Source organism: Rhodococcus sp. O3 (assembly GCF_048897285.1).
GTDB lineage: Bacteria > Actinomycetota > Actinomycetes > Mycobacteriales > Mycobacteriaceae > Rhodococcus.
Genome location: NZ_JBMBTE010000031.1, coordinates 1 through 51,095 on the forward strand (window position 1 = coordinate 1; position 51,095 = coordinate 51,095).

Consider the following 51,095-nt stretch of genomic DNA (forward strand, 5'->3'; position numbering starts at 1 on the left):
TGCGGTGACCGGTGAACGCGGCGCGCTCGGAGAGCAACCGGGCGCCGTCGAGCCGGACCGCCCCGCTGGACGCGGTCGCGACGAAGCCGGACAACTCCCGTGCCCGGGTCGCGGCGCGCCCGGGTGGAATCAGCGGAGGACCGTCGAGAAACCCGGTCAGAGCGGCGATTCCGCTCTCGGCCCAGTCCTGTACGGGATCAGGGCTCGGACCGGTCGACACGTGGCCGATGTTACATTGCCCCGGGATGGGGCCGATGGAACCGCCTTCGGGCGGTGACGACCTCGAGGCGGAACGAATGGTGAACGGGATGAACGTCGACGCGTCACTGGACAAGACCCCGGTTCGGACGATCGGAGTGGCGGAGCTCGCCGCCGGCGCGGCCCACCTACCGCTGCTCACCGACGGGGGTGTGCTCGACGCACCCGTGCTGGTCGTCGAGCTGGACGGTGCGCCCGACGACCTGCTTTCCGTCGCCGCCGACCGTGCCCGCGACTGCGACCGCCTGCTCATCGGGCGGTTCGGGGGCAGCGACATCGAGGAGGCACCGGAACTGGGCCTGCTGCTCGATGCCCTCGACCTCACCTACGTCGCGGGTCCCGACCCGCGGGAGCGGACGGTGGTGGGGGCGGACGACCTCGACGAGGCGATCGCCGGGTTCGTCGCGGCCGTCATCCGGAACCCCTACGCCGCGCTGACCGCCGGTCAGGTGCTGCGCGCCGCGGAGACACTGCCGGTGCCGGCGGCGATCGACGTCGAGTCGCTCGGCTATTCGACGCTGCAGGGCGGTCCCGAGTTCCATCGGTGGCTCGACGAGCGCGGTCCGCGTCCGCTGCCGCCGCCGGCCCCGCAGGAACCGGTGCTGATCGCCCGCGACGGCGACACTCTGCACATCACCCTGAACCGGCCCGAACGCCGCAATGCCTACGGCACGCAGTTGCGGGATGCTCTCGTCGAGGCGCTCGGCGTCGCGCTGCTCGACGACAGCATCGGCCGGGTCGTCCTCGACGGTGCGGGACCGTCGTTCTGCGCCGGGGGCGACCTCGACGAATTCGGGCGCACCCCGGACACCGCGCTCGCGCACCTGATCCGCACCCGCGGCGGTGCCGGTCGCCTGGTCGCGCGCCTGCGCGACCTCACCGAGGTCCGGGTGCACGGTCACTGCGTCGGCGCGGGCATCGAGATTCCGGCGTTCGCCGGTCGCATCGTCGCCGCGCCCGACACGGTCTTCCGGTTGCCCGAGGTTTCGATGGGCTTGATCCCCGGGGCGGGCGGGACGGTGAGCGTGCCGCGGCGGATCGGTCGCTGGCGCGCCCTGCACCTGTTCGTCACCGCCGTCGCGCTCGGTGCCGAGCGGGCGTTGTCGTGGGGTTTGATCGACGAGATCGCCGGGAGATAGGTACGGCGGCGACAGGAACGAAACCGGCGTTGTGTGCGAATCTCACCTGAGAATCGCGCACAACGCCGGTTTCGGAAGCACGGAAACGGCACTCAGGCCATCAGCGCGGTGAACTTCCAATCCAGCACCGGCGCAGGATCGGTCTCCCCGCTGTTCCCATTCGCGGCACCGCCGCGGTGCGCGAACACCAACGAACGCAGCTTCAGCACACCGCCGCCGTCGGGCAGGGGGGTCGCGGACTCGACGTGCAGGTCGCTGGTGAGGGTATCGCCCTCGTGCACGGGTCCGGTGTGGTCGCAGGACTGCCAGCCGAGCACCGTCACGAGATTCGGCAGCGCGCGGGTGGCCTGCGAGAGTGCGAGACCGATCGTGTGCCCGCCGTACACGAGGCGGCCGGCGGCACCGACTCGCTCGTCGTGGTGGGTCGCGGCGATGTTGAGCGTCAGCCGCGCGAGTTCCGGTGCACTGGAGACCACGTCGCCGCTCGAGCGCAGGACCGCGCCGGCGAGCGACGGGTCGAAATGCGTTCCGGGAACACGATTGCGGTACTCGGCGAGGTTCCAGTCGGCCGGGGCGGCCCACTCGGGTTCGTCCTGGGGGCCGATCGACGACAGGTCGTCGGTGCGGGTCGCGGTCGCCGGATCGGTCGCCGGGTTCAGCGGCAGCATCGCGCAGCGGTAGAAGTCGAGCACGGTACGGCCCTGCTGATCGACGGTGTTCATCCGCAGTGCCGCCAACCCGGTCGCGGCGCGTCCCGGCTTGACGGAATTGCTCTTGAGACCGACGACCTCGGTCGTCGTGTACAGGGTGTCGCCGATGCGCGGGAACCGGTGGAAGCGCAGGCCCCGGTAGAACAGGTTGGCCTTGACGTGGTGGGTGGCGAGCGTGGACTGGCCGATCGCGAGATCGGTGACCAGGCCGGCGTGCGCGATCGGGCCCGCGGCGACCGCGGTCGACAGGTGCGTGTCGAGCGCCAGGCGCAGGCGGTCGCCGAGGATCGCCTGGTGGGTCGCGGCGAGGCCGTCGGTGATGGTGACGGCGGGGGCGGTGTCGAACACCTGGCCGACCGTCAGGTCGTCGAAGTAGGGTCCGCCGACGTGGGCGGCTTCGGTTGCAGGAGTGGTCATCTCAGGCTCCGATCTTCGTCAGGGTGCGGCGGGCGGCGACGGCGACGGCTTCGTCGAGCATCTGTCCGTCGAGCTGGGCGGCTCCGGCGCCGCGCGCCTCGGCCTCGTCGAGAGCGGCCAGTACCTTGCGAGCCGCCTCGACCTGGTCGTCGGTGGGAGTGAATGCTGCTGCAGCGGAATCGATCTGGGCGGGATGGATCACCCACTTGCCGTCGAATCCGAGATCGGCGACCCAGCGTGCCGAGTGACGGAAGGCGTCGTCGTCGGCGATGCCGAGGAAGGGTCCGTCGACGGCCTGCACACCCGCGGCGCGGGCGGCGTGCAGCACCCGATCCTGCACGTAGATCCAGTGCTCGGGGGCGGCGGTGCGGGAACGGCCCAGGGCGGCACCGAGATCGGCGTATCCGATGATGACACCCGCCACGCGGGCACCGCCGACGATCTCGTCGATGCGCTGCACACCCGCGGGTGTCTCGATGAGCGCCTGGACGACGGCGTTCGACGAGCCGAGGATGCGATCGGCCTCGGCGAGGTCCGCCGCGCTCTCCACCTTGGGGATCACGATCGAGGCGAGGGCATCGCCGAGTTCGGCGCACGCCCGCAGGTCGTCCTCGAACCACGGGGTGCCGCGTCCGTTGATGCGCACCGACACCGTGCGCCCGCTGCCGTGCTCGCGGACCAGGGGAGCGACGAGGTCGCGGGCGGCGTCCTTCTGCGCGGGGGTGACGGCGTCCTCGAGGTCGAGGACGACTTCGTCGGCGGCGGAGGCGAGAGCCTTGGACGCCTTGCGTTCGTCGGAGCCGGGGGCGACGAGCACCGCTCGCCTGCGGACGTGTTGCTCGGGAGTCACGGAGAACCTCATGGAGAGTCGGGCGGCAGGAACGGCGCTAAATGTACGGCCATTGTGGCGGGTTGCGCCACCCCATAGGTAGGCGCAGCGGGTCCTATCACCGAAAACTCTCGAAACAAACGGGGTGCTCGTCGGAACCTCCATTGACAATGGCATGCCGTGCTACACAAAATGGCCGTACAAAGTTTCGGGTCCGCGTGGCCCGCTCCGAAACCGAAGGGTCACTTGCGTGAGCTACAACCTGAACGACGAAGAAGCATTCCTGGTCAAGACCGTCCGCGACTTCATCGACCGCGAGGTCAAGCCGACGGTGCAAGAGGTCGAGCACGCCAACGAGTACCCCGAGAAGTGGATCGAGCAGATGAAGCAGATCGGGATCTACGGTCTGGCGGTCCCGGAGGAATACGGCGGCTCGCCGGTGTCGATGCCCTGCTACGTGCAGGTCACCGAGGAGCTCGCCCGCGGCTGGATGTCCCTGTCGGGTGCCATGGGCGGCCACACGGTCGTGGCGAAGCTGCTGACCCTGTTCGGCACCGAGGAGCAGAAGCGCAAGTACCTGCCGAAGCTCGCCACCGGTGAGATCCGGGCGACGATGGCCCTGACCGAGCCCGGCGGTGGCTCCGACCTGCAGGCCATGACCACCACCGCCAAGCGCGACGGCGACGACCTGGTCATCAACGGCGCGAAGACGTGGATCACCAACGCCCGCCGCTCCGGCCTGATCGCGCTGCTGTGCAAGACCGATCCGACGGCCACGCCGCGCCACAAGGGCATCTCCGTGGTGCTCGTCGAGCACGGACCGGGACTGACCGTCTCGCGTGACCTGCCGAAGCTCGGCTACAAGGGCGTCGAGAGCTGCGAGCTGAGCTTCGACAACTACCGCATCTCTGCCGACGCCATCCTCGGCGGCGAGCCCGGCAAGGGCTTCGCACACATGATGAAGGGCCTTGAGACCGGTCGCCTGCAGGTCGCGTCGCGCGCCCTCGGTGTCGCCACCGCGGCACTCGAGGACTCGCTGGCGTACGCGCAGCAGCGCGAGAGCTTCGGCCAGCCGATCTGGAAGCACCAGTCCATCGGCAACTACCTCGCCGAGATGGCCACCAAGCTGACCGCCGCCCGGCAGCTGGCTCGTTACGCCGCGGAGAAGTACGACAGCGGCGAGCGGTGCGACATGGAAGCGGGCATGGCGAAGCTGTACTGCTCGGAGGTCGCCATGGAGATCGCCCTGAACGCGGTCCGCATCCACGGTGGTTACGGCTACTCCACCGAGTACGACGTCGAACGCTACTTCCGCGACGCGCCGCTGATGATCGTCGGTGAGGGCACCAACGAGATCCAGCGCAACGTCATCGCGAGCCAGCTCGTGGCCCGCGGCGGAATCTGACCCGATCCCGGATCGGTAGGATCCCCGCGTCATGAGCGGTAGGGAACGAGAGTCGGAGCCGGCGTACGCGCAGCTGTCACGGCAGTTGCGCGAGGCCGTCGAGTCCGGTCGGTACCGGGACGGGGTCCGGCTGCCCACGGAGGCCGAACTCGCGCAGCGGCACGGCGTGAGCCGGCAGACGGTGCGCCGGGCCTTCCAGGACCTCGTGGCCGACGGCGTCGTGTACCGGGTTCCCGGACGCGGCACGTTCGCCAACGAACCCGGGCGCCGGTACGGGCGCCCGCACGGTTCGATCGAGGACCTGCTCGCGCTGTCCGCGGACACGACGATGGAGATCGTCACCCCGCTGCACCGCAAGGTCGACATCGAGGCGGCCAGCCGGTTGCGGCTCGACACGGACCTGCTCTATTCGGTGACGTTCCGCCGTCTGCACGACGGTGTGCCGTTCGTCCACACCACCATCTGGCTGCCGGGTCCGATCGCCGCGTACGTGCAGGACGCGCCGGAACTGGCGGCGGGTGCGTCGAGCAAGGTCACGCTCATCGGTCTGCTCGAGCCGCACCTGCCGCATCCGATCGTCCAGGCCGCACAGTCGATCACCGTGGCCCCGGCGACCGCCGAGGTCGCTTCGGAGCTGGGCTGCGAGGTGGGCCATCCGATGTTGCGGGTGGATCGCCTCTACTCCGACACGGAGGGCACGCCGACCGAACTGTCGGTCAGCTACTTTCTGCCGGAGCACTACACCTATCGAGTCACCCTCACCCGAGCCGAGCACTGACGACCGCCGGCCCGACCACCTAGGAGTCCAGAACATGCGCGTTTTCCAGGGCATCGCCGAGATCGAAGCCGCTGTCGGCGAGCACCTCGGCTACAGCGATTGGCTCGAGATCACGCAGGAACGCGTGAACACGTTCGCCGACGCCACCGGCGACCACCAGTGGATCCACGTCGATCCCGAGCGTGCCGCGTCCGGCCCGTACGGGACGACGATCGCCCACGGCTACCTCACGCTCTCGCTGCTGCCGGTCCTCGGCTCGCAGATCTTCACCGTCGAAGGCCTGAAGATGCGGGTCAACTACGGGTCCAACAAGGTGCGCTTCCCTGCGCCGGTGCCGGTGGGGTCGAAGGTCCGCGCCGGTGCCACGGTCAAGTCCGTCGACCGCACCCCCAAGGGCGCGAACCTGATCTTGTCCTACACCGTCGAGGTCGAGGGTGGCGACAAGCCGGCCCTGATCGCCGAGACGGTCGCCGTTCTCGTCGAGTGAGCCCGTTCAGACGGTGCAGCCTCGGGCGCTGACCGGCCAGCGGCCGACGACGTCGTGGCCCCGGGTGACGACGAGTTCGTCCGCCAGGTTCACGGCGTTGCACACGTGATTCGGGATCACCCGCAGCCGCGCCCCGAGCTCGGGGCGCGGCACCTCGGGGCCGGGCGGCCACTCGACCGTCGCATGGTGTTCCGACAGTGCGGTGATCCGTGCGTCCGGAACCCCGAGGATCCGGCCGTACCCGGTGGCCCACGGCGCCCGATCGGCGCCGAGCGACTTGCTCCCCGCGTCGAGCACGACGACACCGTCACGGACGGAGACGACGGTCGCCAGGACGGTGAGCGCGACCGCTTCCTCGGTGACCGTGCCGAGCTCGAGCTGCTGGGCGTCGCCGAAGACGTACACGCCGGGCCGTAGTTCGGTCGCGGCCGTGTCCAGGTAGGCGGTGGGAGTCGAGCCCCCGCTGACGATTTGCGGTTCGATCCCTGCGCCGCGCAGAGAGCCCGCGGCGGTTCGCAGGGCTACGGATTCCTCGGCCGCTGCGGCGCCGGGCCGTCCCGGTCCGTACGAGTGACCGGGAAAGGTGAAGACCCCCGCGACGGTCAGTCCCGCCGCGGTCGCCGCGGCCGCCACCTCACCTGCGTGCCCGGGTGCCACTCCGGTGCGGTGGTGGCCGCTGTCGACCTCGACGAGAACCTCGATCGCGGTGCCCGCGTGCGTCGCGAGTGCCCGCGCCCCCTCCGCCGAATCGACTCCGACCGTGACACGCGTACGGTCCGCGAGTGCCGCGAGCCGCGCGCCGCGGGCCGCGTCGACCCACAGCGGGTACGCGACGAACAGATTGTCGAAGCCGTGCTCGGCGAACACCTCCGCCTCGGACACCGTCGCGACCGTCAATCCGATCGCGCCGGCAGCGATCTGGAGTCGCGCGATGTCGGGGCTCTTGTGGGTCTTCGCGTGCGGGCGCAGCGTCACGCCCCGGGTCCGTGCGGATTCGGCCATCCGCTCGATGTTGCGGTGGAGCACGTCGCGGTCGACGAGGAGCGCCGGGGTGGCGGTGACGGCGTCGAACATGGTCATTCGCGCACCGTACACTCGGCCCGTGGAAAGCCGGCCCGTGTTCGACCCCGATGACGTCCGATGTGCGGAGGCGGCGCTGCGGACCCCGGACATCGAGCGGTGGGCGCAACGATTCGAACTGCTCTCCGACGTCAATCGTCTGCGGATGCTGCTGTGCCTGCACCACGCGCCCGGTATCCGCGTCACCGATCTCGCGACCGCGCTCGGCATGACCGGCACCGCCGTTTCGCACGCGCTGCGGCTGCTGCGCGACCGCGGATGGGTCGCCGCGACACGCGACGGCCGGGCTGTGCGGTATCGGCTCGTCGACGACACGGTGCACGAGATGCTGCATTCGATCGGTGCGACGCACCAGCACGCCGCGCACTCCCACGAGAACGACTGATTCCGCCATCGGGGTCGGCGAGCGCAGCCTATCGTGGATACGAGCCTGTGAAGCAGGCGGAACGAGGTCGTATGCACGAACTGTCGATCGCGCAGAATGTGGTCGAGACGGTGTGCGAACGCGCCGGCGGTCGGCGCGTCCGTAGCGTGCGCATGGTCGTCGGGGCTTTGTGTGCGGTGGTTCCGGACTCGATGTACTTCTGTTTCGAATTGGCGGCGACCGGCACCGCCGCGGAGGGCGCGCGGCTGGATCTGGAGACGCCGGACGGCGTCGGACACTGCCGGGAGTGCGGTGCGGATTTCACATTGACGGACCCGATCTTGTTGTGCCCGTGCGGAAGTGCAGACGTCGAGGTGTGTTCGGGTCGGGAGCTGACGATCGTGTCGATGGAAGTGAGCTGATCGCATGTGCGCCACGTGTGGATGCGGTGACGATGCCGGCCCCCGTATCACGGTGCCCCACGAGCACGAGCACGAGCACGAGCACGGTCATGGGCACGGCCACGCTCATGAACACGGACACGGGCACGGGCACGGGCACGGTGAGGACGCCGCAGGGGCCGGCTCCTCCGAAACCATCACGCTCGAGCAACGGGTACTGGCGAAGAACGACGTTCTGGCCGAACGCAATCGGGGTTGGCTCGCCGGTCGTGGCGTCACCGCGTTCAACGTGATGAGTTCGCCCGGCGCCGGAAAGACCACGTTGCTCGAACGGACGATCGGGGACCTGTCCGGATCCGGTCCGATCGCGGTGATCGAAGGCGATCAGGAGACCCTGCTCGACGCGGAGCGCATCCGCCGGACGGGTTGTTCTGCGGTGCAGGTCAATACCGGGGCGGGCTGCCACCTGGACGCGCAGATGATGCACGACGCGCTCACGGCACTCGACCCCCGGACGGGGACCCTGCTGTTCGTCGAGAACGTCGGGAATCTGGTGTGCCCGGCCCTGTTCGACCTCGGAGAGCAGGGCCGGGTGGTCCTCATCTCCACCCCCGAAGGAACCGACAAACCGCTCAAATATCCGCACATCTTCGCCGTCGCCGACCTGGTTCTGGTCAACAAGATCGATCTGCTGCCCTACGTCGACTTCGACATCGAAACCTGTGTGCGGCACGCGAAATCGATCAACCCGGGAATCGAGGCGATCGCGGTGTCCGCGACGACGGGGGAGAACCTCACCGCGTGGTACGACTGGATCGCCGATCGCCGTCGGCCCGAACGTTATTCGAGAGCGTAAACCGGACCTTCGTTGACAAGCCGTCGCGATCGGGTCCCTAATAGGAGAAGCGCTGTGCAAGTGGGCCGACGGTCGACTCCGACAGCGCAGGGGTGAACCGGCACTCCGGAAGGTGGCTCAGCATGCCTACACCACAAGCGCAGGCGGCCGAGGACACATTGATCCACGTCCTGTGGATCAATGCCGGTCTCAGCTGCGACGGCGACTCCGTTGCGCTCACCGCTGCGACGCAACCCACCATCGAGGAGATCGCGCTCGGAGCGTTGCCGGGTCTGCCGAAGGTCGCGGTGCACTGGCCGCTGATCGACTTCGAGTGCGGACCCGAGGGCGGCGCCGACGACTTCCTCGAGTGGTTCCGCAAGGCCGACCGCGGTGAACTCGAACCGTTCGTGCTGGTCGTCGAGGGGTCGATTCCCAACGAGAAGCTCCACGACGACGGCTACTGGTGCGGTTTCGGCAACAACGAGGAGACCGGGCAGCCGATCACCACCAGTGAGTGGCTCGACCGGCTGGCACCCAAGGCCACGGCGATCGTCGCCGCCGGAACCTGCGCGACATACGGTGGCATCCACGCGATGGCGGGCAACCCCACAGGCGCGATGGGGGTCCCCGATTATCTCGGCTGGGATTGGAAATCCAAGGCGGGCATCCCGATCGTCTGTGTGCCCGGTTGCCCGATCCAGCCGGACAATCTGTCCGAGACGCTCACCTATCTGCTGTACATGGCGACGGATCAGGCGCCGATGATCCCGTTGGACGAGGCGCTGCGTCCCCAGTGGTTGTTCGGAAAGACCGTCCACGAGGGCTGCGACCGCGGCGGATACTACGAGCAAGGCGACTTCGCGACCGAATACGGTTCGCCGGAATGCATCGTCAAGCTGGGCTGCTGGGGGCCGGTCGTCAGATGCAATGTCCCCAAACGCGGTTGGATCAACGGCATCGGCGGCTGCCCCAACGTCGGCGGTATCTGCATCGGATGCACCATGCCGGGATTCCCCGACAAGTTCATGCCGTTCATGGACGAACCTCCCGGAGGTCTGGTGTCGAGCACCGCAATCGGCATGTACGGCTCCGTCATCCGGAACCTGCGCAAGATCACGAGACGAACCCTGGACCACGAGCCGTCGTGGCGCACGCCCGGCACGAAGTTGACGACCGGAGCCACCCGCACCTGGTAGGTGCACAGCCGACGTTCCGTGCAGCCGAAGTTCCGAGAGAGGCCAGCTCGATGACAGCCACCACTCCCGATTCCAGCTCCACCGACTCGCTCGTCGAGATGGCCTGGGATCCCATCACGCGAATCGTCGGTAGCCTGGGCATCTACACGAAGATCGACTTCGCGAACAACACTGTCGCCGAGTGCCACAGCACCTCGTCGATCTTCCGCGGGTATTCGTTGTTCATGAAGGGCAAGGACCCGCGCGACGCGCACTTCATCACCAGCCGCATCTGCGGGATCTGCGGCGACAACCACGCCACCTGCTCGTGCTACGCCCAGAACATGGCGTACGGCGTGCAGCCACCGCATCTCGGGGAGTGGATCGTCAATCTCGGCGAAGCGGCCGAATACATGTTCGACCACAACATCTTCCAGGAGAACCTCGTCGGCGTCGACTACTGCGAGAAGATGGTCTCGGAGACGAACCCGTCCGTCCTGGCGCGAGCCGAGAAGACCCGCGCACCGCACGAGGACCAGCACGGCTACCGCACCATCGCCGACATCATGCGGTCGTTGAACCCGTTCAGCGGCGAGTTCTACCGGGAGGCACTGCACGTCAGCCGGTCCACCCGAGAGATGTTCTGTCTCATGGAAGGCCGCCACGTCCATCCCTCGACGCTGTACCCGGGCGGCGTGGGCACCGTGGCCACGGTGCAGTTGATGACCGACTACATGAGCCGGCTCATGCGCTACGTCGAATTCATGAAGAAGGTCGTGCCGATGCACGACGACCTGTTCGACTTCTTCTACGAAGCGCTGCCGGGCTACGAGGAGGTGGGTCTGCGGCGCACCCTGCTCGGTTGCTGGGGTGCGTTCCAGGACCCCGAGGTCTGCAACTTCTCCTACCGGGACATGGAGAACTGGGGCCGGAAGATGTTCGTCACGCCGGGGGTGGTCGTCGACGGCAAACTCGTGACCACCTCGCTCGTCGACATCAATCTGGGGCTGCGGATCCTGCTCGGCTCGTCGTACTACGAGGACTGGACCGACCAGGAGATGTTCGTCAAGACGGACCCGCTGGGCAATCCGGTCGACCGCCGCCACCCGTGGAATCAGCACACCAACCCGCACCCGCAGAAACGCGACCTCGAGGACAAGTACAGCTGGGTGATGTCGCCGCGCTGGTTCGACGGCACCGACCACCTGGCCCTCGACACCGGCGGCGGACCGCTGGCCCGGCTGTGGTCGACCGCGCTGGCCGGTCTCGTGAACATCGGCTACGTCGAGTCGACCGGATCGAGTGTCAAGATCAACCTGCCCAAGACCGCATTGAAGCCGCCCGTGACGCTCGAATGGAAGATTCCGAAGCACGGCAGCAACACCCTCGAACGCAACCGCGCCCGCACCTATTTCCAGGCCTACGCGGCGGCGTGCGCGCTCCACTTCGCGGAGAAGGCGCTCGAGGAGATCCGCGCCGGCCGCACCAAGACGTGGGAGACGTTCGAGGTGCCGGACGAGGGCATCGGCTGCGGATTCACCGAGGCGGTGCGCGGCGTGCTCTCCCATCACCTGGTGATCCGCGACGGCAAGATCGCCAACTACCATCCGTATCCGCCGACGCCGTGGAATGCCAGCCCCCGCGACAGCTACGGAACACCCGGCCCCTACGAGGACGCGGTGCAGGGCCAGCCGATCTTCGAGGAGAACGACCGCGAGCATTTCAAGGGCATCGACATCATGCGCACCGTGCGCAGTTTCGATCCGTGCCTACCGTGCGGCGTGCACATGTACCTGGGCGATGGGAAGACGCTCGAGAAGGTGCATTCGCCGACCCAGTCGGTCACCGGAGAGTGACGGATGGAGCGGTGGCGAGAATCCGGTGACCGTATCGAAGCGCTGCTCGATGCCTGTTCCGTAGCCGGGCCGGCAGCACGCGACCGCGCGGAGGACCTCGTCCGCGAGGTGCTGGATCTGTACGGGGCAGGCCTGACCCGGATCCTCGACGCGATCGCCGTGTATCCGGGAGCCGTGGACGCGGTCGCACGCGACGACCTGGTCGCGAGTCTGCTACTCGTCCACGGCCTGCACCCGCACGACGTGACGACCCGGGTGCGCACCGCGCTCGACTCGGTCCGCCCGTACCTGGAGTCGCACGGCGGCGACGTCGACCTGCTCGGCATCCACGGATCGGTGGTGCGCCTGCGGCTGCTCGGCAACTGCCGGGGATGCCCGTCGTCGGCGGCCACGCTCGAATTGACAGTGCGCGACGCCGTGCGGGCGGCGGCGCCGGAGATCACCGAACTCGACGTGGAAACCGAACACGACGATCACGGCCTCATCCGCCCGGAAACCCTGTTCGCGCACGTCCATTCCGACGTGAGCGGGAAGTGGTGGGCAGTAACGGAGTTCGAGTCGCTCGCGGAAGGGGAGGTCGGCGGATTCACGATCGGCGGTCTGCCGGTGCTGGCGTGCCGCCTCGACGGTCGGTATCTCGCCTACCGCGACCTCTGCCCCGTATGCGGTGGATCGTTCGCCGGTGCGGTGCTGCACCGGCGGGCCGGCGACGCGGGGGCGGTACTGCGCTGCCCGGGATGCCGAGCCCACTTCGACGTGCGCGCCGCCGGAGCACGAGTGGACGACGCTGCCGTCGAGCATCTCGAACCCCTGCCGGTGCTGGTTCGCGACGGAACGCTGTCGATCGCCGTGCCCGGCGCTCGTCCGAGTGATCTACCCCGTCGCTCCGCTCGCCCCACCACGAGGGTGACGTGATGGCCACCGTCTCCGAAGTTCTCGGCCGTATCGCCGCGGCCACACCGGTTCCCGCGGCGGAGCGGTGCCAGATGTGTGCGATCGAATTCGACGAGGCGCACCGGCACGTCGTCGATCTCGAATCCCGGCGTCTGATGTGCGTATGCCGGCCCTGCTACCTCCTTTTCACCGATCAGGGTGCGGACCTGCGGTTCCGTGCCGTTCCCGACCGGTACCTGTCGTTCCCGTCCTTCACGCTCGCGCCGGGCCGGTGGGAGGACCTCGAGATCCCGGTGGCGCTGGCGTTCTTCTTCCACAATTCGACGCTCGGTCGCACCGTCGCGTTCTATCCGGGACCTGCCGGTGCCACGGAATCGGAGCTGCCGCTGGGCATGTGGGACGCGGTCCTCGTGGACAACCCGGCGCTGACCGCACCGCTGCCCGACGTGGAGGCACTGATCGTGCGGGTACCGGACCGCGGTGAACCCACGTGCCACCTCGTGCCGATCGACGCGTGTTACGAACTGGTGGGCAGGCTGCGGCGGGTGTGGCGCGGCTTCGACGGCGGACAGGACGCGCGTGCCGCACTCGACGGATTCTTCGACACACTTGCCCGGCGCAGCCGTCCGGTCGACGCGGGGGCACCGTCGTGACCGCGCTCGAGTTCAGCGTCGTCGACATCGCGCCCGAACCGTACGCGGCCGCGCCGACCCTGCTGGCGAAACTCGAGATACGGGAAGGCACGGGCGCAACCGTGCACGCACTGGCACTGCGGTGCCAGCTCCGCATCGAACCGCGCCGCCGGAACTACGGTCCCGACGAGGAAGCCGCGCTGACGGACCTGTTCGGCACGCGCGACCGGTGGGGCACGACCCTTGCGCCCTTCCCGTGGCTGCACGCGTCGACGGTGGTGCAGGGATTCGAGGGCGCGTGCGAGACCACGCTGCCACTGGCCTGCACGTACGACTTCGACGTCGCGGCCTCGCGCTATCTGCACGCGCTCGGCGACGGTGCGGTGCCGTTGCTGGCCCTGTTCAGCGGTACCGTCTTCACCCGCGGCACAACGGGATTCGCGGCCGAGCAGGTGCCGTGGGACCGCGAGGCCCGATACGACCTTCCGGTGCAGGTGTGGCGTGACCTGATGCGGGCGCACTTCCCCGACAGCGGATACGCGCGCCTCACCCACGCGACGCTGGCCGCACTGGCACGGTTCAAGGCCGAACGGGGACTGACCGATCTGGACGCCACGATCACCGCACTGCTCGACGCAGCCGGTGCGGGGACGGATGCGGAGGCGTCGTGACGGTGGAACGGCAGAAGCAACACGACGACACGGACCAGGTACGTGCGGTCGCCGACGCAATCCTTTACGAGGGCTACCTGCTGTACCCGTACCGTGCGAGCTCCCGGAAGAACCACTCGCGCTGGCAGTTCGGAGTTCTCGGGCCGCCCGGAGCCGCCGCGTCCGGGCTCGGCGAGCCGCCGGCGCTGGCGGCACAGACCGTGCTGCGGATTCTGGGGGCCGAGCCGGCGATCGAGGTGACCCTCCGCTTCCTCCAGCTCCAGCGTCGTACGGTGCAGCGTCGCACCGGCACCGGGTTCGAGACCGTGCCCGAGCTGGTCGTCGCCGGACAGTCGTGGGTCGGGTGGGACGAGGCCGTCGAGTGCTCGTACGCGTTTTCGATAGCGGCGGCTACCGAAAACGCGCACGGGGCAGCGGAGGTCGCGGTGCCCGCGGGGGAGGACACCGAACTGCTGACCGAACCGGACGGCACGGTCGCCGGGCGACTGCTGCGCACCCGCCGCGCCGTGCACGCGACCGTGACCGTCGAGATCGGGCCGATCGACGGCGATCTCGTCCGCGTGTCCGCCACCGTCACGAACACCGGTGACGCGCCCGTCGACGCGGACGACGCGATCGGGCGATCGCTGATCGGCGCGCACCTGATCCTCGCTGCCACCGAGGCGCGGTTCGTCTCGCTGCTCGAACCGCCCGCCGACGCTGCCGCGCTCGCCGGCACGTGCACCCACGAGCGTTGTTTCCCGGTGCTCGCCGGGGACCCGGACCCGGACGTGCCGGGGGAGGCGCCCGTCGTGCTGGTGTCCCCGATCATCCTCTACGACCACCCGCGCGTCGCCGAGCAGAGCGGCGGAGACCTGTTCGACGCCACGGAGATCGACGAGATCCTCACCCTGCGGGTACTGACCCTCACCGACGAGGAGAAGGCACAGGCCCGCGCCACCGACACGCGGGCCGCGGAGATCGTGGACCGCTGCGAGGCGATGACCCCCGATGAGCTCCAGGCACTGCACGGCGTCCTGCGCGACCCCGGCCACGGCGCCGGTCCGACGGGTGCCGGTCCGATACCCGAGGTGCCCGACGGTGTCGACTGGTGGACCGAGGAAGCGGACACCCGTGTGCGACCGGAACTCGACACCGTGTTCGTGCAGGGGGTGCCCGTGGGACAGGGGAGCCTCGTCCGGCTGCACCCGTCCCGGCGGGCCGACGCGCAGGACCTGTTCTTCCGCGACCGGCTCGCGCGCGTCGCGACGGTCCACGCAGACGTGGACGGCGGGACCCACGTCGGGGTCGTCCTCACCGACGACCCCGCTGCCGATCTCCACGAATGGTTCGGCCGCTACCTGTATTTCGCGCCGGACGAGATCGAACCGGTGCCGGACGTCCCGGTGCAACCGTCGAGGAACGAGGAGTCATGAGAATCGTCGGAATGCTGACCACGGCGGTCGCCGCCGCCGTCGCGGTCGGCGCAGCATTGGTCGCAGTGAAGTCGTTGCCGGATCTCAAGCGCTACTTCCGGATCCGGAACATGTGAGGAGTGGGGTGCGGATTCTGGTCGCGGGCGTAGGCAACATCTTCCTCGGGGACGACGGGTTCGGACCCGAGGTCGTGCGCTGCCTTGCCCGGAGCCCGCAACCGGAAGGAGTCCGGTTGGTGGACTACGGAATCCGCGGCATGCACCTGGCATACGACCTGCTCGACGGGTGGGACGGCCTGGTCCTGGTCGACGCGATTCCCGACACCGGGGAGCCCGGGGCGGTGCGGGTCTTCGAAGCCGGGGACACCGCCCCCACCGCGGTCGGGGTCGATGCGCACGGCATGGACCCGGCCTCGGTGTTCGCGACCCTCGCGGCGCTGGGCGGGAGCCGGCCCCGCACGATCGTGGTGGGATGTCAGGCGCAGTGCGTCGACGAAGGCATCGGGCTCTCGCCCGCCGTCGCCGCCGCGGTCGAACCGGCCGCCGCAGCGGTGAGCCGCGCCGTGCAGATGCTCCGGCGACCCGATCGGGCCGCCCGGCCGAGGCCCGGAGGTTGACGTATGTGCCTGGGAATTCCCGGCCGGGTGATCCGGCTGCTCGAGGGCTACGGCGGCCAGCTGGCGCTCGTCGACGTCGTGGGTGAGAGCCGGCGGATCAACATCGGGTTGCTCGACGACGCAGGCCTCGAACCCGGCGACTGGGTGATCATCCACATGGGTTTCGCGATGGAACGGGTCGACGAGGCCGGCGCCGAACGTGCCCTGGCCGGACTGGAACTGATGGGCCGGGGCCCGGACCGGGATGATCCGCCGTGACGAGCGCCGTCGAGCGCCGCCGCGTGACCGTCCGGGGCGTGGTGCAGGGAGTCGGGTTCCGGCCGTTCGTGGCGGGCCTGGCCGCCGAACTGCGCCTCGCCGGGCACTGCGGGAACGACGACACCGGCGTGTTCGTCGAGATCGAAGGAACCACAAGCACTCTCGACGAGTTCGAGCGACGGCTGCGGGCCGATGCCCCGCCGCTCGCCGACGTTCTCGATCTGACATCGGTTCCGCGCATGCCCCGGGGCGACCGCGACTTCCGCATCGTGGACAGCCGCCGCATACCGGGACTGCGCACACTGATCCCGCCCGACGTCGCCACGTGTGAGGACTGCCTGCGGGAACTGAACGATCCCGCCGACCGCCGGTACCGGCATCCGTTCGTCAACTGCACCCACTGCGGCCCCCGGTACACGGTGATCACCGACCTGCCCTACGACCGCCCCGCCACGACGATGGCGGCGTTCCCGATGTGCCCGCGCTGCGCCCGCGAATACGCCGATCCGGCCGACCGGCGGTACCACGCCCAGCCGATCTGTTGCCCGGACTGCGGACCGCGGATCCACACCGAACGCGGCGGGGACCGCATCGACGGGGACGACGCGGTGCTGGCAGCGGTGCAGCGTGCCCTCGCGGCCGGGCAGATCGTGGCCGTCAAGGGTCTCGGCGGCTACCACCTGATGTGCGACGCCACCGACCCGGACGCGGTCCGGCGGCTGCGCGAACGCAAGCGGCGACCGGACAAGCCGTTCGCGGTGATGGCACCGGACGTCGCGACGGTCGCGTCGCAGTGTGTCCTGTTCCGGCAGGAGATCGAGGCACTGACCCGGCCCGCGCGCCCGATCGTGCTGCTGGAGAAACGGGCCGACACCGCGGTGGCGGACGAAGTCGCGCCGGGCCTCGGCGAACTCGGGGTGATGCTCGCGTACACCCCGCTGCACCACCTGCTGTTCATGCCTGTACCCGGACACCCGAATCCGGTGCCGCGCCTGCTGGTGATGACCTCCGGGAACGTCTCGGGCGAACCGCTGTGCACCGACGACGACGACGCCCGCACCCGACTCGGCGGCATCGCCGACCTTTTTCTCGTGCACAACCGGCCGATCGCGCTGCCCTGCGAGGATTCGGTGGTCGCGGTCGTCCACGGCGACCGGGAGTCGCCGATCCGGCGCTCGCGCGGCTACGCGCCGATGCCGGTGCTGCTCGATCGGCCGTCGCCGCCGGTCCTGGCGGTCGGCGCGGAACTGAAGAACACCTTCTGCCTGACCCGGCAGGAGTACGCGTTCTGTTCGGCGCACCTCGGGGACATGGGGTCGCTGGAAAGCCGGCGGGCGTTCGAAACGTCCGTCGATCAGCTGACCGCGCTGCACCGGGTCACCCCGGAACTCGTGGTGGCCGACGCCCACCCCGGGTACGCGACGCGGCAATGGGCCGAGCGCTACGCCGAGGAGCACGACATCGCGCTGCACATCGTCCAGCACCATCACGCGCACGTCGCGTCGCTGCTCACCGAGCACGGCAGGATCGGTTCGCCGGCACTCGGCATCGCGTTCGACGGCACCGGCTACGGCTGTGACCGGACGGTGTGGGGCGGAGAACTGCTGCTCGTCGGACCGGATCTGCTCGACATGCGCCGGGCCGGGCACCTACGGTCCTTCCTGCTGCCCGGCGGTGACGTCGCCGTGCGGACCCCTGCTCGGGTCGCGCTGGTGTTGCTGCGCGACGCCGGTCTCGGCGACCCCACGTCACCGCACCTGAACGATCTGCCGTGCGCCGGGGCTCTGACCGACGCGGAACGGGACCTGGTGGCCAGCCAGTTGACGTCCGGCATCGGCTGCGTGTGCACCACGAGCGTCGGGCGGCTGTTCGACGGAGTGGCGTCCCTGCTCGGGGTGCGTCATCGCATCACGTACGAGGGGCAGGCGGCCGTGGAACTCGAGGCGCTCGCGCGTACCGCCGCCGAGCCGGCGCCGGTGCGGATGACGGTGCACGGCACCGAACTGGACTGGACCGGGACGCTGCGCTGCCTGGTCGGGGGACTGCGGCTCGGGGTTCCGGCCGCGGATCTGGCACTGGGATTCCACCAGGGGCTCGCGACCGCGAGCGCGCGGCTCGCCGCACGGATCGCCACCGACGCCGGAATCACGACGATCGGGCTGACCGGAGGTGTCTTCCAGAATCGACTGCTCACCGAAGGTGTTCGAACTATCCTGCAAGACAGTGGGTTCGATGTCCTGACGCACAGTCGGGTGCCGTCGAACGACGGTGGGCTGTCGCTCGGGCAGGCCGCGATCGGCGCCACCCTGGCACGGCGGCTAGCCACCACTTCGGAACGGCGAGAAGCTGTTTCGGGACAATGGGCAGCAGACCCTGTGCAGACGGGACGTGGGCGATGACCTCGACGACACAGCAATCGAACCCGCCGATCGGTGAGAACCCGATCGGGGAGGAACTCGCCGCGGACCTGGCGACCGCGGCGCTCGGGCTGGCGCGACGATTCCACGCGGGCGCGACCCTGTGGGTGGTCTCGCCGCAATGGGAACCGCACGCCCACCACGTGGCCGTGGAATTCGTGCATCCGGTGATCATGGGCAAGCGGGCGCTGCCGGCGGTGTCGCTGGTCGAACCGGACCCGGTGGCCCAGTGCCGGGTCGCGGTGCGGCCGGGCGACGTGATCCTCGCCGTCGCGTCCGCGGACGAACCCGACGTCCTCGACATCGTGCGACGCGCCCCGGCGTGGGGCGCCGACACCATCTGGATCGGTGCCGGACCGCGCCCGCCCGCCGGGGCCGCCACGCACGTGCTGTGGGTCGATTCGAACGATCCGATGGTCTCGGCCACCGGCCGATTCGTGCTGATGTACCACCTGCTGTGGGAATTGACCCATGTCGTCTTCGAACATCCGGGGCTCCTCGAAGAAGACCACACCGACGCGGTGTGCGTGACGTGCAGCGACGAGGGCAGGCTCGCGGAGGTCGTCGCCCCGCCCGCCGCCGCCACCACCGCTGTCGTGCGAACCGCGGCCGGGGAGGAACAGGTCGACGTGTCGATCCTGGAATCCGTTGCGGTGCACGATCTTCTCGTCGTGCACGGGGGCGTTGCGCTCACCCGGCTCGACGCTTCTGCAGATCCGGCGGAGAGGTGACACCGTGAGCGAACCGGAGCAGACGAGTTTCCTGTATCCGTTCATCGACGCGGACGAACGCGACGCCGCGCCGCTGTTGCGCGACCTCGCCGCGTCCGCCCGCAGCAAGGCAGCGGAGAGCGCACGGTTGCAGCAGGCGTCGATCGACGAATGGGGACCGGCCCTCGAATCCGCGGGGGAGCGGATGGCCCGGTCCTTCGCGCGCGGCGGCCGGCTCTACACGTTCGGCAACGGCGGCAGCTCCACCGACGCCGCGACCCTCGCGTCCCTGTTCAGCCGGCCCGCCCGCGGTACCCCGGTGTCCGCCTGGTCCCTGGCCGCGGACCAGGCCGTGGTCACCGCCCTCGGCAACGACGTCGGTTTCGACCTGATCTTCTCGCGGCAGATCATCGCCCATGCCCGGCCGGTCGACGTCGCGATCGCGCTGTCCACCTCCGGAAACTCGGACGATCTCATGACGGCCCTCGCCGAGGCGAGATTCCGCGGCCTGCTCACCATCGGATTCGCCGGGCACGACGGCGGGCGGATGGCCGTCTCCGACGACCTCGACTACTGCTTCACGGTCCGCTCGCAGAGCATCCACCGCATCCAGGAGAGCCACGCCCTGCTCGGATACCGCCTGTGGGAGATTGCGCAGGATCGTCTCGCGCGCGACACGTCGACGACCGGAGGCGGGACGTGAGCACCGACGCGGATCGCGAGGACCGGGTACTGGAACGGATCGAGGCGTTCCGGCGCCGCCGGCCGCGTCTGCTCGACACGGTCGTCACCCTCTCCCACGGCGCCGGGGGCAAGGCGTCCGCGGCCCTGGTCGATGCGGTGTTCGTGGACGCGTTTCGCAACGCGGAACTCGAACAGCTCGGCGACGCCGCTGTCGTAGTGGCCACGGGGGAGCGCCTGGCGTTCTCCACCGATTCGTACGTCGTCAAACCCTTGCAGTTCCCGGGCGGGTCGATCGGGCACCTCGCGGTACACGGCACCGTCAACGACCTCGCCGTGTCCGGCGCGCGGCCGCGCTGGTTGTCGGCGGCGTTCGTGATCGAGGAGGGCTTCGAGATCGCCCGGCTGCGGGAGATCGTCGCCGACATGGCGACCGCGGCGTCGGGTGCGGGCGTCGACATCGTCACCGGGGACACCAAGGTCGTCGGCAAAGGTTCCGCGGACGGGCTCTACATCAGCACCGCGGGTGTGGGCGTGGTACCGGACGGCCGTCGTCTGGGCGCGGACCTGGTTCGGCCCGGCGACCGGGTCGTCGTCTCCGGTACGCTCGGCGACCACGGCATGGCGGTGCTGCTCGCGCGCGGCGAACTCGCGCTCGAGGCGGACATCGCGTCCGACACCGCTCCCGTGCACCGGATGGTGGAGGCGCTGCTCGCGGCGGCCCCGTCGACCCGGTGGATGCGCGACGCGACCCGCGGCGGCGTCGGCACCGTGTGCAACGAACTCGCGCAGGCCACCGGATTCGCGGTGGTACTCGACGAGGAGGCACTGCCCATCCGGCCGCAGGTGCTCGGCGCGTGCGACCTGCTCGGCATCGACCCGCTGTATGTGGCGAACGAGGGCAAGTTCGTGGCCGTGGTCGCCGAGGACGAGACCGACGCGGCGCTCGCCGCGCTGCGCGGGGAGGCCGGTGGCGAAGACGCCGCGGTCGTCGGCGAGATCCTCGCGGAACCGGAGGGCATCGTCGCGCTGCGTACCGCGTTCGGGGGCAGCCGGATCGTCGACATGCTCGTCGGTGACCCGCTGCCCCGCATCTGTTGACCGTGAGGAGAACTGTTGTGTGTCTGGGAATTCCGGGACGGATCGTGGACATCCTCGACGCCGACCAGGACCTCGCGAAGGTCGACGTCAACGGGGTGCAACGGGCGATCAGCATCCGGTTGCTCGCCGGCACCGGCCTGCAGGTCGGCGACTGGGTGCTGGTGCACGTCGGATTCGCGATGTCCCGCATCGACGAGGCGGAAGCGCGGATGACGCTCGACCAGGTGCGCCGGATGGGCGCCGACTACGTCAACGAGATCGAGGCGTTCACCAGTTCAGAGATCGACACGACGCCGAGATGACGGCGACGAGGGAAAGCGGGTTGGCACCATGAAATTCGTCGACGAGTTCCGGGACCCGGCTGCGGCCCGGGCGCTGGTCGCTGCGATCACCGATCTCGCCGCCGGGGACGAGTTCAAGTTCATGGAGGTGTGCGGCGGGCACACCCACACCATTTACCGGCACGGCATCGAACATCTGCTGCCGCCGTCGGTGGAATTGGTGCACGGACCGGGCTGTCCCGTCTGCGTCATCCCGATGGGCCGCATCGACGACGCGATGTGGCTGGCCGAGCAGGACGACGTGGTGTTCACGACGTTCGGGGACATGATGCGGGTGCCCGGATCGCGGGGCAACCTGCTCGAAGCGAAAGCACGCGGCGCCGATGTGCGGTTCGTGTATTCGCCGCTCGACGCGCTCAAGATCGCGGTCGACAGCCCGGACAAACAGGTGGTGTTCTTCGCGGTCGGGTTCGAGACCACGGCACCGTCCACCGCGGTGACCCTGGTGCGCGCGAAACAGCTGGGGCTGACGAACTTTTCGGTGTTCTGCAATCACGTCACGATCGTGCCGCCGATCAAGGCGATCCTCGAGTCGCCGGATCTGCGCCTGTCCGGGTTCCTCGGGCCGGGCCACGTGTCGACCGTAGTGGGCCTGCGCCCGTACCGTTTCGTGCCGGAGAAGTACGGAAAACCGATCGTGGTGGCGGGTTTCGAGCCCCTCGACATCCTCGCGTCGGTGCACATGCTGCTGCAGCAGATCCGGGACGGGCGATGCGAGGTCGAGAACCAGTACAGCCGGGTCGTGCGCAGCGAGGGCAACGGGCAGGCCCTGGCGCTGCTCGCGCAGACGTTCGCGCTGCGACCCCACTTCGAGTGGCGCGGGCTCGGATTCATCTCGCAGAGCGCGCTCGGAATTCACCCCGACTACGCCGAGTTCGACGCCGAGCAACGCTTCTCGATGCCCGGCGTGCGGGTGGCCGATCCGAAGGCCTGCCAGTGCGGTGAGGTGCTCAAAGGTGTGATCAAACCGTGGGAGTGCAAGGTGTTCGGGACCGCGTGCACACCCGAGACGCCGATCGGTACCTGCATGGTCTCACCCGAAGGGGCATGCGCCGCCTACTACAACTTCGGTCGTCTCCACCGGGAGACGGCGGCGCTGGTGGGGCAGCGCGGAAAGGCGTGACCGTGGCGGAAAGCGCAGTGGCCCAGGGATATCGGTTGTTCGCGCAGTATGCGCACGCGCCCAACGAACTCGGCTACTGCGGTCCGGCGAGTGCCGCCGCGCTCGAGAGTGCCGCGTGCGGTGGCGGGGATCCGGCGGTGGTGGCCGCCGCGGCCCGGCAGTTCAGCGGGGCCTGGCCGTATCAGCAACTGATCGCCGAGCAGTGCGGGATCGCCGATCCGCTCGACGAACGGGTGGTGCGCGCCTACTGGACCGGAAACGCACTCACCGATCGCGTCGACGCGGAGCGATTCGGTGGTGAACTGCTGAGCCGGTTCGGCGCGCGGGCCGGTCACTACTGGTCGCACCTGACGGAGAACTTGCTATCCGAGGTGACCGCGACCCACGCGTTCCACGTGTTCGGGGTGTACCCGTGGTCGCGGCTGCTGGGTACCGGGATGCCGGAGCCGCTCCGGATCCTCGATTCGTGCCGGATCGGGTGGGGGACCGTGCTGGAGGTGTCCGACGACGACGCCGTCGTGAACCTGCGGCGACTCGAATTCGACGGTGCCCGGCTGGCTCTCGGAGCCGAGACCGCCCGCCGCATCGGCCGGCGTACCGCCTCCGGCGTGTTCGTGCCCGGCCTGCGCGTGGGGGATCGGGTGGCGCTGCACTGGGATTTCGTGTGCGACAGGCTTACTGCGGAGGAGACCGACCGGCTGGAGTCGTGGACCGTGCGGCAGCTCGGGCACACCAATCGCCGGCTCGCCGCCGCCCGGTGAGATGCTCAACCGCGTCGCTGCGGCACGGAGAAGCCCCACGGCAGTTCGAGCCGGTGCGCCGCGAGCAGCGTGTCGTCGGTGAGGATCTCGTCGATCGGTCCGTCCGCGACGATCCGGCCGCCGTCCAGAATCACCGCGCGGGTACACAATTGCGCCGCATAAGGAAGGTCGTGCGTGACCAGCAGCAGCGTCGCGTCGAGCCGGGTGAGGACCTCCGCGAGTTCGCGGCGCGCCACCGGATCGAGGTTCGCGGACGGTTCGTCGAGCACCAGAACCTCGGGTCTGCACGACAGCACGGTCGCCAGAGCGACACGTCGCCGCTGCCCGCCCGACAGGTGCGCGGTGTCGCGGTCCGCGTGCTCGGTCATGTCGACCGCGGCGAGAGCCTCCTGGACCCGCTCGTCGAGCTCCGGCGGACGGACCCCGAAATTCGCCGGACCGAACGCCACGTCCTGGGCGACGGTGGGCATGAACAGCTGGTCGTCGGGATCCTGGAACACCAGGCCGACGGCGCGCCGGACATCGCGGAGGGTGTCGCGGCCGATCGTCCGTCCGCCGATCGCGACCGTTCCCTCGGTGGGGGTGAGCACGCCGTTGAGATGCAGCATGAGGGTCGTCTTGCCCGCACCGTTGGGACCGAGCACCGCGACGCGCTCGCCCGCCGCGACGGTCAGGTCGATGCCGTGCAGGGCGCGCCGGCCGTCGGGATAGGAGTAGCCGACGCCGGCCAGGTGGACCGCGGGTGTGCCGGTCACGTCGTGACCCACGCCGTCGCGCACACGAGCACGGCGCCCGCGGTCGGTGCCAGTGCCCGCAGCCAGTCCGCGGAGCGCGCGGGATCTCCGAAAGCCGGGACGGTTCCCGAGAATCCCCGCGACAGCATGGCCAGGTGCACCCGTTCGCCGCGCTCGTAGGCGCGCAGGAACAGACCACCGACCCCGCGCGCGGTCGCACCGATACGCCGCAGCGTGCGCGGATCGTCGCCGCGGGACAGCCGTGCGATGTGCATCCGGTGCGCCTCGTCGGCGAGCAGATCCGCGTACCGGATCATCAGCACGACGATGGTGGTGATCGATCCCGGTACATGAAGTCGCGCAAGAGCTCCCGGCAACTCCCGCACCGCCGTGGTCGCGGCGAGTGTCAGCGACACGAGCACGCCCAGGGTCCCCTTGGCGAGGATCCCCCACGCGGCATACAGGCCGGGAACCGACAGGGAAACCCCGGCCACCACCACACGTTCACCGGCCTCGGCGAACGGCAGCAACACCGCCAGCACCACGAACGGAAGTTCGATGAGCATCCGCGGAGCCAGCCACGAGAGCCGGATCCCCGCGACCGTCCACACGGCGGCGAGCAACGCCAGGTACGCGCCGAACGCCCACATCGCCTCGCGCGGGGTGGCGACGACGACGAACACGAACGTCACCGCCGCAACGATCTTCACCTCCGCCGGCAACCGGTGCACCGGCGAGGTACCCGGCAGGTGGAGTCGTGTCGCCGCGGTCGCACCGCTCACGGTTTCGCCGATTCTCCGGGTGCGCGGCGCCGGCCGAGGAATCGGAACAGACCGCCGGCGGCGACCGCGACGACGACCACGCCGGCGATGCCCGCGAGCCCGGTCGAGAACTCCCGGCCGCCGACCGCGTAGTCGGCCAGTGGGCTGCCGGACAGGGTGTGATCGGTGGCGGTGGTCGCCATGCACTCGCCGGTCACGCGCTCGGTCCCGTCGACCTCGACGACCTCGCACCCGCGCAGGGTCGTCGAGTCGAGGCCGTCGGGGCTGGAACTCGCGAGGTAGGAAAGCGCCCCGGCGATCAGCACGGTGACCGCGGCGAGGGCGAGCAGTAGGCGGCGCCGGCTCATGCCGCCACATCCGACGCGGGCGCGGGGGCGGGTCGCGGCGCGGTGCGCAGGAGATACACCAGATCGGGCCGGGCCCTGGCGACCGCGGCCACCGTCGCGGCGGTGACGATTCCCTCTCCGACGCCGATCAATACGTGGGTGCCGAGCAGATAGGCGGCCACGGTCCCGAGCGAGGTGGTCGAGGCGCCGCCGATCGCGTACTCGAGCAGGAACCCGGCCGACGCCGCGACCACGGCGGCCAGTGCCGCCGTGAACGACACGACCGCCAGGCCCCGCCCACGGGTGCGGCCGCGGAGGAGGGGACGCAGCGCGACCGCGATGCCGTAGCCGGTCGCCACGCCGATCAGCGCGATGTTCGTGATGTTCGCGCCGAGGGCGCTGAGACCCCCGTCTGCGAACAACAGGGCCTGGACGATCAGCACGATCGCGAGGCACAGCGCGCCGGTGTACGGGCCGACGAGGATCGCGGCGAGCGCGCCACCGAGGACGTGTCCGCTCACGCCGGGAAGGATCGGGAAGTTCACCATCTGCAGGGCGAACACGAACGCGGCGACCAAACCCGCCATGGGAGCGGTCCGCTCGTCGAGTTCGGTCCGTGCCCGCCACAGCGCGATGGCGAGCCCGGCGGCCGCCACTGCACCGAAGAGGAGGGAGGTCGGGGCGTTGATGAGGCCGTCGCTCATGTGCATCGCTACGACATCCATCACCGAATCGTACCGTCTCATATGAACAGTTGCTCAAGTGTTGGGTGCGGTCCGGACACGGAGTTGCAACGTCGAACCGAGTCCGGACCGTGCGTCAGCCGATCGCCGGAACCACCGTGGCGGGATCCTCGTCGGTCGCGGCGGCCAGTGCCGGGACGGTGACGTCGAGCAGATACGGCAGGCTCAGCGGGCTCGCGAAGCCCAATGCGGCGGGCGCATCGGTTCCGAACTCGCCCAGGTAGACGGTGCGGTCGTTCTTCACGACGTCGAGCGCCGCGAACAGGGGATCGGCGGTGAGCTGTTCCTTCGTCGCGCCGAGAACGATCAGATTCTGCTGGTCGAGCAGGTCGAGGCGCTCCGGGCCCACCGCGCCGACCTCTGCGGGGGTGACGAACCCGAGGTCGGTGAAGAAGCGGTTGCGCGGGTCGTCGGCCTCGAGAATGTAGAAGCCACCGTCGAGGACCATCGCCACGGCGGCGGTCCGTCCCGCGAACTGCGGGTTGGCGGCGGTGGCGTCGGCGAAGTCGGCGCGCACCGACTCCAGAAGCTGCTGTGCCTCGTTGCTCTTGCCGAGCGACCGGCCGATCGTGGTGAGCTGGTCCTCCCAGGAGGCGGGACCGCCGCCGGAGCCGCGCAGCTCGCCGACGGTCGGCGCGATGGAGGACACCGTCTCGTAGTCGTCCTCCTCGAGCAGCGAATACGTCCCGACGAGCAGGTCCGGCGCGGCCTCGGCGAGCTTCTCGAAGTCGAGTTCCATGCCGCCGACCTCGGGCAGCTGTGCGGCCTCGGGGTACCGGTCGGCCCAGGGCCGCTGCCGGTAGTCGTAGCCGGTGAACTCACGGGTGGCGACCGGGGTGCTGCCGAGCGCGAGCACGAAGTCCAGGTCGTTGAAGCCGATCGTCACCACCCGCCCGGGTGCCGCGGCGATCGTCGTCGACCCGTAGGCGTGCTCGACCGTCACCGGGAACGCGCCGTCGCCCTCTGCGACCGAGGTGGTGCTGTCGTCGTCGGAACCGCACGCGACCAGGGCGGATACGGTCGCCAGCGCGAGCGTGGTGACGAAAATCGGACGCAGTCGGGGCATTCCCATGGTGACGAACCCTTCGTAGAACTTAGTCGAACCTAACCTACGAATCGGGGTGCGGTTCCCGGGGGTGAATCGATTTCGGGATTTAGAGAGTGGGCGACCTCTTTTCTGGCTATCGTGAGCGAACTCGAGGAGGAGGGGACTCATGAGTGAACCGTTCGACGTGATCGTGCGCGGCGGCCTGTGGTTCGACGGGACCGGCGCCCCCGGCGTCGTCCGCGACCTCGGCATCCGCGGTGGAGTCGTGGTGACGGAGAGCGTCGAACCGTTGCCCGCCGGCCCGGACACCGAGGTCGTCGATGCGCGCGGCCGGTGGGTGATGCCCGGATTCATCGACGCGCACACCCACTACGACGCCGAGGTGCTCGTCGCGCCGGGACTGTCCGAGTCGGTGCGGCACGGCGTCACGACCGTCCTGATGGGCAACTGCTCGCTGTCGACGGTGTTCGTGCCGCCGGTCGACGCTGCAGACCTGTTCAGCCGTGTCGAGGCGCTGCCTCGCGATCACGTGCTCGCCGCACTCGAGACCGCGAAGAACTGGACGTCGCCGAAGGAGTACATCGCGGCGATCGACGCGCTGCCCCTCGGTCCGAACGTCGCCGCGTTCATCGGTCATTCGGACGTGCGCGCCGCCGTGATGGGACTGGGCCGCTCCACCGACTCGGTCAACAAGCCGACCCGCGAAGAACTCGTCGCCATCGACACCGCCGTCGGCAAGGCCCTCGACGCGGGCTTCCTCGGGGTCTCCACCATGACGAACCCATGGGACAAGATCGACGGAGACCGCTACCGGTCCCGGACACTGCCGTCCACCCACGCTTCGTGGTCGGAATTCCGCCGGCTGCATCGGATCCTGCGTCGCCGCGGCCGGGTGTTGCAGGCCGTACCCAACCTCAACACCAAGTACGACGTGGCGTTCTTCGCGCTCGCGAGCACCGGCCTCGGCCGTCGCCCCATGAAGGCCTCGGTCCTCGCCGCTGCGGACACCAAGGCCGAACGGTGGGTGCACCGCATCTTCGGTCCGATCGCGAAGGCCGCCAACAAGTTCGGACGCGGTGCGTTCCGCTGGCAGCACCTGCCCACCACCTTCGAGGTGCACTCCGACGGAATCGACCTCGTCGTCTTCGAGGAGTTCGGATCCGGCCGCGCCGCACTGCATCTCAGGGAGGAGATGGGTCGCAACGACCTGCTGCGCGACGAGTCCTACCGCCGGTGGTTCCGGCAGGACTTCGAGAAGAAGTTCTCCCCGCGCGTGTGGCACCGCGACTTCGACGACACCGACATCGTGGCCTGCCCCGACGAGTCCCTCGTGGGCCGCTCGATCGGCGACGTCGCGCGCGAACGCAAGCTGCATCCGGTCGACGTGTTCCTCGATCTCGTCGTCGAACACGGCCGGGAATTCCGCTGGCACACCGTCATCGCCAACGACCGGCCGGAGGTGCTGAACCGCCTGATCAACACCCCGGGCGTCACGGTCGGGTTCTCCGACGCCGGTGCGCACCTGCGCAACATGGCGTTCTACAACTACGGGATCCGCATGCTGCGCCGCATCCACGACTTCGCCGACCGCGGCAAGCCGGTGATGCCCCTCGAGGCGGCCGTCCACAAGCTCACCGGGGAACTCGGCGACTTCTACGGAATCGACGCCGGGCACCTGCGCGTCGGCGACCGCGCCGACCTCGTCGTCGTCGATCCCGCCGGTCTGGACGAGTCGACCGAGCGTTACCACGAGGAACCCATGCCCGAGTTCGGTGGCCTGCGCCGGATGGTGAACCGCAACGACGCCGCCGTCACCGCGACGGTCGTCGCCGGACGGGTCGTCTTCCGCGACGGCGAGTTCGTCCCCGGCTACGGAACCACCGTCGGCACCGGCCGTTTCCTGCGCGCCGGCGTCGACGAACGCGGGCCCGCCCCGGCGCGCGGGCGCGTCTCCGAGCACGTCGACGTCGGATGACCTCCGCGGTCCGTCCACGCACCCAGCAGGAACGCCGGGAAGCGACGATCGGGCGCATCCTGGACGCGACGGTCGCCGCGCTCGGCGAGGTCGGCTACACCGCGACCACCATCGCCGAGGTGTGCAGTCGGTCCGGGGTGTCCTCCGGTGGGGTGTTCCGGCACTTCCCGACCCGGCTGGACTTGATGGTCGCGGCCGCCGACGAGGTGCGCAAACGGCAGTTCGAGAAGTACCGGGAGGGCCTCGCGCGGCTCGGCGTGATCGACCGGAGCTACGAATCGGTCCTCGCAAGCCTGCAATTGGTGCGCTCCGCGTGCCGCGCCCCGATCAACGCGGCCTGGTACGAACTGCTCGGCGCGGCCCGCACCGACCCGGCGCTGCGTGAACGTCTCGAACCGCTGGCTGCGCGCTACCACGCCGAGATCGCGGAATTCGCTGCCGCGCTGCCGGTGGCGGCCCGATTCGACCCACAGGTGTTCACCACGATCGTGTTCTCGATCGTGCACATGCTCGACGGTGAGGCGATGTCCGCGGTCGTGCATCCCCAGCCGGATCAGGAGGATCTGCGGCTCGAACAGATCGCCCGCGCGCTGACCGGAGTCGCGCCGGGCCGGGGCGCCGAGCATGAACCAGGAAAATAACTGCGTGTCAACGGTTTTCGTGCGCGAGGGACTGTCCTCTTTCAGGCTCGGTCGAACCACGTCACCTGCGCACCGTTGCTGAACTCCCGGCGCCGCGTAGCCGTGAACTGCGTCGGCGCGAAGTTCCCGGACAGTGCCGGGAGACCGGCGCCGGCGAGCACCGGATAGCTCTTGAATATCAGCCGATCGATCTCGCCGATGAGCTGCCCGGCGAGATTGCTACCGCCGCAGAGCCAGATGTCGAGGCCCTCTTGCGCTTTCAGTTTCCTGATCAGTTCGACCGGGTCGCTGTCGACGACGTCGATTCGTGGATGGTCCACCGGTGCGAGGGTGCGCGAGAAGACGTACTGCTTCAGGTGGTCGTACGGGCTGACCACTCCCTCCGCGAGTGCTGGTTCGTAGGCGCCGCGGCCCATCACCACGGTGTCCCAGGTCCGGTTCGGCGTATCGGTCGGCATGCCGACGAGTTCGCGAACGTGAGTCGGGACGGATTCCGGGTACGTCTCGCTGATCCAGGACGACATGTCGTCGCACATCGGATAGAAGTCGAATTCGCCGTCGGGGCCGGCGATGTAGCCGTCGAGGGAGACGGCCACGTAGTAGACGAGCTTTCGCACAGAAACCACCTCGTCCGTAGTACTATGTTTGAAGTGGTTTGAACGTAGTACTACGAATGGAGTGGTGTCAAGTGGTTCGCGCGAATCCCGAGCGTCGCCAGGCTCTGCTGGACGCATCGATCGAGGTACTCGCCCGGGACGGCGCCCGCGGGCTGACATTCCGCGCGGTGGACAAGGAAGCGGGGGTGCCGGCGGGAACCGCGTCGAACTACTTCTCCAATCGCGACGAGCTGCTCGTCCAGGTGGGACACCGCTACTACGAGAGGCTGATCCCCGGGGAGGACGTCGTGGCGCAGTCGCGGCAGAGGCAGACCCGCGAGTCCATGACCGAATTGATGACCGAAGTGGTCGAACGCGTCACCGGCTTCCGAAGCGGATATCTCGCCGTCCTCGAACTCCGGCTCGAAGCGACACGGCGACCCGAACTGCAGGCCCTGCTCACCGAGCGGGTGCGAGCCGACCTCGACTTCAACGTGGCCAACTACCGGGAATCCGGATTGCCCGGGGGCGAGGACGCCGTCGTGCTGCTGTACCTCGCCCTGAACTGGCTGATCCTGGACCGCCTCACGCTCCCGGGGATCTTCGACGAGAAGCGCGCCGCCGAGTTGGTGCGAACCGCCGTCGAACGCGCGATACCCGCTGACGCGTGAGGTGAAAGGTGGCCCGAATGTTGGTGAACGTCACACCTCGCTTAAGTTCGAGTGATGAGCAATGAGAACGGTGCCGCTCCGCAATGGTTCGTCGACGCCCTCGCCGCTCCCGTCGAAACCGGGAAATGCACGGTCTCGGGCGCGACGATCTCCTATCGAGCCTGGGGTGATCCGGGACAGGCAGGCATCGTCCTCGTCCACGGCGGTATGGCCCATTCGGGCTGGTGGGACCACATCGGACCGCAGCTCGCCGAGTCCCGGCGCGTCGTCGCGCTGGATCTGAGCGGACACGGCGACAGCGACCACCGCGACCACTACGGCCTCGAAACCTGGACGGAAGAGGTGCTCGCCGCCGCGGAAGCCGGCGGGATCGTCGGACCGCCCGTCCTGGTCGGGCACAGCATGGGCGGCATCGTGTCGTTCGCGGCGTCGCACCGGATGGGGGAGCGTCTCGCCGGAGTCGTCATCCTCGACTCGCCGATCCGCGATCTCACCCCCGAGGAACTCGAGATGCGCATGAAGGCGGCGAGGCCGGCGGGCCCACCGAAGGTGTACCCGACCGTCGAGGATGCGGTCGCGCGCTTCCGGCTCGTGCCGCCGCAGGAGCACGCCGAGCCGTACGTGTTCGACCACATCGCCCGCGGCTCCCTGAAGCCCGTCGAGGGCGGGTACACCTGGAAGTTCGACGGCATGCGGATCGGCCGGGAGACGCGGAGCAGTCTCGAGGAGATGACCCCGCGCTGCCCGGTCGTGTACTTCCGCAGCGAGCACGGCATCGTCGACGACGCCCTGTACGCCCAGCTACGGGACTTGTTCGGTCCCGACGCGCTGATGACCGTACTGCCCGCGGCCGGCCACCATCCGATGTTCGACCAGCCGCTCTCCGTCGTCACGGCGGTGCGCACCGTGCTCGCCACATGGAAGCGGTAGCCGGGGACCCCGCCCGCCGCGTGAGAACACGGGAACCTCGGTCAGAGGGACTTGGCGGAGTCGCCGTCCTCGACCGGGATCGGCCGGCGACGCTCGCGCAGCAGGTGGCGGGCGGCCCAGTCCAGGCAGAAACCGAGCGCACCGATCACCACGATCACGGCCATCACCTGGTCGTAGGCGAGCTGATCGCGGGCGTTGAGGATCTGGTAGCCGAGTCCGGACCGGACCCCGAGCATCTCGGCCGGCACGAGCACCACCCACGCGATGCCGAGGGCGACGCGCAGACCGGTCTGCACCTGTCCGCGGATCGCGGGCAGCACCACCGATCGCAACTGTTCGAGGTGGGTGGCGCCGAACGACCGGGCGACGAGCAGATGCCCCGGATCGATGCCGTGGACGCCGGCGGCGGTATTGATGACGATCGGCCACACCGCCGCGGCAGCGATCAGGAAGAACACCGGCTGATGTCCGATCCCGAACAGAGCCACCGCGATCGGAGCCCACGACAGCGGTGAGATCATCCGCAGGAACTGCACCACCGGCATCGACGCCCGCTCGACGACCGGGTTCAGTCCGATGAGCAGCCCGAGCGGGATCCCGACCACCGCGGCGATCAGCAGTCCCACCAGCAGTCGCCACATACTCGCCGCGATATCCGGCAGCAGAACTCCGCGGGAGAGCAGATCCCCGAGGGCGGGCACCACGTGCTGCGGTGCGAATTCCCGGACCAGCGAATCGGATCCGGCTACGACGGTGGTGAGCAGCCACCACACGAACACAGCGACGACGATCGCTGCGAACGGTGGCCACCACGCGCCCTGACGCGGACGGACGGGGGCGCGGGAACCGAGCGCGGTGGTGCTCACGAAGGATCGACCTCCTCGATACGGGTGAGATCTGCGGGCAGACCGAACGCGGCGGTGCCGTCCACCCGGACCAGGGAGGTCCGCACGAAGCGGTCGTCGACCAGGTCGGCGTGCACGGTTGCGGGATCGAGACGCGACAGGAAACGGGTGTCGCCGTCGACGACCGTGTCATGCATGGCCAGCGCCAGCGCCTCGGTGAAACTCGGGAAGGGGAACGGCTGATAGCCGATCCGCTGAGGATGCCACTGCGGGTGCCGGATGGTTCCCGGCGGCTCGGGATAGGTGAGCGCCCGGGTCACCGCGGGCAGTGGCTGCGGCAGATATCCGGCGGTCAGGGCTTCCGCGGCGGCGCGGCGGTCGGTACCGATCCGCAGCTGCGCGGTCACGAGAGAATCCGAAACCTGCTGCACTACCGTGGGATTGCGGTCGATGAGGTCCTCGTGCACGAGCAGCGCGCAGCACGCGTGCTCGCGCCACACGTCACCGAGGAACCGATGGATGCGGCCGATCCCGCGCAGGTCGGCGGCGGCGTTGAACGGGTCCGCGACGGTGAACGCGGCGATCGAGCCGTTCGCGAGCGCCGGGATCATGTCGGACGGGCTCATCACCACCAGCTCCACGGTGCCGCCCGACCGCGACGCGGACTGCCGGATCACCGGGCGCAGGCCGTGGGCGCGCAGCATCTGCTGGACCGTGATGTTGTGGATGGACCACCAGAACGGGATCGCCACCTGGTGGCCCGCGAGCTGCCCCAGTTCGGTGATGTGCGGGGCGACGGTGAGCGCGGATCCGTTGGTGTGGTTCCAGCCCAGGACCCGCACTGCGCTGCCCAGCGAATACCGCAGCTGCAACGCCATCGGCATGAGCAGGTGGACCACGTCGACCTGGCGGGTGACGAACGCTTCCGCGAGTGAGGCCCAGCTGCGGAACAGCACGGGGCGGACGTCGTCGACGACGCCCGGGGCGAACAGCCCGGCGTAATGTGCCACGAGCAGGGGAGCGGCGTCGGTGATCGGCAGGTAGCCGATGCGCAGTCGGCCGCTGGTGTTCGTGCGGTCCGTGCTCGCGGCCCGGCCCAGGTCGAGGAGGCCTGCGACGCCACCCGCGGCGGCGAGACCGACGGCGCTGCGCAGCAGCGTCCGTCGGCCGATGTTCGTGCTCATGCGGTTTCGAGTGCGGTGTCGCGGTAGCGGGCGAGGATCTCGGTGCGCAGCCGCTGCCGTTCGGATTCGGTGATTCCGTCGTGGTCCAGGTGCCACTGCTGTTGCACCCGGCCGCCGGACCCCAGCAGGGCGATGCGGTCGGCGAGACCCAGCGCCTCGTCGATGTCGTGGGTGACCAGGACGGTGGTGAAGCCCAGGTCGCGGGCGAGCCCACTCAGCCAGTCCTGCAGATCCGCGCGGATCGCGGGGTCGAGCGCGCTGAACGGCTCGTCGAGCAGCAGCAGCCGTGGCCGCACCGCGACGGCCCTGACCACCGCGACCCGTTGTGCCTGACCGCCGGAGAGCTGGTCCGGGTAGTAACCGGCGAGACCCGCGAGACCGAACGTGTCGAGCAGTTCGTCGGCGTACGCGGCGTCGAAAAGGTCGCGATGGGCGGCGAAACGTCCACCGAATGCGACGTTCTCACGAACCGTGAGCCACGGCATCAGGAGCGGCTGCTGGAAGACCACACCGGTGTGCGGGCGGGCCGCGTCGTCGGATTCGGGCCAGGTGACCGCTCCTCGGTCGAGGCGGTCGAGACCGGCGACGATGCGCAGCAACGTGGACTTGCCGCTACCGCTGCTGCCGAGCACCACCAGGAACTCGCCGGTGTCGATGTCGAGGTCGACCCCATCGAGAACGGGTACGCTGCGGCCGGGAAAACTCTTGTAGCCCTGAACTACTCGTACTGCGAGAGTTCCCACCGAAGCTGTCCTTCCGACGGCGATTGAATGGGCAGGAAGGCCGCTTCGCGGAAGCGGCGATTGGTGGCGCTCGCGGACGCGTAGCCGGCGCCGCCGCGTAACGTCGACTCGAGCCGCGTCGCCTCGACCGCGACGAAGGAACCGTCGAGGCGCAGCCGCAGCAGGTCGGCCGGGGCCACGGATGCCGGAGCGCCGGCGTACTCGTAGAGGCGGTCGCGGAGGTTGTCGTAGCGGTCCCGCAGAGCGTGGTACTCGTCGACGAACAGTGCACCGAGTCCGGTGGTGCGCGAGCAGGATTCGTCGAGCGCGGCGCGGGAGATCCCGACGCAGAAGGAGGTCTGCAACAGCAGGAAGGTGGGACGGATGGCGCCGCAGAACGATCGGAGTTCGTCGGTGACGATCTGATCGTGCGGGACGTGCACCCGGTCGAACGTCAGGGAGGTCGATGCGGTCGCGCCGAGGGCGAGCAGGTCCGGCCGCGGATCGATGCGGATGCCGGGGCTGTCGGCACGGACCGCGGCGACGACTCCGCTGCCGTCTGCCGTGCGCGCCGGGAAGACGATGAGCGCATCGTCGAATACGTTGGACGCCCAGTGAATCGGGCCCGACACGACCAGCCCGTCGTCGGTGCGTTCCGCAACGAGTGTCAGATCACCCAGGCCGGCAAGGTGTTTCATTGCCGCAGCCATGGCAGTGACACCGACCCGCCGACCCGCGCACAGGTCGTCGCGGAACCTCGCGCGCAGCGTCGCCGGCGCGCGGTCGATGTACTCGAGGGCCATCCGCTGTGCCCACAGGGAGAAACCGACCGCGAGCGATTCGGCTGCGACGTCCTCGATGACCGCGACCATGTCCCGTAGTTCGCCGCCGTCGAGTCCGCCGGTGAGAAGACCCGATTCGCCGATACGGGCGAGATCGGTCCGGGTGTCGGTTTCCCCGCGATCCAGCGCGGCAGCGCGATCGCGCACGAATTCAGCGATCGCCCGGCGCTGTTGCTCGTCGGTTCGTTCCATGGCCGCGGTCATCGGGTTCCTACCCTTCGAGGGAGTGGATGCGGTCGATCGGAGTGCTGACGGCCTCGCGGGCGCGAACGACCGCGGCTTCGTCGGGAGCGTTGTAGAAGCACAGGCACTTGTCCATGTCCTCGCGGACGTAGGTGCGCAGGAAGCTCACTTCGGGAACGTTCGCGTACTTGGGGGAGTTGGCCTTCTTGCGGGCCAGGTAGGTGTCCATGTCGATGGTGTCCGGGATGTCCCACTCGACGAGATAACCGGCCTCGGGACGCGCTGCCTTGATGTCCGCGAGATCCGCACCGACCAGACGAACTTCGTTGGGGCCCACGATCTCTGCGACATCGAGCTGGGCGGCTTCGAGCTGGGCTGCGCGGCAGGCGCCGAACTCGGCGATCGCGAAGACACGTGAGCCGCCGGTGGTGACCTGCGATTCGATGAGTTCGCCGCCGGCGGCGGCGACCTCGGCGTCGAACGCCTTGATCGCGGCGTCGGCCTGGCCTTCTGCGGGCACGAGTTCGTACAGGTACAGGGACATGAGGCACCTTCCGGTGAAACGGGGATGGGGTGTGTCGCTGCGCCGGCACCCGGGCACGGTCGACGTGCGTCAGGGCCCGAGAACGGGCGGGGCTTCGCCGGTCAGCGGTGAATGTGACAACACGCGGCGCCGGCCACGCGCACGAGGTCCACGTGCAGGCGGCGGGTCAGCTGGCGGTGGGTCACGAGGCTCACCGTACATGTAGACAGACCGATCTGTCTATTGCGAGGGTCGGTTAGGCTCGAAGGCGTGACAGTCTCCATCCACACCGAGTCGAACACCGGCCGGAACACCCGCACCGGCAAGCCCGGTCCTGCCGAAAGACTCCTGGAGACGGCGATGGCGCTCTTCTCGGAGCACGGCATCCGGGCCGTCGGCATCGACCGCATCCTCGCCGAATCGGGGGTGGCACGCGCGAGCCTGTACTCGTCCTACGGATCGAAGGACGCGCTGGTGCTCGCCTACCTGGAACGGCTCGATGGCCGGGACCGTGCCCGGTGGGAAGGTGCGGTCGCCGGTGTGCAGGATCCGATCGTCAAGATCCTCACCTTCTTCGACCTGGCACTCGCGTCGGCGCCGTCGAAGGGTTATCGAGGCTGCCAATACTCCAATGCCGCAACGGAATTCCCGGAGGAGTCGTTTCCGCCGGTGGTTGCGCATCGGGAGTGGCTGCGGCGCACGCTGGTCGAACTCCTCACGGCGGCCGGCATCGCCGAACCGGATGACCTCGCCCTGCGGATCCGATTGATCTACGACGGCGCGCTCGCCGGCTCGAAACTCGAGCACAGCGACGCGCCGCTGCGACTGGGGCGCGAAATGGTCGCGGAGATGGTCGGTGCCGCCCCCGCTACTGCGGGGTGAGAGTGCTGCGCCATTTCTCGTAGGCGACCTGCTCGGCCGCGCGCCGCTGCTTGACCCGGTCGTTCTCGAGGTCGCCCGGCAGACCGTTCTTCTCGAGCCGGCGCGCGCGGTTGTGTGCCATGTACGCGACGGAGAAGAACAGGGACAGCATCACGCCGAGTCCCGCCGTGCTCAGGCGGAGCCAGATCGGCCCGGGGAGCAGTAGGAAGGCCGCATAGAGCGGGAGGAACGGGATCTGGCTGCGGATCATGTGGCGCAGGACGGCGTGGTCGCCGATCAGGTCGTTGCGGACCCATTCACGCATCGAGGCGGGTAGGGGGCGTCCGAAGGCGTAGGCGGTCCACTGGAGAGGGCCGGGTCGAGTGCGCATCTGCCGTTTCGCTTCCTCGTGTGTCGTCACGATCGGTCGAGATCGAGCGTACACATATAAGTAGTGCACTAACTAATCGTGCGGTACAAATCTCTCCGATCGCCGGAATGCGGGAATGGGACGAGTCCTGTACGGCCACAGGAACCTGTTCTATATTGCGACCATGTACGAGTGGTCCGACACCGACCTCATGTTCCGCGACGCTCTCCGCGGCTTCATCGAGAAGGAAATCCGCCCCCACGTCGATGAACTCGAGAGCGGTGCGATGCCGCCGTACGACATCATCCGCAAGATGTTCGCGGCGTTCGGCATCGACGAGATGGCCCGGGAATCGCTGGCGAAAGCCCTGGCCCGCGAGGAAGCGGGGGAGAGCGGGCCCGCCAAGTCCGGCGGGATGGGCGGTTCGCCCGGAATGGCGGCACTGCTCAACATCGAGATCGCCGGTGTCAGCCTCGGTCTCGTCGCGTCGATGGGCGTGAGCCTCGGCCTGACCGCCGGCACCATCCGCAGTCGCGGCACCCTCGCCCAGAAGAAGCGCTGGCTGCCGGAACTGGTCACCATGGAGAAGGTCGGCGCCTGGGCGATCACCGAACCGGACTCCGGCTCCGACGCGTTCGGTGGCATGAAGTCGACCGTGCGCCGCGACGGTGAGGACTACATCCTCAACGGCCAGAAGACGTTCATCACCAACGGCCCCTACGCCGACGTCATCATCGTCTACGCGAAGCTCGACGAGGGTGACGCGGCCGTCGATCGGCGGGATCGCAAGGTCCTCGCGTTCGTGCTCGACAAGGGCATGGAGGGGCTGACGCAGAGCGCCCCGTTCAAGAAGATGGGCATGAACTCCTCGCCCACCGGCGAACTGTTCTTCGACAACGTCCGCATCACCCGCGACCGGCTGCTCGGCGAAACCGAAGAGGGCGGCAAGAGCGACGGCAAGGACAGTGCGAAGGAATCGTTCGCAGCCGAACGGATCGGCATCGCCTATCTCTCGCTCGGCATCATCGAGCAGTGCCTGAAGCTGTGCACCGCGTACGCCAAGTCCCGGAAGCTGTGGGGCCGGGAGATCGCGCAGTTCCAGCTCATCCAGCTCAAGCTGGCCGAGATGGAGGTCGCGCGCATCAACGTGCAGAACATGGTGTTCAGCGCGATCGAACGCGCCACGGCCGGCAAGCCGGTGAGCCTGTCGGAGGCGTCGGCGATGAAGTTGTACTCCTCGCGTGCCGCGACCGAGGTGGCGATGGAAGCGGTGCAGTTGTTCGGCGGCAACGGCTACATGGCCGAGTACCGCGTCGAGCAGCTCGCGCGCGACGCCAAGTCGTTGATGATCTATGCGGGAAGCAACGAGATCCAGGTGACGCACATCGCGAAGGGCCTGCTCGCCGAATAGTTTCGCCGCAGAGAAAATCTGCACTGCGACTGCCGAATCAGTTAATGTCATCCGGCATGAGTGAGATTATGCCGTTCGCGGCGACGGTCGACCCCGATCTCGCCGCGGTCCTGGCGCAGCTACCCGACCTGCGCCTCGAGAATCTGGACGAGGCTCGCCGCACCTTCGACGCGTTGATGTCCGAGCTCGGTCCCGCGGACACCTCGGGCGTCACCGTCGAGGAGTGGCTGATCCCCGGTGCGCCCGGTGGTCCGGAGATTCCGGTCCGGCTGTTCGTGCCGGACGCTTGTCCGGACGGAAACTTCGGATCCCGGGCGGTCGTGCTCGAAATCCATGGCGGCGGCTTCGTGCTCGGTTCGGCCGCGCAGAGCGACGCACTGAACTCGGTGATCGCGCGGCGCACCGGGGCGGTCGTCGTCTCCGTCGACTATCGGCTCGCCCCCGAACATCCGTATCCGGCCGCCGTCGACGACTGCTACGCCGCGCTGACCTGGATCGCTTCGAGCGCAACGCATCTCGACATCGATCCGGACCGGATCGTCCTGGTCGGCGATTCCGCGGGCGCAGGCCTGGCCGCCAGCGTCGCTCTGCGCGCCCGGGACCTCGACGGCCCGCCGATCGTGCTGCAGGTTCTGCTCGAGCCCGAACTCGACGACCGGCTCCAGACCGCCTCGATGCGCAGCGGCGCCGACACCCCGGTGTGGGACAACACCAAGGCGGCGCTGAGCTGGCGTCACTACCTGGGCGAACAGCCGCCCACCGGGGATGCGGTGCCGGCGCGGCAACAGGATCTGTCGGGGCTGCCGCCCACCTACATCACCGTCAACGAACTCGATCCGCTGCGCGACGAAGGACTCGAATACGCCCAGCGGCTCCTGCACGCCGGCGTCCGCGTGGAACTGCACCTCTGGCCCGGCACTTTCCACGGATTTTCTCTGGTTCGCGGAGCAGCGGTAACCCGTCGCGCAACCGCCTCCTTGTGTGATTCGATCATTCGCGCCACTGTGCGGACTGCGGTGCTCGAGACCGACTAGAACGAAGACTTGGGGGGATTCGATGGGGGTTGTCAGCGGAAGTACGCCGGCCGTGCGAGTGATTCCGGCGCGCGAAATCGGAGCACCGGTCGACGGTGCCGCCGGACGGGTCGACGCGCCGCCCGTCGTGGACGGGCGCCTGGCACGGGGCGAGCGGACCCGCCGCGCGATCGTCGAAGCGCACATCTCGCTGATCGGCGCGGGTGAACTCTCGCCGACCGGGGCGCAGATCGCGGACCGGGCCGGGGTATCGCTCCGGTCTCTGTGGGGGAATTTCAACGACCTCGAGACCCTGTTCGCAGCGACGGGAGCCGAGGTGCTGCGTCGCCAGAATGCGATGATCGAGCCGATCGACGCGGACCTGCCGCTGGAGGAACGGATCGAGGCCTATTGCCGGCAGCGTGCCCGGATTCTCGAGTTCGTCGCACCCTTCGCCCGCTCGTCGGAGCTCCGGGCGCCGTTCTCCCGCGAACTGCAGCGCAACCGGGTGCGGTACCTGCGCGGTGTGAGTTCGGAGATCGAGGCGTTGTTCGCCCATGAACTGGCCGGATGCGATGTCACCGGCCGGAGAGAGGTGCTGCAGGCGCTGGGCATCGCCGTCACCTGGCCGACCTGGGTGTCGCTACGTGACGTGTCGCGGCTGTCCATTCCCGAGGCGACGTCGGTGATGACGCGGATGGTTACCGCGCTGCTGACATCGGACTGATCACACAGCGTCCGGCCCCGGTCGGAACGCCGTTACCGGGCCGGCCGGTGTAGTGGGTCGAGTCGTCTTGCAGGGTTCCCGTCACCCAGAGCGGCTTTCCTTCAAATATGCTGCACCCCAGTTGTATTCGTGCAGCTTGGCTATGGGACGGCCAGGGATGCGGTCGCCGGGCGCGCTCCTGGAACGGCGGCCTATTGACACTTCGAGTGTTGTCGCTCACAATCGGAATCATCGAAGTTGACATGACTGTCACGTCACGATGAGACCCCTGGAGGAAGACCATGCCCGTTCCTGCGATGCGTGAGCTCGGCGAGAAGGTGCGCAACTGGGGGCGGTGGGGTGCCGACGACGAGCGCGGTACGACGAACCTCATCACCCCGGAACGCCTGGTCGCGGCGGCAAAGCTGATTCGTACGGGTGAGATCTTCGAGTTGGGGATCCCCCTCGACGGCGACGGGCCTCAGCCCGGCGGCGCCCGCATCAACCCGATCCGCCTCATGTCCGAGAACGGCCAGGAGCAGGTTCTGCCCGGCGGATTCAAGTGGGCCGACGACTATGTGTTCATGCCGCTGCAGGCCGGATCGCAGTACGACGCCCTCTCGCACGTCCAGTACGACGAGAAGATCTACAACGGTCATCCCGGCGCCGGCATCACGGTCAAGGGTGCCGACAAGTGCGGCATCCACACGCAGTCCAGGGGCATCGCAGGCCGCGGCGTCCTCCTCGACATCGCCCGCCACCGCGGTGTCGACTGGCTGGAGGCGGGAACCGCGATCGGACCGGACGAACTCGACGCGGTCGCCCGATCTCAGCAGGTGGAGGTCGGACCGGGTGACATCCTGCTCATCCGGACCGGTTGGCATGCAAAGTTTCTCGCCGAGCGCGACCCGGCGTCGTACATGGCGGGGGAACCCGGTCTGTCGCTGGGCTGCGCGCAGTGGCTCCGCGACCGCGACGTCGCCGTGGTCGGCGCGGACAACTGGGCCGTCGAGGTCATGCCGGGGGAGAACCCGGGCGCGTTGTTCGAACTGCACATGGTGCTCATCCGCGACATGGGCATGACGCTCGCCGAGATGCTCAACTTCGAGGAGCTCGCCGCGGCATGCGCGGCCGACGGCGTCTACGACTTCTTCTACGCGGGACCGCCCCTGCAGTTCACCCGTGGAGTCGGATCGCCGATCAATCCGCTCGCCATCCGCTGAGCGCCGCGGTCGCTCGCACAATCCCCTCGACCTCAGGAGAATCCCCGACATGCTGCTCAGCGACATCGTCGAGTACGGCGCACGCAAACATCCCGACCGGATCGCCCTACGATTCGAGAACGACGTGGTCGACTTCGGCGAACTGCGTGACCGAACCCGTAGACTGGCGAATGCGCTTCTTGCCGTAGCCAATCCGGGTGACCGGGTCGCGATCCTGTCGACGAACTGCACCGAGTACTTCGACTGCTACTACGGCGTCCCCATGGCCGGAATGGCGCTGACCATCCTCAACTTCCGACTCCATCCCGAACAGATCGTCGCGCTCGTCGAGCACTCCGGCGCATCGGTGCTCGTCGTCTCCGAGGAATTCGCCGAGGTCGCCGCAACGGTCCGGGAGCGCGTCCCCTCCGTCCACACGATCGTCGTCATCGACGGTTCCGACGAGGACACCTCCTGGGAGTCGTTCGTCCGCCACGCATCGACGCAGCCGCCGGTGACCCGGCCGTCCCCCGACGACATCGCGTGGCTCGTCTACACCAGCGGCACCACGGGAATGCCCAAGGGCGTGGCGATCAGCCACCGAAACCTGATCAGCGGCATCACGTCGTCGGCGTTGCACTGGAACCTGCCCGAGGGCACCGTGTTCCTCTTCTGCTTCCCGCTCTGTCATGTGGGCGGTTACGTGACGCTGCTCAACCACCTGAACGGCAACACGGTCGGGATTCTGCGTGCCTACGACAACGCGACCTTCCTCCGGACGGTCGAACAGTGGAAGGTCACGCAGACCGGACTCGCGCCCACCATGATCAACTTCCTGCTACAGGATCCCGCACTCGACGAGCACGACCTCGGCACACTCCAAGCGATCGGATACGGCTCGTCCGCCATCCCCGCGGCGGTGCTCCGCGAAGGCCTGGACCGGCTCGGCTGCGACTTCTACCAGGGAATGGGCATGACCGAGCTGGCCGGCAACGTCCTCCATTTCGACGAGGCGTCGCATCGCCGGGCCGCGAACGGAGAGCCCGAACTGCTGGCGGCAGCAGGAAAACCGATGCGTCTGGCGGACATTCGTATCGTCGACGACGCGATGAACGATGTTCCCCGCGGCGAGATCGGTGAGATGATCGTGCGCGCGGACCAGGTCATGTCGGGATACTGGAACGATCCCGAGGCGACCGAGGCCGCCTTCACCGACGGCTGGTTCCACACCGGCGATCTGGTGCGGCAGGACGCCGAAGGCTTCGTGTACATCGTCGACCGCAAGAAGGACCTCATCATCAGCGGCGGCGAGAACGTGGCGTCCCTCGCGGTCGAGCAGGCCCTCTACCGCCACCCCGCCGTCGCCGAAGCCGCCGCGATCGGCGTTCCGAACGAAACCTGGGGCGAAATCGTCTGTGCCGTCGTGGTTCTCCGCGAAGGAGCCGACGCGAGCGCCGACGACATCATCGCGACCTGCCGTGAGCATCTCGGCGGTTTCCAGGTGCCGCGCCGCGTCGAGTTCGTCGACACCCTCCCCAAGAACGTGACCGGCAAGATCCTCAAGCGCGACCTACGGGATCGATTCGCCCCTTCCCGGGCCTGATCGGCCCCCACGGGATCGGCGGCAGCATCGCGCTGCCGCCGATCCCGTCATGCACAGAAACTCCCTCCCCACCCTCCCCGGAGCGATCATGAAACGTACTCTCGCCGTGGGCCTGACCGCCCTGTCCGCAGCCGCCGTGCTGACCGCCTGTTCCGGTCGCGGCGCCACGATCGAAGCGGGCGAATGCGATCCCGGCATCACCGACACCGAGATCCGTTTCGGTTCGAGCCTGATGCAGTCCGTCGCCGGTCCGCAGGCGAAGGCCGCGACCGCCCTGTTCGAGGACATCAACAAGGACGGCGGCGTGACGATGGGTGACGGTAAGACCCGCCGGATCGTCTACACCGCCCTCGACGACGGCTACGACCCCGCGCGCACCGTCGGCAACGTGCGCTCCCTGGTCGAGCAGGAACAGGTCTTCGCCATCCACAACCTCGTCGGGACACCGTCGACCCTCGCGGTCGTCGACTACCTGTCGTCGAAGAACGTCCCACTGGTCTTCCCCATGACCGGCAGTGACGAACTGCTCGCCTCCGCCGCCGATCGCCCCGTCGTCGCCGGAGCCGTGAATCCCCAGACCGGATGGGAAGTCTCGGCCCACGCCGAGCAGATTCTGGCCCGGCACCCCGACGCGAAGATCGCGGTGCTCTACCCGAACGACAGCCTCGGCAGCGGCAGCCTCGCCGCACTCGAAACCGCCCTCGAGGGCAGCGGCGCGCAGATCGTCGCACGGCAGTCTTACGAACCGACCACCCCGTCCGTGGATTCGCAGGTCGTCAACCTTGCCAACTCGGGTGCCGACGTCTTCATGAACTTCGCGACCGCGAGCTTCGTGACCCAGTCGCTGAAGAAGGCCCACGAACTGCGCTGGAAGCCGGACACCTACATCTACTCGGGCGCGACCGACACGAACTTCGTGCTCGCACCCGCGGGTCTGGAAGCCGCGGAGGGGATCCACTCGTTCTACTGGATCTACGACGTGAGCAGCCCCGAACACGACGACAAGCCCGGTGTGGCGCAGTGGCGTGAGTTCGCCGCCCGGCACGCACGCGATTTCGCGAGCACCGACACGATCGCGGCAACCGGCTACAACACCGCACAGCTTCTCGTCACCGCTCTCGAGCAGATGGACGGCTGCAGCCGAACGGATCTGCTCGACGCGGTCCGGAACCTCGACGGGGTGACGACGGACCTGTCCATCGAGGGCATCACCTTCGACACCACCCCCGACTACCCGTACGCGATCACGTCGATGGCCCCGATGACCTTCCGGGACGGCAGCTGGCACTACGACGCCGTGGTCACCCGCGGCGAGGATCGGTGACGGTGCACACCGGCGCGGCGGCGGGCGACGCCGCAGCCGTGCCGGAACTGCGGGTCGAGGACGTGCGGCTGCGCTTCGGCGGCGTCGTCGCCCTGGACGGTCCGTCGTTCTCGATCGCCCCCGGAACCATCGTCGGACTGATCGGACCGAACGGCGCAGGTAAGACGACGCTCTTCAACTGCATCTCGCGGCTCTACCAGCCCGATTCGGGCCGGATCACGTTCGGCGACACGGATCTGCTGGAGTTGCCCGCCGACGGCATCGCCGCGGCAGGTATCGCGCGGACCTTCCAGAACATCGGGCTCTTTCCCACCATGACCGTCGTCGAGAACGTACTCAGCGGCGCATACTCGCGCACCCGCGCCGGTTTCCTGCGCACCGCGCTGGGTTCGCCGGCCGTGCGGCGCGAGGAGCGACACGAACGCGACGAGGCGTGGGCGCTGCTCGAGGCGATGAACCTCGCCCACGTCGGGCTCGAACCGGCCGGCAACCTGCCCTACGGGACGCTCAAACGCGTCGAACTGGCCCGGGCCCTCATGCAGCGGCCGAAACTGCTCATGCTCGACGAACCGGCGAACGGCCTCATCCACGAGGAGGTCCTCGAACTCGCCGAGACCGTCCGCGACCTCCGCGACGAACGCGGCTTCTCCGTGCTGCTCGTCGAGCATCACATGGCGATGGTCATGTCCATCTCCGACCGGATCGTCGTGCTCAACTTCGGACGGAAGATCACCGAGGGCGATCCCGCCGAAGTGGCGGCACATCCCGAGGTCGTCGAGGCCTACCTGGGCGGTGCGGCATGAGCCTGCTCGCCGTCCACGATCTCCACGCGCGATACGGGAACGCAGAAGTCCTGCACGGCATCGACTTCGACGTTCCGGCCGGTGAGGTCACGGTGGTCCTCGGCGCCAACGGTGCCGGAAAGACGACCATCCTCCGATCGATCTGCGCGATGGTGCACACCAGCGGGCGGATCGTGTTCGACGGCCGCGACATCAGCGGCATGCGAACCGACCGCATCGCACGTCTCGGTATCGCCCATGTCCCGCAGGGGCGGGGCACCTTCGGTGATCTCACCGTCGAGGAGAACCTCCTCATCGGCGGGTACACGACGTCGCAGTCCGCCACCGCACGGTCCATCGAGCGGTGGTACGAGTTCTTCCCGCGCCTGCGCGAACGCCGGACGCAACTCGCCGCCGGTCTCAGCGGCGGTGAACAACAGATGCTCGCGATCGCCCGCGCACTCGTGCCCGAACCGCGGCTGCTTCTGCTCGACGAACCGTCGCTGGGACTCGCACCCCGCATCACCCAGGAGGTGTTCCGCGCGCTGGGACAGATCAACGAGGACACGGGCACAACCATTCTCGTCGTCGAACAGAACGCCCACCTGGCACTCGAGATCGGATCCTCGGCGGTCCTGGTCGACGCCGGGCGTGTCGTCGCCCAGCGCCCCGCCGAGGCTCTCGCCCACGACGACGCGGTGCGTCGCGCCTACCTCGGCTACTGAGGAGGAGTTTCAGTCATGCAGGTGTTTCTTCAGCAAGTCGTGGACGGCCTGACCTGGGGTGCGCTGTACGCGGCGTTCGCCTTGAGCATCGTCCTCGTCTACCGGGCATCCGGAATCGTGAACTTCGCGCAGGGCGAGATGGCGATGATCTCGGCGTTCTGCGCCTGGCAGTTCCACCAGTGGGGCGCCCCGCTCTATCTCGCGATCGCCGGTGCGATGGTGGTGGCCTTCCTGTTCGGCGCCCTCACCGAGCGGGTCCTCATCCGGCCGCTCGCCTCGTCCCCGAACCACATGCCGCTCGTGATCATCACGCTCGGTCTCATGCTCGTGCTCAACAGTGCGGCCGGCTGGATCTGGGGTGTGCAGAGCAAGGAGTTCCCCTCGATCGTGTCCGGCCCGGCGATCACCCTGGGGCCGGTCGCGATGTCCCGTCAGTCGGTGGTGATCGTCGGCGCGGTCGTGGTGGTCGCGGCGTTGCTGTTCGTCCTCTTCCAGCGCACCCGGATCGGGTTGGCGATGCGCGCTGCCGCCGGGAATCCGGAGTCCGCGAGGTTGATCGGTGTACCGGTCGGGTCGATGCTCACGATCGGGTGGGGGCTCGCCGCCGCCATCGGTGCGCTCGCTGCCTCGCTCGCGGCTCCGCAGTTGTTCCTCCAGCCGAACATGCTGGTCGCCTCCCTGATCTACGCGTTCGCCGCTGCCGTGCTCGGAGGACTCGACAGCCCGGTCGGCGCGATCGTCGGCGGACTCTGCGTCGGGGTCGCCGAAAACCTTGCCGGTACGTACATCTCGTGGATCGGGCACGACTTCAAGCAAGCAGTGGCACTCGCTCTGATCCTCGGGGTCCTGCTGCTGCGACCCGAGGGCCTGTTCGGGACCAGAAAGGTTGCACGGGTATGACATTCCTCGATTCACTTCGCCGACCGCGAGCCGAGCTCGATGCTCCGCTCTGGCTCTCACGCGTCACGGTCGTGGCCGTCGTCCTCGTTGCCGTCGTCGCCCCGCTCGTGTCCGCGCCGTACGTGAACTTCGACCGGTCGATGGTCCTGGTCTACATCGTCGTCGGACTCGGTCTGAACCTGTTGACGGGCAACACCGGTCAGATCTCGCTGGGGCACGGCTTCTTCTTCGCGGTGGGTGCCTACCTCAGCGGGGTCCTCGTCGAGAACCACGGTGTTCCGTACCTGCTGCTGCTGCCGCTCGCCTTCGTCGTGTGCTACCTCGTGGGGTACGCCTTCGGGTTGCCGGCGCTGCGGCTGCGCGGACTCCAACTCGCTTTGGCCACATTGGGTCTGGCGCTGGTGACCCCCGCGGTCATCAAACGGTTCGAGCACGTGACGGACGGTCACGCCGGCATCAACATCTCCGCTGCCGACGCGCCCGGCTTCACCGGCCTCGAGCGGGACCAGTGGGTGTACTACCTGTGCCTCGTCGTCGCGCTGTTCGCGTACCTCGCGGTCCGCAGGCTCTCGACCGGCCGGATCAGCCGCTCGCTCATCGCGATTCGCGACTACGAAGCGGTCGCCACCACACTCGGTGTTCCGGCCACCCGGGCGAAGACGACGGTGTTCGCCCTCAGTGCCGCCCTCGCCGGTACCGGCGGCGTGCTCTACAGCTTCGTCGTCCAGTACGTCGGTCCGGAAGCATTCGGGCTGCCGCTCGCGATCGCGTTCATCACGATGATCGTCGTCGGAGGGCTGGGCACGGTCCCCGGTGTCGTGTTCGGTGCTCTGTTCGTCGTGTACGTGCCGCAATGGACCGCGGACATCAACCAGTCCGCCGCGGGCATCACGTACGGTGCGGCGCTGATCCTGTTCATTTTCGTGCTGCCGTACGGCGTTATCAGTGTGATCCGGGGTCTTCTCGGTCCCGTCGTCTCCCGGATTCCGGGCCGCCGCCGGGATACCCGGCCGGTGCCGGACGGCCGCGACGCCTCACCGGATCTCGTCACCGTCGCCTGATCCCACCCACGACCAAGGCCCTCGGCTCGGAGCCGAGGGCCTTGGTACTCGTTCACAACGAGGGCTGGGGTCGAGGGGCCTCGCGGCCGAAGCGTTGTTCTCGGGTACAGCGAACAGTCCTTGCCGGCTCCTGGATACCCGGCCATGCCGGTCGACCGCGCGTCATGCGCGAACCTTCCCGAGGTGATTACCGCATTGCCGTCTCGACCGTGATGATGAGCGTACCGGTGGGGTCCGCAGTATCGACAGTGATCACCGGTGTGCTGGTGCGGGTACCGATGAACGTCTGCGCCAGGTGGTTCTCGCTGGGATAGCTGAACACTTCGACCGTCTCCGAGGCACCGGAGGGGAACAAGTGGACCGGCGATCCGCCGGTCCAGGTATCACCGGTGTCCACCCCACTCAGGTCTACCTGTAGTAGACACTTCCCGGAAACCGGGGCGGGAACATCGGTGCCGTCACGGAAAGCGATGTCCACGAAACGCGCGGACCATCCGATCGAACCATCACCACCGAAACTGAAGACGACCGTGTCGGGCTCCGCCTCTGCGTCCGTGCCCGGGCTGACAGCGACGGCTTCGAGCACGGGATAGGCCACACTCGCTGGAACATCGCCGGGTGTCGGAGCTCGGTCGCCTGGGGCCTCGGTCGGCGGCATCGGCGTCGGGCTCCCAACTCGGAGTGTCCCAGCGAACGATTCGACCCGCCGGCAGGACGTTCCGGCTGCGTCGGCGGTTGTCGTGTCGGGTTCATCGTCACCACTGTCTGCTGCGCACCCGGTCGCCAGAATCCCGAGGGACAGGATGACGGCGGCACTTCGAGCAGGGGACAGCATGATCGCCACGACCTTCCAACGCTCCGGTGGGTGGGCAGGTGGGTGGACTCTACGTGAAGACCTTCCGAGGTGGAGGGCACACGACGTTACGACGCCGCCATCCACGAAACCTGGACTCCGCGCATTCAGTTCGACGGCCGGCTCCATCCAGCCCCACCCACGGGGTTGGCGCTTACGTGCCGCGTAGAGGCCCGGCGGAAGCGTCTTGAAGGGGGCATCATCTGTTCGAGACGACTACGGAAGTCATTCCGAAATGGTCGGGGGGGTCGTCGGACGGTTCGAGTCCGGTCACCGTTCGGCGAAACGCTGCCCGAGGTCGTCGATCTCGGGAAGACCCATGAACGAGGTGAACTCGTCGAACGGCGGCAGCTCGCCGAGCACCGCACGCGGCGTTCCGTCCCGGAGGATCGCCCCGTAGAACTCGCGCACCGACCGGGTCGCCGCTAGGAGCGCACCGATCGGGAACAGCACCAGGGCGAACCCGAGGTCGGTGAGCTCGTCCAGGGGGAGACCCGGGGTCCGGCCGCCCTCCACCCAGTTGAACACCAGGCGGTGGCCCTTCAGCCGGGACGCGACCTTGCGCACGTCGTCGGCGCTCGCGGGTGCCTCGACGAACAGCAGGTCCGCGCCCGCATCGGCGTAACGCTTCGCGCGCTCGATCGCCGCATCGATACCCTCGACCGCCGCCGCGTCGGTGCGGGCGATGACGAGCAGATCCGGGTCGGTCCGCGCCGCGGTCGCCGCCTCCAGTTTGGCGACCATCTCCCCGGCGGGAATCACGGCCTTTCCGGCCATGTGGCCGCACCGCTTGGGCGAGACCTGATCCTCGAGCTGAAGCGCTGCGACGCCGGCGTTCTCGTAGTCGCGAACGGTGCGGATCACATTGATCGGGTTCCCGTAGCCGGTATCGGCGTCGGCCACGACGGGTACGTCGACGGCCGCGACCATCCGGCGCGCATGGTCGGCCATCTCCGTCGCGGTGAGCAGGCCGACGTCGGGTCGTCCCAACAGTGATGCGGCGGTGCCGAATCCGGTCATGTACACGGTGGAGAATCCGGCGGCTTCGGCCAGCCGCGCGGTGAGTGCGTCGTAGGCGCCGGGAGCGAGAACCGGGGATCCGGCGTCGAGCAGGCGGCGCAGCTGGGGCCGCGTCGCGGTCCGGGCGCCGAGCAGGTCGGACATGGAATACCTTTCGAATTTCAGGGAACCAGGTGCCGCGGGTTCGCGACCCGCAGCCTGGTGAGGACAGCGCTCGAGACGGCCCTGCGGACGGCGACGTCGTCGTAATCGAGGGCACCCGAGCGGATTTCGGTAGCGAGTTCGGCCTCGGTACCGCAGCCGAGTTCGCCGAGCCGAGCGCGCAGGGCGTTCGCGGCGTCGTCCCCGGCGGCAAGTTCCCGGCCGGCGATGCGCAGGAGGTTCACGCAGATCCGCAACAGGTAGCGCTGCTGGTCGGAATCGTCGGCCATGACGGGCGCGATCTCGTCGGTGAGTGTGGTGGCGACGAGATCGACGATCTCGTTCGTCGTCGGCCGGTCGTGAACCGGGGCGGCCTCGGAACGCGATTCGGGCGCCTCGCCCGGGTCGTCGAGGAGTCCGAGCACGAGCAGGAGATCGTACTCGGATTCGCACACCCGGCGTCCGATGGACGCCAGTTCGAGGGAGAACTCCTCGCCGCTGAGGTGCCGCTGCGCCTGGAATCGGCTCAGGACGAGCCAGCGCAGCGTGCCGTAAGCCTCCCACCAGTGCAGTTCGGCATCCGACGGGCGGATCCCGGTGGCGCGTTCGTATCCGTCGACGAGTTGCTCGCGGGTGCCGATGCCACCGACCGGCAACTCGGCACCGAACCGCCAGGAGCGGACGCACAACCAGCCCAGGTCCTCGATGGGGTCGCCGAGATGGGCGAGTTCCCAGTCCAGGACGCCGCGGATCCCGGTGCGGTCGACGAGGAGGTTGCCCATCCGGAAATCGCCGTGTACCAGTGCTTTCGGCCGCACCGGTGGTCGATGGTCGCGAAGCCAGCGCAATCCCGTCTCGACGGCGGGACGCGGCTCGTCGAATTCCCGGTACACCGCTTCGATCGCGTCGAGCGGATCCCCGGAATCGAGCATCGCCACCTCGGCGACGTCGCTGCGGTGGATCAGGCCCAGGACGTATCCCATCTGCTCGGCGAGCTCGGACCGGACGGTGGCGAGTTCCG

The 51,095-nt window shown here is 68.5% G+C and carries 57 protein-coding genes and 1 pseudogene; 38 read left to right on the forward strand and 20 right to left on the reverse strand.

Translation table 11 applies throughout. The features are described from left to right. A pseudogene (locus tag ACN675_RS11505) lies at positions 1-220 on the reverse strand (CoA transferase); the annotation flags it as partial. An 88-nt stretch (positions 221-308) separates the two neighbouring features. Between ACN675_RS11505 and ACN675_RS11510 the strand changes: the two are divergent. Beyond that, the gene (locus tag ACN675_RS11510; protein WP_420751041.1) at positions 309-1,397 is read left to right on the forward strand and encodes an enoyl-CoA hydratase/isomerase family protein; all 1,089 of its coding nucleotides are present in this window, start codon (positions 309-311) and stop codon (positions 1,395-1,397) included. Positions 1,398-1,489: 92 nt separating this feature from the next. Here ACN675_RS11510 and ACN675_RS11515 read toward each other — a convergent pair whose 3' ends face one another. After that, the gene (locus tag ACN675_RS11515) at positions 1,490-2,524 is read right to left on the reverse strand and encodes a MaoC family dehydratase (protein WP_420750989.1); all 1,035 of its coding nucleotides are present in this window, start codon (positions 2,522-2,524) and stop codon (positions 1,490-1,492) included. Between the two features lies 1 nt (position 2,525). Further along, the gene (locus tag ACN675_RS11520; protein WP_420750990.1) at positions 2,526-3,374 is read right to left on the reverse strand and encodes an HpcH/HpaI aldolase/citrate lyase family protein; all 849 of its coding nucleotides are present in this window, start codon (positions 3,372-3,374) and stop codon (positions 2,526-2,528) included. 229 nt (positions 3,375-3,603) lie between these two features. Between ACN675_RS11520 and ACN675_RS11525 the strand changes: the two genes are divergently transcribed. The 3 genes from ACN675_RS11525 to ACN675_RS11535 are packed head-to-tail and all read left to right on the forward strand — an operon-like array spanning position 3,604 to position 6,023. Next, complete coding sequence (locus ACN675_RS11525) at positions 3,604-4,758, forward strand: acyl-CoA dehydrogenase family protein (protein WP_420750991.1); 1,155 nt, start codon at positions 3,604-3,606, stop codon at positions 4,756-4,758. A 31-nt stretch (positions 4,759-4,789) separates the two neighbouring features. Next, a complete protein-coding gene (locus ACN675_RS11530) occupies positions 4,790-5,536 on the forward strand; it encodes a GntR family transcriptional regulator (protein WP_420750992.1) in 747 nt (248 codons plus the stop codon). Positions 5,537-5,570: 34 nt separating this feature from the next. Continuing rightward, positions 5,571-6,023: a MaoC family dehydratase gene (locus ACN675_RS11535; RefSeq protein WP_420750993.1), complete on the forward strand. Its 453-nt coding sequence runs from the start codon at positions 5,571-5,573 to the stop codon at positions 6,021-6,023. Between the two features lie 6 nt (positions 6,024-6,029). Here the strand turns inward: ACN675_RS11535 and ACN675_RS11540 are convergent, their stop codons facing one another. Continuing rightward, on the reverse strand, positions 6,030-7,103 hold the full coding sequence (locus ACN675_RS11540) for an alanine racemase (RefSeq protein ID WP_420750994.1): 1,074 nt from the start codon (positions 7,101-7,103) through the stop codon (positions 6,030-6,032). A gap of 22 nt (positions 7,104-7,125) precedes the next feature. On the opposite strand from ACN675_RS11540, the gene ACN675_RS11545 reads away from it, so the two are divergent. The 19 genes from ACN675_RS11545 to ACN675_RS11635 all read left to right on the forward strand — a co-directional run bounded on the left by ACN675_RS11545 (position 7,126) and on the right by ACN675_RS11635 (position 23,357). Then, positions 7,126-7,488 (forward strand): ArsR/SmtB family transcription factor, encoded by a 363-nt coding sequence (locus tag ACN675_RS11545; RefSeq protein WP_420750995.1) that lies wholly within the window; start codon positions 7,126-7,128, stop codon positions 7,486-7,488. 71 nt (positions 7,489-7,559) lie between these two features. Continuing rightward, positions 7,560-7,889, forward strand: a complete 330-nt coding sequence (locus ACN675_RS11550; protein ID WP_420750996.1) for a hydrogenase maturation nickel metallochaperone HypA — start codon at positions 7,560-7,562, stop codon at positions 7,887-7,889. 4 nt (positions 7,890-7,893) lie between these two features. After that, positions 7,894-8,724: a hydrogenase nickel incorporation protein HypB gene (gene hypB / locus ACN675_RS11555; RefSeq protein WP_420750997.1), complete on the forward strand. Its 831-nt coding sequence runs from the start codon at positions 7,894-7,896 to the stop codon at positions 8,722-8,724. 122 nt (positions 8,725-8,846) lie between these two features. Then, positions 8,847-9,902 (forward strand): hydrogenase expression protein HypE, encoded by a 1,056-nt coding sequence (locus tag ACN675_RS11560; RefSeq protein WP_197251184.1) that lies wholly within the window; start codon positions 8,847-8,849, stop codon positions 9,900-9,902. Between the two features lie 50 nt (positions 9,903-9,952). Beyond that, a complete protein-coding gene (locus ACN675_RS11565; RefSeq protein ID WP_420750998.1) occupies positions 9,953-11,737 on the forward strand; it encodes a nickel-dependent hydrogenase large subunit in 1,785 nt (594 codons plus the stop codon). A gap of 3 nt (positions 11,738-11,740) precedes the next feature. Beyond that, entirely contained in the window at positions 11,741-12,652 is a 912-nt protein-coding gene (locus tag ACN675_RS11570; RefSeq protein WP_420750999.1) for a NifU family protein, read from the forward strand. Next, on the forward strand, positions 12,652-13,284 hold the full coding sequence (locus ACN675_RS11575; protein WP_420751000.1) for a DUF5947 family protein: 633 nt from the start codon (positions 12,652-12,654) through the stop codon (positions 13,282-13,284). The genes ACN675_RS11570 and ACN675_RS11575 overlap by 1 nt, the downstream gene beginning before the upstream one ends. After that, on the forward strand, positions 13,281-13,934 hold the full coding sequence (locus ACN675_RS11580) for a DUF6084 family protein (protein ID WP_420751001.1): 654 nt from the start codon (positions 13,281-13,283) through the stop codon (positions 13,932-13,934). Before ACN675_RS11575 ends, ACN675_RS11580 begins: the two co-directional genes overlap by 4 nt. After that, positions 13,931-15,349 (forward strand): hypothetical protein, encoded by a 1,419-nt coding sequence (locus ACN675_RS11585; protein ID WP_420751002.1) that lies wholly within the window; start codon positions 13,931-13,933, stop codon positions 15,347-15,349. Before ACN675_RS11580 ends, ACN675_RS11585 begins: the two co-directional genes overlap by 4 nt. Beyond that, positions 15,346-15,465 (forward strand): DUF6893 family small protein, encoded by a 120-nt coding sequence (locus tag ACN675_RS11590; RefSeq protein ID WP_374068598.1) that lies wholly within the window; start codon positions 15,346-15,348, stop codon positions 15,463-15,465. Before ACN675_RS11585 ends, ACN675_RS11590 begins: the two co-directional genes overlap by 4 nt. Then, positions 15,462-15,965, forward strand: coding sequence for a hydrogenase maturation protease (locus tag ACN675_RS11595; RefSeq protein ID WP_420751003.1), 504 nt, complete (start codon positions 15,462-15,464; stop codon positions 15,963-15,965). Before ACN675_RS11590 ends, ACN675_RS11595 begins: the two co-directional genes overlap by 4 nt. A gap of 3 nt (positions 15,966-15,968) precedes the next feature. Beyond that, positions 15,969-16,223 carry a HypC/HybG/HupF family hydrogenase formation chaperone gene (locus ACN675_RS11600; protein WP_420751004.1) on the forward strand — a complete coding sequence of 85 codons (255 nt, stop codon included), beginning with the start codon at positions 15,969-15,971 and terminating at the stop codon, positions 16,221-16,223. Next, complete coding sequence (gene hypF, locus ACN675_RS11605) at positions 16,220-18,622, forward strand: carbamoyltransferase HypF (RefSeq protein ID WP_420751005.1); 2,403 nt, start codon at positions 16,220-16,222, stop codon at positions 18,620-18,622. The genes ACN675_RS11600 and hypF overlap by 4 nt, the downstream gene beginning before the upstream one ends. After that, the gene (locus tag ACN675_RS11610) at positions 18,619-19,371 is read left to right on the forward strand and encodes a hydrogenase assembly protein HupF (protein WP_420751006.1); all 753 of its coding nucleotides are present in this window, start codon (positions 18,619-18,621) and stop codon (positions 19,369-19,371) included. The genes hypF and ACN675_RS11610 overlap by 4 nt, the downstream gene beginning before the upstream one ends. 4 nt (positions 19,372-19,375) lie before the next feature. Next, positions 19,376-20,053, forward strand: coding sequence for a D-sedoheptulose-7-phosphate isomerase (locus ACN675_RS11615; RefSeq protein WP_420751007.1), 678 nt, complete (start codon positions 19,376-19,378; stop codon positions 20,051-20,053). Further along, the gene (hypE, locus tag ACN675_RS11620) at positions 20,050-21,132 is read left to right on the forward strand and encodes a hydrogenase expression/formation protein HypE (protein WP_420751008.1); all 1,083 of its coding nucleotides are present in this window, start codon (positions 20,050-20,052) and stop codon (positions 21,130-21,132) included. Before ACN675_RS11615 ends, hypE begins: the two co-directional genes overlap by 4 nt. 17 nt (positions 21,133-21,149) lie before the next feature. After that, positions 21,150-21,434 carry a HypC/HybG/HupF family hydrogenase formation chaperone gene (locus ACN675_RS11625; RefSeq protein ID WP_420751009.1) on the forward strand — a complete coding sequence of 95 codons (285 nt, stop codon included), beginning with the start codon at positions 21,150-21,152 and terminating at the stop codon, positions 21,432-21,434. A gap of 28 nt (positions 21,435-21,462) precedes the next feature. Further along, positions 21,463-22,596 carry a hydrogenase formation protein HypD gene (gene hypD / locus ACN675_RS11630; RefSeq protein WP_420751010.1) on the forward strand — a complete coding sequence of 378 codons (1,134 nt, stop codon included), beginning with the start codon at positions 21,463-21,465 and terminating at the stop codon, positions 22,594-22,596. Between the two features lie 2 nt (positions 22,597-22,598). Then, the gene (locus tag ACN675_RS11635; protein WP_420751011.1) at positions 22,599-23,357 is read left to right on the forward strand and encodes a DUF6390 family protein; all 759 of its coding nucleotides are present in this window, start codon (positions 22,599-22,601) and stop codon (positions 23,355-23,357) included. Between the two features lie 5 nt (positions 23,358-23,362). On the opposite strand, the gene ACN675_RS11640 is transcribed toward ACN675_RS11635, so the two are convergent. From ACN675_RS11640 to ACN675_RS11660, 5 genes are all read right to left on the reverse strand, one after another. Next, the gene (locus tag ACN675_RS11640; protein ID WP_420751012.1) at positions 23,363-24,112 is read right to left on the reverse strand and encodes an energy-coupling factor ABC transporter ATP-binding protein; all 750 of its coding nucleotides are present in this window, start codon (positions 24,110-24,112) and stop codon (positions 23,363-23,365) included. Continuing rightward, positions 24,109-24,873: a cobalt ECF transporter T component CbiQ gene (gene cbiQ / locus ACN675_RS11645; RefSeq protein WP_420751013.1), complete on the reverse strand. Its 765-nt coding sequence runs from the start codon at positions 24,871-24,873 to the stop codon at positions 24,109-24,111. The genes ACN675_RS11640 and cbiQ overlap by 4 nt, the downstream gene beginning before the upstream one ends. Then, the gene (locus ACN675_RS11650; protein ID WP_420751014.1) at positions 24,870-25,220 is read right to left on the reverse strand and encodes a PDGLE domain-containing protein; all 351 of its coding nucleotides are present in this window, start codon (positions 25,218-25,220) and stop codon (positions 24,870-24,872) included. Before ACN675_RS11650 ends, cbiQ begins: the two co-directional genes overlap by 4 nt. Further along, entirely contained in the window at positions 25,217-25,924 is a 708-nt protein-coding gene (locus tag ACN675_RS11655; RefSeq protein WP_420751015.1) for an energy-coupling factor ABC transporter permease, read from the reverse strand. Before ACN675_RS11655 ends, ACN675_RS11650 begins: the two co-directional genes overlap by 4 nt. 94 nt (positions 25,925-26,018) lie before the next feature. Next, positions 26,019-27,014, reverse strand: coding sequence for an ABC transporter substrate-binding protein (locus tag ACN675_RS11660; RefSeq protein WP_420751016.1), 996 nt, complete (start codon positions 27,012-27,014; stop codon positions 26,019-26,021). A gap of 142 nt (positions 27,015-27,156) precedes the next feature. On the opposite strand from ACN675_RS11660, the gene ACN675_RS11665 reads away from it, so the two are divergent. Both ACN675_RS11665 and ACN675_RS11670 read left to right on the forward strand, forming a co-directional pair. Next, entirely contained in the window at positions 27,157-28,965 is a 1,809-nt protein-coding gene (locus ACN675_RS11665; protein ID WP_420751017.1) for an N-acyl-D-amino-acid deacylase family protein, read from the forward strand. Continuing rightward, complete coding sequence (locus ACN675_RS11670; protein ID WP_420751018.1) at positions 28,962-29,606, forward strand: TetR/AcrR family transcriptional regulator; 645 nt, start codon at positions 28,962-28,964, stop codon at positions 29,604-29,606. The genes ACN675_RS11665 and ACN675_RS11670 overlap by 4 nt, the downstream gene beginning before the upstream one ends. Before the next feature lie 41 nt (positions 29,607-29,647). Here ACN675_RS11670 and ACN675_RS11675 read toward each other — a convergent pair whose 3' ends face one another. Further along, complete coding sequence (locus ACN675_RS11675) at positions 29,648-30,223, reverse strand: dihydrofolate reductase family protein (RefSeq protein ID WP_420751042.1); 576 nt, start codon at positions 30,221-30,223, stop codon at positions 29,648-29,650. Between the two features lie 71 nt (positions 30,224-30,294). Between ACN675_RS11675 and ACN675_RS11680 the strand changes: the two genes are divergently transcribed. Together ACN675_RS11680 and ACN675_RS11685 are read left to right on the forward strand one after the other, a co-directional pair. Then, positions 30,295-30,873 (forward strand): TetR/AcrR family transcriptional regulator, encoded by a 579-nt coding sequence (locus tag ACN675_RS11680; protein WP_420751019.1) that lies wholly within the window; start codon positions 30,295-30,297, stop codon positions 30,871-30,873. Between the two features lie 54 nt (positions 30,874-30,927). Continuing rightward, positions 30,928-31,803, forward strand: a complete 876-nt coding sequence (locus tag ACN675_RS11685) for an alpha/beta fold hydrolase (protein WP_420751020.1) — start codon at positions 30,928-30,930, stop codon at positions 31,801-31,803. A gap of 41 nt (positions 31,804-31,844) precedes the next feature. Here ACN675_RS11685 and ACN675_RS11690 read toward each other — a convergent pair whose 3' ends face one another. From ACN675_RS11690 to ACN675_RS11715, 6 genes are all read right to left on the reverse strand, one after another. Next, a complete protein-coding gene (locus ACN675_RS11690) occupies positions 31,845-32,669 on the reverse strand; it encodes an ABC transporter permease (protein ID WP_420751021.1) in 825 nt (274 codons plus the stop codon). Beyond that, positions 32,666-33,832, reverse strand: coding sequence for an ABC transporter substrate-binding protein (locus ACN675_RS11695; protein WP_420751022.1), 1,167 nt, complete (start codon positions 33,830-33,832; stop codon positions 32,666-32,668). The genes ACN675_RS11690 and ACN675_RS11695 overlap by 4 nt, the downstream gene beginning before the upstream one ends. Continuing rightward, complete coding sequence (locus ACN675_RS11700; protein WP_420751023.1) at positions 33,829-34,575, reverse strand: ABC transporter ATP-binding protein; 747 nt, start codon at positions 34,573-34,575, stop codon at positions 33,829-33,831. The genes ACN675_RS11695 and ACN675_RS11700 overlap by 4 nt, the downstream gene beginning before the upstream one ends. Continuing rightward, positions 34,551-35,600: an acyl-CoA dehydrogenase gene (locus ACN675_RS11705; protein WP_420751024.1), complete on the reverse strand. Its 1,050-nt coding sequence runs from the start codon at positions 35,598-35,600 to the stop codon at positions 34,551-34,553. The genes ACN675_RS11700 and ACN675_RS11705 overlap by 25 nt, the downstream gene beginning before the upstream one ends. Positions 35,601-35,607: 7 nt before the next feature. Continuing rightward, positions 35,608-36,123 (reverse strand): DUF4242 domain-containing protein, encoded by a 516-nt coding sequence (locus ACN675_RS11710; RefSeq protein ID WP_420751025.1) that lies wholly within the window; start codon positions 36,121-36,123, stop codon positions 35,608-35,610. A gap of 101 nt (positions 36,124-36,224) precedes the next feature. After that, positions 36,225-36,512 (reverse strand): putative leader peptide, encoded by a 288-nt coding sequence (locus ACN675_RS11715; RefSeq protein ID WP_420751026.1) that lies wholly within the window; start codon positions 36,510-36,512, stop codon positions 36,225-36,227. Between ACN675_RS11715 and ACN675_RS11720 the strand changes: the two genes are divergently transcribed. Beyond that, positions 36,463-36,984, forward strand: a complete 522-nt coding sequence (locus ACN675_RS11720) for a TetR/AcrR family transcriptional regulator (protein WP_420751027.1) — start codon at positions 36,463-36,465, stop codon at positions 36,982-36,984. The genes ACN675_RS11715 and ACN675_RS11720 overlap by 50 nt on opposite strands. Here ACN675_RS11720 and ACN675_RS11725 read toward each other — a convergent pair. Continuing rightward, entirely contained in the window at positions 36,971-37,354 is a 384-nt protein-coding gene (locus ACN675_RS11725; protein WP_420751028.1) for a DUF5313 family protein, read from the reverse strand. The genes ACN675_RS11720 and ACN675_RS11725 overlap by 14 nt on opposite strands. Positions 37,355-37,517: 163 nt before the next feature. Here ACN675_RS11725 and ACN675_RS11730 point away from each other — a divergent pair, with 163 nt between their 5' ends. The 10 genes from ACN675_RS11730 (at position 37,518) to ACN675_RS11775 (ending at position 48,060) form a co-directional block, all read left to right on the forward strand. Next, the gene (locus ACN675_RS11730; protein WP_420751029.1) at positions 37,518-38,744 is read left to right on the forward strand and encodes an acyl-CoA dehydrogenase family protein; all 1,227 of its coding nucleotides are present in this window, start codon (positions 37,518-37,520) and stop codon (positions 38,742-38,744) included. Between the two features lie 56 nt (positions 38,745-38,800). Continuing rightward, positions 38,801-39,778, forward strand: a complete 978-nt coding sequence (locus ACN675_RS11735; RefSeq protein ID WP_420751030.1) for an alpha/beta hydrolase — start codon at positions 38,801-38,803, stop codon at positions 39,776-39,778. 52 nt (positions 39,779-39,830) lie between these two features. After that, positions 39,831-40,484 (forward strand): TetR/AcrR family transcriptional regulator, encoded by a 654-nt coding sequence (locus tag ACN675_RS11740; protein WP_420751031.1) that lies wholly within the window; start codon positions 39,831-39,833, stop codon positions 40,482-40,484. Between the two features lie 281 nt (positions 40,485-40,765). Continuing rightward, positions 40,766-41,686, forward strand: a complete 921-nt coding sequence (locus ACN675_RS11745; RefSeq protein WP_420751032.1) for a cyclase family protein — start codon at positions 40,766-40,768, stop codon at positions 41,684-41,686. Positions 41,687-41,735: 49 nt separating this feature from the next. Then, entirely contained in the window at positions 41,736-43,268 is a 1,533-nt protein-coding gene (locus tag ACN675_RS11750; protein ID WP_420751033.1) for a long-chain-fatty-acid--CoA ligase, read from the forward strand. Positions 43,269-43,356: 88 nt separating this feature from the next. Next, on the forward strand, positions 43,357-44,592 hold the full coding sequence (locus ACN675_RS11755; protein WP_420751034.1) for an ABC transporter substrate-binding protein: 1,236 nt from the start codon (positions 43,357-43,359) through the stop codon (positions 44,590-44,592). Continuing rightward, positions 44,589-45,395, forward strand: a complete 807-nt coding sequence (locus tag ACN675_RS11760; protein ID WP_420751035.1) for an ABC transporter ATP-binding protein — start codon at positions 44,589-44,591, stop codon at positions 45,393-45,395. Before ACN675_RS11755 ends, ACN675_RS11760 begins: the two co-directional genes overlap by 4 nt. After that, the gene (locus tag ACN675_RS11765) at positions 45,392-46,099 is read left to right on the forward strand and encodes an ABC transporter ATP-binding protein (RefSeq protein ID WP_420751036.1); all 708 of its coding nucleotides are present in this window, start codon (positions 45,392-45,394) and stop codon (positions 46,097-46,099) included. Before ACN675_RS11760 ends, ACN675_RS11765 begins: the two co-directional genes overlap by 4 nt. Positions 46,100-46,114: 15 nt before the next feature. Continuing rightward, entirely contained in the window at positions 46,115-46,999 is an 885-nt protein-coding gene (locus tag ACN675_RS11770) for a branched-chain amino acid ABC transporter permease (RefSeq protein WP_420751037.1), read from the forward strand. Next, positions 46,996-48,060 (forward strand): branched-chain amino acid ABC transporter permease, encoded by a 1,065-nt coding sequence (locus ACN675_RS11775; RefSeq protein ID WP_420751038.1) that lies wholly within the window; start codon positions 46,996-46,998, stop codon positions 48,058-48,060. Before ACN675_RS11770 ends, ACN675_RS11775 begins: the two co-directional genes overlap by 4 nt. A gap of 187 nt (positions 48,061-48,247) precedes the next feature. Here ACN675_RS11775 and ACN675_RS11780 read toward each other — a convergent pair whose 3' ends face one another. From ACN675_RS11780 to ACN675_RS11790, 3 genes are all read right to left on the reverse strand, one after another. After that, a complete protein-coding gene (locus tag ACN675_RS11780) occupies positions 48,248-48,658 on the reverse strand; it encodes an AMIN-like domain-containing (lipo)protein (RefSeq protein WP_420751039.1) in 411 nt (136 codons plus the stop codon). Between the two features lie 525 nt (positions 48,659-49,183). Continuing rightward, positions 49,184-50,077: an isocitrate lyase/PEP mutase family protein gene (locus ACN675_RS11785; protein ID WP_248675494.1), complete on the reverse strand. Its 894-nt coding sequence runs from the start codon at positions 50,075-50,077 to the stop codon at positions 49,184-49,186. Between the two features lie 17 nt (positions 50,078-50,094). Then, on the reverse strand, positions 50,095-51,095 hold a 1,001-nt coding region (locus ACN675_RS11790; RefSeq protein WP_420751040.1), incomplete at its 5' end, for a phosphotransferase family protein.

What these genes read in the sequence shown, in the direction of transcription:
- ACN675_RS11750 (WP_420751033.1), top strand. Translation starts at nt 41,736, where the DNA reads ATGCTGCTCAGCGACATCGTCGAGTACGGCGCACGCAAACATCCCGAC.
- ACN675_RS11710 (WP_420751025.1), bottom strand. Translation starts at nt 36,123, where the DNA reads ATGTCCCTGTACCTGTACGAACTCGTGCCCGCAGAAGGCCAGGCCGAC.
- ACN675_RS11745 (WP_420751032.1), top strand. Translation starts at nt 40,766, where the DNA reads ATGCCCGTTCCTGCGATGCGTGAGCTCGGCGAGAAGGTGCGCAACTGG.
- ACN675_RS11755 (WP_420751034.1), top strand. Translation starts at nt 43,357, where the DNA reads ATGAAACGTACTCTCGCCGTGGGCCTGACCGCCCTGTCCGCAGCCGCC.
- ACN675_RS11530 (WP_420750992.1), top strand. Translation starts at nt 4,790, where the DNA reads ATGAGCGGTAGGGAACGAGAGTCGGAGCCGGCGTACGCGCAGCTGTCA.
- ACN675_RS11715 (WP_420751026.1), bottom strand. Translation starts at nt 36,512, where the DNA reads ATGCGGTCGATGCCGACGGCCCGGATGCCGTGCTCCGAGAAGAGCGCC.
- ACN675_RS11725 (WP_420751028.1), bottom strand. Translation starts at nt 37,354, where the DNA reads ATGCGCACTCGACCCGGCCCTCTCCAGTGGACCGCCTACGCCTTCGGA.
- ACN675_RS11655 (WP_420751015.1), bottom strand. Translation starts at nt 25,924, where the DNA reads ATGGATGTCGTAGCGATGCACATGAGCGACGGCCTCATCAACGCCCCG.
- ACN675_RS11550 (WP_420750996.1), top strand. Translation starts at nt 7,560, where the DNA reads ATGCACGAACTGTCGATCGCGCAGAATGTGGTCGAGACGGTGTGCGAA.
- ACN675_RS11785 (WP_248675494.1), bottom strand. Translation starts at nt 50,077, where the DNA reads ATGTCCGACCTGCTCGGCGCCCGGACCGCGACGCGGCCCCAGCTGCGC.
- ACN675_RS11665 (WP_420751017.1), top strand. Translation starts at nt 27,157, where the DNA reads ATGAGTGAACCGTTCGACGTGATCGTGCGCGGCGGCCTGTGGTTCGAC.
- ACN675_RS11575 (WP_420751000.1), top strand. Translation starts at nt 12,652, where the DNA reads ATGGCCACCGTCTCCGAAGTTCTCGGCCGTATCGCCGCGGCCACACCG.
- ACN675_RS11705 (WP_420751024.1), bottom strand. Translation starts at nt 35,600, where the DNA reads ATGACCGCGGCCATGGAACGAACCGACGAGCAACAGCGCCGGGCGATC.
- ACN675_RS11535 (WP_420750993.1), top strand. Translation starts at nt 5,571, where the DNA reads ATGCGCGTTTTCCAGGGCATCGCCGAGATCGAAGCCGCTGTCGGCGAG.
- ACN675_RS11515 (WP_420750989.1), bottom strand. Translation starts at nt 2,524, where the DNA reads ATGACCACTCCTGCAACCGAAGCCGCCCACGTCGGCGGACCCTACTTC.
- ACN675_RS11735 (WP_420751030.1), top strand. Translation starts at nt 38,801, where the DNA reads ATGAGTGAGATTATGCCGTTCGCGGCGACGGTCGACCCCGATCTCGCC.
- ACN675_RS11660 (WP_420751016.1), bottom strand. Translation starts at nt 27,014, where the DNA reads ATGGGAATGCCCCGACTGCGTCCGATTTTCGTCACCACGCTCGCGCTG.
- ACN675_RS11600 (WP_420751004.1), top strand. Translation starts at nt 15,969, where the DNA reads ATGTGCCTGGGAATTCCCGGCCGGGTGATCCGGCTGCTCGAGGGCTAC.
- ACN675_RS11570 (WP_420750999.1), top strand. Translation starts at nt 11,741, where the DNA reads ATGGAGCGGTGGCGAGAATCCGGTGACCGTATCGAAGCGCTGCTCGAT.
- ACN675_RS11540 (WP_420750994.1), bottom strand. Translation starts at nt 7,103, where the DNA reads ATGACCATGTTCGACGCCGTCACCGCCACCCCGGCGCTCCTCGTCGAC.
- ACN675_RS11670 (WP_420751018.1), top strand. Translation starts at nt 28,962, where the DNA reads ATGACCTCCGCGGTCCGTCCACGCACCCAGCAGGAACGCCGGGAAGCG.
- ACN675_RS11510 (WP_420751041.1), top strand. Translation starts at nt 309, where the DNA reads ATGAACGTCGACGCGTCACTGGACAAGACCCCGGTTCGGACGATCGGA.
- ACN675_RS11610 (WP_420751006.1), top strand. Translation starts at nt 18,619, where the DNA reads ATGACCTCGACGACACAGCAATCGAACCCGCCGATCGGTGAGAACCCG.
- ACN675_RS11730 (WP_420751029.1), top strand. Translation starts at nt 37,518, where the DNA reads ATGTACGAGTGGTCCGACACCGACCTCATGTTCCGCGACGCTCTCCGC.
- ACN675_RS11650 (WP_420751014.1), bottom strand. Translation starts at nt 25,220, where the DNA reads ATGAGCCGGCGCCGCCTACTGCTCGCCCTCGCCGCGGTCACCGTGCTG.
- ACN675_RS11765 (WP_420751036.1), top strand. Translation starts at nt 45,392, where the DNA reads ATGAGCCTGCTCGCCGTCCACGATCTCCACGCGCGATACGGGAACGCA.
- ACN675_RS11720 (WP_420751027.1), top strand. Translation starts at nt 36,463, where the DNA reads ATGGCGCTCTTCTCGGAGCACGGCATCCGGGCCGTCGGCATCGACCGC.
- ACN675_RS11775 (WP_420751038.1), top strand. Translation starts at nt 46,996, where the DNA reads ATGACATTCCTCGATTCACTTCGCCGACCGCGAGCCGAGCTCGATGCT.
- ACN675_RS11565 (WP_420750998.1), top strand. Translation starts at nt 9,953, where the DNA reads ATGACAGCCACCACTCCCGATTCCAGCTCCACCGACTCGCTCGTCGAG.
- ACN675_RS11590 (WP_374068598.1), top strand. Translation starts at nt 15,346, where the DNA reads ATGAGAATCGTCGGAATGCTGACCACGGCGGTCGCCGCCGCCGTCGCG.
- hypB (WP_420750997.1), top strand. Translation starts at nt 7,894, where the DNA reads ATGTGCGCCACGTGTGGATGCGGTGACGATGCCGGCCCCCGTATCACG.
- ACN675_RS11695 (WP_420751022.1), bottom strand. Translation starts at nt 33,832, where the DNA reads ATGAGCACGAACATCGGCCGACGGACGCTGCTGCGCAGCGCCGTCGGT.
- ACN675_RS11770 (WP_420751037.1), top strand. Translation starts at nt 46,115, where the DNA reads ATGCAGGTGTTTCTTCAGCAAGTCGTGGACGGCCTGACCTGGGGTGCG.
- ACN675_RS11560 (WP_197251184.1), top strand. Translation starts at nt 8,847, where the DNA reads ATGCCTACACCACAAGCGCAGGCGGCCGAGGACACATTGATCCACGTC.
- ACN675_RS11685 (WP_420751020.1), top strand. Translation starts at nt 30,928, where the DNA reads ATGAGCAATGAGAACGGTGCCGCTCCGCAATGGTTCGTCGACGCCCTC.
- hypD (WP_420751010.1), top strand. Translation starts at nt 21,463, where the DNA reads ATGAAATTCGTCGACGAGTTCCGGGACCCGGCTGCGGCCCGGGCGCTG.